We start from the raw sequence: 57,671 nt of genomic DNA on the forward strand, positions 1-57,671 counted from the left end.
GGAGGGGGAGGGGGAGGGGGAGCTAGAGGAGGGGGGTTAGGGCTTTTGCGTAGGTGGGGGGGATGTGGTTGGGGCCGCCGGGGGTGAAGACGTCGGAGGTGGCTACTGCGGACCAGGCTGTTGCTGGGACGGCTTCGACCAGGGCTTGGATGACCGGGGCGTCGCGCCACTGGTCCTGTTCGGCGAGCAGGCCGAGCGCCACCACCGACTCCTCGACCTCGCCAACGCACTCGAACGGCTTGTGCCCGTCCACGCCCAGCAGCTCCCGATAGCCGGGGATCTGCTCCGGGTCGGCCAGCAGGTCACCGCCGAAGATGTGGGTGACGCGCTCCCGCGGCATGAACGGTGCCATGGCCAGGAAGACGAACCGGCACTTCGGGCAGTCGCGGCACCAGCGCTCGCTCGCGTCGTGCAGCTTGAAGGCCGCGTTGCAACTGGTCACCACGTCGTCGTACCGGGTGAACCCGGCGAACAGCCGGGCGATGTGCAGCTCGGAGAGCGAGCGCAGCAGCGAGAAGTACGGGTCGGTGAGGCCGGCGTGCTCGGCGAGCGCCGCCCGCAGCAGACCCTCGGCCTCGACGCCCTTGGACCACTGGTGGTTGATCTCGTGACCGTTCCAGACCAGGTTCGGGTCGGACGCCGAGCGCTCGTTGGACATCACCACCGGGCCGAGCCCGTGCAGCACCGCGGTGGCCACCGCGATCAGCGAGTTGATCGCGGTGACCGGGATGTGGCCGTTCAGCGCGCCGGCCGCGTTCAGCTCGAACAGCACCGGGTCGATCCGCCGGCGGGCGGCCAGCGGGGTCAACCCGGACGCCTCGTTGACCGAGACGATCACATGGTTCGGGTTGACCGAGAACGGCACCGGGTCCAGGTCGGCCCGGCGCAGCGCCTCCAGGGTGACGATCGAGTCCTTGCCGCCGCCGACGGCGGAGAGCGGGCGACGGTCGGAATCGTCGTACACGCGTGGCGACTCCGGTGAGCCGGCCGGCACCTCCGGGCGCAGTTCCAGCACGTACGGCAGTTGGTTGCGGTACGCGTACTCCGCGAGGCCCTGGGTGTAGATGGCGGTGACGTAGTCGACGGCGGCCGCGCCCAGCGGCGCCGGCAGCACCAGCCGGGGCGGCGCGGCGGCCTTGTAGTAGCTGACCCCGGCGACCAGGTGCAGCACCTCCAGCACCCGGCCGAGTGTGGCGACCGTCTCGTCCGACGGCGGGGTCGCCGGCAGCGGGAGAGTGATCACCTCGGTGAACCGCTGCTCACCGGCCGGACCGGTCAGGGCGTAGTCGAACAACACCTCGCCGGTGGCGAAGTCGATCGAGTAGGACGGGAAGGTGAAGGCGTCCATCCGCCGGAGCTGCTCGTTGGGCACACGCCATACTAGGCCCTGGTTCGTCCGGCCGTGTCCGGCTGCGCCGGACCCTGCCCGTTCCACCGCCGCCGACACCCCCGAGGAGAGCCCCGTGCGCCTGTCTGACCTGCGCGGACGTACCGTCGCCGTCTGGGGTACCGGCCGGGAGGGCCGGGCGGCGGTGACCGCGATCGCCGCGCACGGCCCGGCCGACCTGGTCGCCGTGGACGACAGCGCCAACTTCCTCTCGTTGCCGTGGGACGGCCCGTTGGCCGAGGCGGCTCCGCTGGTCACCGGGGAGGCGGGCTTCGAGCGGCTGGCCGCCGCGGACGTGGTGGTCCGCTCGCCGGGCGTGCCGCAGACCCACCCGTGGCTGGTCGAGCTGCGCCGTCGTGGTGTCACCATCACGCAGGGCACCGCGCTCTGGATGGCCGACCACGCCGCGCGCGCCGTCGGGGTCACCGGCAGCAAGGGCAAGAGCACCACGTCCAGCCTGATCAGTCACCTGCTCACCGCGATGGGCCGGTCGAACGTCTTCGGTGGCAACATCGGCGTACCGACGCTGGACCTGCCCGAGGCGGAGCTGTACGTGCTGGAGCTGTCCAGCTACCAGTGCAGCGACCTGACCGACTCGCCGCGGGTGGCCGTGGTCACCGCGCTCTTCCCCGAGCACCTGGACGCGCACGGCGGGGAGCGGGAGTACTACCGGGACAAGCTGAACCTGCTCGCCCACGGCCCGGAGACGATCGTGGTGAACGGCGCCGATCCCCGGCTCGCCGCCGAGCTCGGCGACCGGCCGGCGGTACGCGCGGGTCACCCCGACACCACCCACGTCGCCACCGGCCTGGACGGCACGCCCTGGTTCCATCTCGGCGACCAGCCGCTCTTTCCGCGTGCCGTGCTGCCCCTGGTCGGCCGGCACAACGAGGGCAACCTGTGCGTCGCCCTCGCCGTGCTCGACGCGCTCGGCGTGGACGTGGTGGCCAGCAAGGACAGCCTCGCCGTCGCGGTCGCCGAGTTCCAGGGGCTGGCCCACCGGCTCACCGAGATCGTCGACCCGTCCGGGTTGACCTTCGTCGACGACACCCTGGCCACCAGCCCGTACGCGGCCATGCACGCCATCGACGCGTACGACGGGCGGCCGTTGACCGTGATCGTCGGGGGCAACGACCGGGGGTTGGACTACACCCCGTTGGCCGAGCACCTGGCGGAGCGGGAGTTGACCGTCATCGGCATCCCGGACAGCGGTGCCCGGATCGTCGAGGCGCTCTCCGGCCTGCCCAAGGTGCGTACCGAACTGGTCGACGACCTGGTGGACGCGGTGCGGCTGTCCCGGGAGTTGACGCCGGTCGGCGGGGTGGTGCTGCTGTCCCCGGCCGCGCCCAGCTACGGCCGGTTCCGCAACTTCGAGCACCGGTCCGAGGTCTTCGCCGAGGCCGTCGCCGACACCGCCGGCTGAACTCGGGCCGGTTCAGCGGGATCCTGACCGCCGTCGGCGGAGCCAGGAGCGGCGGGCCGGCGACGTCTCGTCGCCGAGGTCGGGCTCCGGTTGGCCGGTCCCCTCGCGCCGCCACCGGTTGCCCTGCTGGTCGGTGAAGCACAGCTGCACCGTCGCCGACGCGTACCCGGTGAGGTCGATGCTGCGGTCGACGGCGATGAACAGTTCCGCGGCGGTCCCGCCGTCGAGCCGGTCGACCGGGCCGGTCACCGTGGCCTCCGGCACGCGTCGGCCGCCGGGAGCCGGGTCGCCGGAGTGCACCACCGGCGTCGCCACCAGGTCGAAGACCGGCCCGTCGCTGTCGTTGGCGACCCGTACGCGCAGGACGCCCTTGCCCTCGGTGCGGGTGGTGGTGGAGACGAGGCGTGCTTGCCGGGCCTGCGCGGCCTGGTCCTCGCGTCGCCGTGCCCGCAGTTCACGGCGCAGGCTGAGCACGCCGAAGAGCAGCGTGCCGACAGTGCCGAGCCCGCCGAACCAGTCCGGGACAGAGCCCCAGTCGATGCCCCAACCGGTCCGAATGATCGTCAGGGCCTCCACAATCGACATGCGACCAACGGTAGTCGTGGTACCCCAGTCCGCCCTCGGCTCCACCGTTCAGCGACTCCCATCGGCCGTCCTGTCCACGGGACTGCGTCTTTCATGTTGGTCCGGCTTCCTAGCGTGATTGAGAGAGCTTGACGCGGGTACTGTTGGGTTAACGGATCACGCGATCGGCCGCCCCCCTCGGCCCGGACCAACCATCGTGGAGCCTGCCGTCACGCCCCTCCGGGAGGCCAGATGACTCACCGTCGCCCCACCTTCCACCGGCCCGACCGGGCCCGGCCCGCCCGCCTCCGCACGGGCCGTCCGGGGCGTGGCAGCCCGGGTACGCGCCGAAGGGAGTCGAGCCGCACGGAGCCGGGCCGATGACCGCGCCGGCACAGACCACCGGGTTCTCGATCATCCCGCCCCGCCGTAACCGGCTGCCGCTGCGCGGGCGCGACGAACTGGTCGAGACGATTCTGCGGGCCGCCGAGCCGCCCACTGGCACCACGCGTGCTCCGGAGGAGGCCACCCAGATCCTCTGGGGGCTGGGCGGCTGTGGCAAGAGCCTCACCGCCCAGGAGGTGGCCCGTCAGCTCGAGGAGCGTGGCCGGCTGGTCTGGTGGATCTCGGCGAAGGACTCCGCGCGGGTCAGCGCCGGCATGCGTGAGATCGCAGGTCAGCTCCAGGCGCCGGAGAACCAGCTCGACCTCGCCTGGGCCGGCAAGGCCCGCAGCCCGGTGGAACTGGTCTGGGACCTGTTGAACAACTCCCACCGGCCCTGGTTGCTGATCTTCGACAACGCGGACGAGCCGACGTTGCTGGCACCCGCCGACGGGCAGGTCGCCGACGGCACGGGCTGGCTCCGTCAGCCGCGTACGGCCAACGGGCTGGTCCTGGTCACCACGCGCGACGGAAGGCGGGACACCTGGGGCGAATGGTCCACGATGTACCTGGTGGACAAGTTGTCGCCGGCGGACGGCGCGCAGGTCCTCGTCGACCTCGCCGGCACGGCCCCCGGCACGCTGGCTGAGGCGACCGGGCTCGCGGCCCGGCTCAAGGGGCACCCGCTGGCGCTGCGCGGTGCCGGCACCTACCTGGCAGAGGCCAACCGCATCCCGGTCGGCACCACCCGGTCCTCGATCCGCACCTACGACGACTACCGGGAGGCGCTGGACCGGCGGACCGGCACCGGCACCCGGCGAAACGGCTCCAGCGGTTTCGACCGGGCCGTCCGTCCGGTGGTGCAGTCCTGGGAGATGTCACTGGACCTGCTCGCCGGGCGCGGGCTCGACCAGGCCCGGCCGGTGCTCCGTCTGCTGGCCTGCCTCGGCGACGCACCGATTCCCTACGCCGTGCTGCTCGACCCGGTCCGGTTGTCGGCCTCGCCGCTGGTCGGCGAGATCGGCGAGGATCGCCTGCGGGACGTCCTGCGGTCGTTGGCGGACTTCGCGTTGGTCGATCTCGGGACGATCGAGTCGCTGCCGGCCCAGTCCTCGGTCGCCTACGTGGTCACCCTGCACCCGTTGGTACGTGAGCTGATCCGCGACCTGCCCGACGTGGTGGCTGGTCGGGCCGCGTACCACGAGTTGGTGCTCGACCTGCTGGACGCGCTTCGGCTGCGCGATCCGGACCGTCCCCGCGAGGAGGAGTTCGACCCCGACGAGCCGGACAAGTGGGCGAGCTGGCACGTGCTGGCACCACCCACGATGGGCGCGGTGCTGGATTTCCTCGACAGTGGCGACCTGCCCCGGGCCCGGCCCGACCTGCTGGACGTGGCGCTCGACCTGGCCCGGCTCATCGCCCGCTACATCCTGGCCGTCGGCCTGCCCGGGCAGGCGGAGATCTTCCTGGATCTCTGCCTGGCCGGATGCCGTCGCATCGGCGTCGACCTGGACGACCGGCCGGCACTGAGCCTCCGCCACGAACGCTCCCGGGCGGCGCTGGAGCAGGGCCACCTGAGCTGGGCCGAGACCGAGCTCCGCGCCATCATCCCGGCCCGGGAGGCGCTGCTCGGACGGGAGCACCGCAACACCCTTGCCAGCCGGCACAAGCTGGCCCGGACCATCCTGGAACAGGGTCGGTGGCGCGACGCCGAGGACGAACTGCGGGACATCGTCCAGGCCGAGTACCGGGTACGCGGCCCCGAGGACCGGGACACCATGACCGCGCGGCACAGCCTGGCCCGTGCGATCGTCTACCAGGGACGGTACGACGAGGCACACACCGAGCTGGCCGAGATCCTGGAGATCCGGCTGCGGCACTGGGCACCAGACCACTTCGAGACCCTGACGGTCCGGCACACCCTGGACCTGTGTCGACTGCGCCAGGGCGAGGCCGAGGAGGCCCTCGCCGACCTTCGCGAGATCCTCTCGACGGACAGCGCCAAGCGGCAGGTGCAGCACGTCGCCATGATCGCGGCCCGGCACACCCTGGCGGAATGTCTCATCGCCACCGGTGCCACCGTCGAGGCGGAGAAGGTGCTGGTCGGGGTGGTCGAGGACCGGCGGCGGATTCTCGGCGACGACCACGCCGACACGGTCCGGGCCGAGACCGACCTCAGGAAGCTACGTGGCGAGTGACGGTCGGGACGTCGAGGTCCCGCTCCGGATCCGCAGCCAGCCTGACGAGGAGCTTACGTGAGTGATCAACTACGTCGCCGGGACCGACTGACCGCCGAGTCGTTGCGGGAGTTGGCGATCGGCGAGATCGACGTGATCTGGCACCGCGAGTACTACCCGCCGGAGCAGTGCGACGCCGCGTTGCCCCGGGTGGTCCGCGCCGTCGACGACGCCAACTTCCTGCTCACCAAGGAGTTCACCAGCGTCGGCACGTCGATGGGCGAGGTGGCGAACGGCGGCGAGATCGTCCAGCGCTATCTGGACACCTCCGCCGACACCACCCGGCTGATCCGCCACGACGTGTTCGCCGGGCAGCAGTCACCCACCGACCTGATCCGCCTCGACCTGGACGAGATGTGGCCGTACGGGGCGACCGTCGGGCGGCATGACGGCCGGATGATGCTGCCCGGCGTACTGCGTCGGATGACCCCCGGTGGTCGGGGCCGTCCGCACATCGACCGCCGGCAGATCCCGCTGCTGGACACCTACCGGCTGCACCGGCGTCTGGGGGTGAACATCTATCTGGAGGTGCCGGAGCCCGGCGCGGGTGGCGAGATCGACTTCTGGGGAAGCCTGTCGGAGGAGGAGTTCGTGGCGCTCAAGGCCGACCCGTTCGACTACGGCATCGAGCCGGAGCGGGTCGGTCCGCCGGTGGACACCGTGCTGCCCGGCAAGGGTGATCTGGTGATGTTCGAGGCGGGTCGGATGCACGGCGTTCGCGAGGTGCGGGCAGGCTGCCGTACCTCGGCGGCCTGCTTCGTCGGTGTTCGTACGGAGGCGGACCCGCTGCTCGTCTTCGCGTAGGGCCACGCGAAGGGTCACGCCGGGCGGGTCAGGGTGGTGTGCAGGGCGCGCATCGAGCGGATCGCGGAGCGGATCTCCTGGAGGTAGCGGCCCGGGGTGAGCGTCTGCTCGGGGAGCGCCGCCAGGTCGGCGACCGCCGGGTCGACGCCGACGGTGTCGATCCCGCAGCCGTACGGCACGGCCAGGGTGCGCAGCGCGTCGCAGTGCTGGAACGGCACGTAGATCGGTGCGGTGACCAGCAGCACCGCATCGCCCGGGGCGAGCTGGGCGTGCCCGGCCCAGAACCGCTGCGTGTCGGCGGTGTGCGCGCGACGCCGATCCGGCTCACTGGACGGCGCGGCGAGCACGCGTACCGGCGGCAGACCGGCCGGGCGGTAGGTCCGCGACGACCAGGAGTGGTGCGGGTGGCCCGCGTCGAGGCCGTCCTGCTGAGCCGGGGCGGTCACCCCGAACACCTGCCGTACGGCGGCGTCGAGGACGTCGACTTCGGTGTCGGCGTCCGGCAGGTGCGCCTCGGCCAGCGTCCGCCGTTCCCAGTCGGACAACGGCCGGAAGCTGCCCAGCACGGCCACCTCGCCGCTCACCCGCAAGCCGGCGCGCAGCAGGTGTGCGGCGTACGCGACGCGGCGTACACAGGCGTGCGCGAGGCCGCCGAGCACCACCAGATGGGCGTACGCGGCCCGGTCCGGCGCCACCGGGCGGACCAGGCCGAGCGCGTGCGCGGCGGCGAGCACCAGCGCGGCGGTGTCCGGGTCGAGGTCCGGCTCCCGGGCCTCGGGTCGTTCTCGGCCGCCCCGGAAGTCCCAGTGCCGGGCGGAGAACTCGTCCAGGAACTGGAGCACGTCGGCGAGGTCGCCGGCCGGCCACGTGCCACCGAAGAGGGCGACCAGTCGGCGCATCGGGTCCGCGCAGACCCATTCGGCGAGGTCGGCGGCCTGCTCGCCCGGGGCCGCGGTGGGCAGCGGTACGGGCAGCTCAGGCACCAGCGGATCGTACCCGGCGGGGAGCTGACGCATTGTCAGGAGCCGGCGCGTCCTGCACTACACAGTGGCAGTTGTCCATGCCGGTCGGCGGTGGGAGCGTGCGGTATCCACGAACGCCGCTGAGAGGTTGCCCCGATGACCGACGACCTGCTGGCCCGACACCGGGCCGTGCTCCCGTCCTGGATGCCGCTGTACTACGCCGAGCCGATCGAGCTGGTCGCCGGGTCGGGCCGTCGGGTCACCGACGCTCAGGGCCGCAGCTACCTGGACTTCTTCGGCGGCGTGCTGACCAACATGATCGGGTACGACATCCCGGAGATCCGGGAGGCGGTCGAGCGTCAGCTCGCCACCGGCATCGTGCACAGCTCGACGCTCTATCTGATCCGGCAGCAGGTGGAGCTGGCCGAGAAGATCGCCCAGCGGTCCGGCATCCCGGACGCCCGCGTCTTCTTCACCAACTCCGGCACCGAGGCGAACGAGGCGGCCCTGCTGGTGGCCACCAACTACCGCCGCTCGCACCAGGTACTGGCCGTACGCAACAGCTACCACGGCCGGTCGTACGCGGCGATGGGTGTGACCGGCAACCGCAACTGGTCGGCCAGCGGGCTCAACCCGTTGCAGGTGGCCTGGCTGCACTCGGCCGACCGGGTCCGCGGTCTGCTCGCCCGGCTCGGCCCCGACGAGCAGGTCGACGCGGCGGTGGAGGACCTGCGCGAGGTGTTGGCGACGCAGACCACCGGTGACGTGGCCGCGTTGATCGCCGAGCCGATCCAGGGCGTGGGTGGCTTCGTGCACCCGCCGGACGGGCTCTTCGCCGGTTGGAAGAAGGTCCTCGACGAGACCGGCATCCTGTTCATCGCCGACGAGGTGCAGACCGGTTGGGGGCGTACCGGGGAGCACTTCTGGGGCTACCAGGCGCACGGGATCGTCCCCGACCTGCTCACCTTCGCCAAGGGCATCGGCAACGGGTTCGCGCTGGCCGGGGTGGTCGGCCGGGCCGAGGTGCTGGAGTCGGTACCGGCGATCAGCTTCTCCACCTTCGGCGGCAACCCGGTCTCCACGGCGGCCGGCAACGCGGTGCTCGACTACCTCGTCGAGCACGACCTCCAGGCGAACGCGGCCCGCGTCGGCGCGATCCTCGCCGACGGCTTGCGGTCCGCCGTGGGCGGTCTCGACTGCGTCGCCGAGGTACGCGGAAAGGGGCTGATGCTCGGCGTCGAGTTCGTCCGGCCGGGCACCAACGAGCCCGACCCGGCGCTGACCAACCGGGTCTTCGAGGCAGCTCGGGACGGTGGCCTTCTGACCGGCAAGGGCGGCCTGTACGGCAACGTGCTGCGGATGGGTCCACCGTTGACGCTGACCGAGGAGGAGGCCCGCGAGGGCCTGGCGATCCTCGTCGACGCGATCCGGTCGGTGACGGGGGAGGAGGCATGAGCATCGGCCACTTCGTCGACGGTAAGCGGGTCGGCGGCACGTCGGAGCGCCGCGGCGACGTGTTCGACCCGGCGACCGGTCGGCGTACCGCCGAGGTGGAGCTGGCCTGCACCGCGGACGTGGACGTCGCCGTGCAGGCCGCCGCCCGCGCGGCCCGCGCCTGGCGGGACGCGTCGCTGGCGAGGCGATCGGGGGTGCTGTTCGCCTTTCGGGAGTTGGTGCACAGCCGTCGGGACCGGCTGGCCGAGGTGATCACCGCCGAGCACGGCAAGGTGCTCGCCGACGCCGCCGGCGAGGTGCAGCGCGGCCTGGAGGTGATCGAGTACGCCTGCGGCCTCGCCTCGGCACTGCGCGGCGCGTTCAGCGAGAACGTGTCCACCGAGGTCGACTCGTACACCATCCGGCAGCCGCTCGGGGTGGTCGCGGTGATCTCGCCGTTCAACTTCCCGGTGATGGTGCCGCTGTGGTTCGTGCCGGTCGCGGTGGCCTGCGGCAACGCGGTGGTGCTCAAGCCCAGCGAGAAGGACCCGAGCGCGGCGCTGCTGCTGGCCGAGTGGTTCGCCGAGGCGGGCCTGCCGGACGGGGTGCTCAACGTGGTCAACGGGGACAAGGTGGCCGTCGACGCGTTGCTGGACCACCCGGAGGTGCGGGCCGTGTCGTTCGTCGGCTCCACCCCGATCGCCCGGTACGTCTACCAGCGCGGCACCGCCGCCGGTAAGCGGGTCCAGGCCCTCGGCGGTGCGAAGAACCACATGGTGGTCCTCCCCGACGCCGACCTGGACCTGGCCGCCGACGCGGCGGTCAACGCCGGGTTCGGCTCGGCGGGGGAGCGGTGCATGGCCATCTCGGTGCTGGTGGCCGTGGAGCCGGTCGCGGACGCGCTCGTCGAGCGGATCGCCGCACGGATGGCCGGGCTGCGCACCGGCGACGGCCGGCGGGGTTGTGACATGGGTCCGCTGGTGACGGCCGCGCACGCCGCGAAAGTGCGGTCCTACGTGGATGCCGGCGTGGCGGCCGGCGCGATGCCGGTGGTGGATGGTCGGGACGTGACGCCGGACGGTGACCCGGACGGCTTCTGGCTGGGCCCGACGCTGTTCGACCGGGTGACCCCGCAGATGTCGATCTACACCGACGAGATCTTCGGTCCGGTGCTCAGCGTGGTCCGGGTCGGCTCGTACGACGAGGCGGTCGAGTTGGTCAACGCCAGCCCGTACGGCAACGGCACGGCGATCTTCACCAACGACGGTGGCGCGGCGCGGCGGTACCAGCACGAGGTCCAGGTGGGCATGGTCGGGATCAACGTGCCGATCCCGGTGCCGATGGCGTACCACTCGTTCGGCGGCTGGAAATCGTCGCTCTTCGGCGACCTGCACGCGCACGGTGAGGACGGCGTGCGGTTCTTCACGCGGGGCAAGGTCGTCACGAGTCGGTGGCTGGATCCTCGGCACGGCGGGGTGAACCTGGGCTTCCCGACCCAGACCTGAGGTGCGGGTGGGTAACGGGTGGACCGCCAGGGGTTGAAGTCCGCGCGCCGGTGACGTAGAAATTCTTCAGCAACATCATGTGAACTGAAGAGAATAAACGTGAACGTGCCTCGCGCGACGGACGCCTTTCCCCCATGCCGGCGGTCCGCCCGACCCGACCCGAGGAGACACCATGAACAGGCGTGACATCCTGCGTCGCAGCGCCACCGCCGGCCTGCTGGCCACCCCTGCGGCCGGCCTGCTGGCCGGCTGCGTCACCGGCGGCGGCGACGACCAGGGCGAGACCACCACCTACAAGGGCACCAAGAGCGAGCAGAACCCGCTCGGCGTCAAGGAGGACGCTCCGCTCGAGGTGGTGATCTTCGGCGGCGGGTTCGGTGAGGAGTACGCCAAGGCCCACGAGGCCATGTACACCGAGAAGTACCCGAAGGCGAAGATCAAGCACTCCTCCACCCAGGAGATCAGCAAGACCCTCCAGCCGCGCTTCGTCGACGGCACCCCGCCCGACGTGGTCAACAACTCCGGCACCGGCCAGATCGACTTCAACGGCCTGGTCAGCCAGAACGCCCTCGCCGACCTCGGCGAACTGCTCGCCGCCCCGAGCCTCGACATCCCCGGCAAGACGGTCAAGGACACCCTGCTGCCCGGCGCGGTCGAGATCGGCTCGTACGACGGCAAGTTCCTGGTGCTCAACTACACCTACACCGCGTACGGCATCTGGTACTCCAACAAGCTGTTCACCGAGCGTCAGTGGGAGTACGCCAAGACCTGGGACGAGCACATCGCGCTCTGCAGGCAGATCAAGGCAGCCGGCATCGCGCCCTGGACGTACGCCGGCCTGCACCCGCGCTACATGAGCTGGCCGCTGATCGCCACGGCGATCAAGCTCGGTGGCCCGTCGGTGGCTCTCGCGCTCGACAACCTGGAGCCGAACGCCTGGAAGTCCGACTCGATGAAGGCCGCCGCCGACGCGTGGCACCAGATCGTCAAGGACAAGTTCATCCTGGAGGGCTCGCCCGGCCTGGACCACAAGCAGTCGCAGACCGCCTGGTGCCAGGGCAAGGCCGCGTTCATCTCCTGCGGCTCCTGGCTGGAGAGCGAGCAGAAGGACGTCACCCCGGCCGGGTTCAACATGACCATCGCGCCCACCCCGAGCCTGGGCAGCGGCGACAAGCTGCCGTTCGAGGCGATCCGGGGCACCGCCGGTGAGCCGTTCATGGTGCCCGCCAAGGCCCGCAACGTCGCCGGCGGCCTGGAGTACTTCCGGACCATGCTCTCCAAGAAGGGCGCCCAGGACTTCACCAAGAAGGTCGCCAGCCTCACCGTGGTGGCCGGGGCCAGCGACGGCGTCGAGCTGCCGTACGGGCTGAACACCGTGGTCAAGGCGCTCGACGCGTCCGGCGCCAACGGCTTCAACTGGGTCTACAACAACTACTACCGCAAGCTGGAGCGCAACCTCGTCGACGCAGCGTGCGGCGAGTTCTTCAGCGGCCGGATCGGCCCGGCGGAGTTCCTTGAGCAGTGCCAGAAGGGCGCCGACTCGATCGCCCAGGACAGCTCGATCAAGAAGTACAAGCGAGCGGCCTGACAGCCCGGCCGGTGGGAGCGGGTTCGTCCCGCCCCCACCGGCCGTACCCCGGAAAGGTCCTCATCGTGAGACATGGCAAGTGGCCGTTGATCGTCACCTTCACGGTGCCGCCGGTCCTGCTCTACGTTGTCTTCGTCGTGTCGCCGTACCTGCAGGCGTTCCAGATCTCCACCACCGACTGGCTCGGCTACTCGGCCGAGGCCAACCCGGTCGGGCTGGCGAACTTCAAGACCCTGTGGCACGACGACTACGTCTGGAACGCGTTGAAGAACAACGTGATCCTGCTGGCGCTGGTGCCGGTGCTGACCATCGTGCTCGGGCTGTTCTTCGCCACCATGCTCGCCATGGGCGGGCGCAAGGGCCGCGCGGGGGTGACCGGGGTACGCGGCGGCGCGCTCTACCGCACCGTCTACTTCTTCCCGCAGGTGCTCTCCGTGGTGATCATCGCGCTGCTCTGGAAGGAGGTCTACCACCCGAGCCAGGGGCTGCTCAGCGCCGCGCTGCACACCGTCGGCCTTTCCGCGCCGACCTGGCTCGGCGACCCGGCCACCGCGTTCTGGTGCGTGCTGGCCGTGATGGTGTGGAGCAACGTCGGCTTCTACGTCGTGTTGTTCGGGGCGGCGATGTCGGCCGTGCCGAAGGAGATCTACGAGGCGGTGCTGCTGGACGGCGCGTCGCGCTTCACCACGCTGCGCCGGGTCACCCTGCCGCTGCTCTGGGACACCGTCCAGGTCGCCTGGGTCTACCTGGCCATCTTCGCCCTGGACGGGTTCGTCCTGGTGCAGCTGATGACCAACGGTGGGCCGAACTTCTCCACCGACGTGATCGGCGTACGGATGTACGACACCGCCTTCGGCACTGAGACCAAGTTCGGCTACGCCTCGGCGATCGGCGTGGTGATGTTCTTCCTGACCCTCTCGGTGGCGGTGCTGTCGCTGCGGGTCGGCCGGCGAGATCGGATCGAATACTCGTGACCACACTGGATCGGACCACCCCCACCGTGCCGGCGCCGGCCGCCGGCCGGGACGCGCAGCTGCGTCCGGACCGCGGCGTGGCGAACGCCTTCTCGCACGGTTTCCTGCTGATCTGGGGCCTGCTCACCGTCCTGCCGCTGGTGTGGATGTTCATCAGCTCGTTCAAGACCAACGGCGAGATCCTGGCCGACCCGTGGGGGCTGCCCGGGGCGCTGCACCTGGACAACTGGACGCGGGCCTGGACCGGAGCCCACCTCGGCCGGTACTTCCTCAACAGCCTCGTGGTGGTGGCCGGCTCGGTCAGTCTCACCATGCTGATGGGCTCCACCGCCGCGTACGTCTTCGCCCGGTACGAGTTCCGCGGCAAGCAGTTCGTCTACTACCTGTTCGTCGGCGGGCTGATGTTCCCGGTGTTCCTCGCCCTGGTGCCGCTCTTCTTCGTGGTCCGCAAGGTCGGCCTCTACAACGACTGGGCCGGGCTGATCCTGGTGTACGCGGCCTACTCGTTGCCGTTCACGGTGTTCTTCCTGACCGCCTTCTTCCGAACCCTGCCGACCTCGGTGGCGGAGGCGGCGATGGTCGACGGCTGCGGTCACTTCCGGCTCTTCTTCCGGGTGATGCTGCCGATGGCGCGTCCGGGAATGATCAGCGTGGCGATCTTCAACTTCCTGACCCACTGGAACCAGTTCCTGTTACCGCAGGTGTTGTTGCAGGGCGACAAGTCCAAGTGGATGCTCGCCCAGGGCCTGTTCGACCTGTCGGTCAGTCAGGGCTACGCCGGCGACTACGCTCGGCTCTTCGCCGGGCTGAGCATCGCGGTGCTGCCGGTGCTCGTCGTCTACATGCTCTTTCAGCGACAGGTGCAGGCCGGGCTCACCGCAGGCCAGCTCAAGTAGCGTCTGCCCGGGGCAGTGGGACATCTCCCGCCTATCGTTGGCGGTATGACCGTGACCCACGTACAGCTACTCTCCGTACCCGTCGCCGACCAGGACCGGGCCCGCGACTTCTACGTCGACGTGCTCGGGTTCGAGCTGGTCCGGGACAACCCGATGGGCCCCGACGGCGGACGCTGGGTGCAGGTCGCGCCGAGCGGCGCCGCCACCGCGCTCACGCTGGTCACCTGGTTTCCCAGCATGCCGCCCGGGTCGCTCAAGGGCCTGGTGCTGGAGACCGACGACCTGGACGCCGACGTCGTCCGGCTGCGGGAGCGGGGAGTCGCCCTCCCCGACGGCGATGTCCACGTCGCCCCCTGGGGTCGGTACGTCACCTTCGACGACCCGGACGGCAACGGCATCGTCCTACAGGAGACCAGCATCTGAGTCGGCCACAACACTGACCGATTCCGATCTCACGCCGCTCGCGGGTGTCGGCCCCCTCGCGGGGGTCCTCGCTGCGCCGAGAGCCCCCTGCGCCGAGTGCGGCGCGGTGATCGCGCTCGATCCAGGAAAGAGTGCCCTTCCCGGCGGCGGAAGGCACTGCATCCTGGATCGAGCGCGATCATGCGGCGGGCGCGGCGGGCGCGGCGGGCGCGGCGGGCGCGGCGGGTGCGGCGGGCGTGGCGGCGCCTGGTGGTGGCGGCGCTTGGGCGGTGGTCAGGGGTTGGTGGGGAAGATCCTGGCGTGCAGCGCGGCCGGGTCGGTCACCTCGGGCAGGTCGCGCGCGGCGAGCCAGGCTGCAGCGGCGGCCCCGTCACCGGCGGTACGCAGGGGAGCCTGCGGCCAGTGCCGGCCCACCTCGGCCCGAACAGCGGCAGCCAGCGGGGTGTCCGCGGTGAGCAGCCCGCCACCGAGTACGACGGGCGTCACCGCGTCGGGCGGTCGGATCCGGCCCACGCTGTCGGCCAGGTGCGCGGCGGCCTCGGCGATCAGCGCCTGCGCGACCGGTTCACCTCCGGCGGCGGCGGTGACGACCAGCGGCGCGAGTCGCGCCAGTTCGATCGGCGGCCGACGGGTCACCACCTGGATCGTCGCGTCCACGGTGTCCCGGGGGCGGGCCGCGATCTCGGCGCTGCCCGTCAGGTCGGTCAGCACCGCCGTGGCCAGCGGGCCGAGGGCGTGGCCGGCGTCCAGGTCGGCGAGGAGCCGGCGGACCGACTCGCGGCCCAGCCAGAAACCCGACCCGGCGTCGCCGAGCAGCCAGCCGTGGCCGTCGGCGATCCGGTCCAGCCGCAGGTCGCGGACCTGCGCGGTGATCGCTCCGGTGCCGGCGATGAGCACCGTCCCGTCCGGGTCGGCGGTGCCGGAGGCGTAGGCGACCAGGGCGTCGCCGTGGACGGTGTACGGGCAGCGCAGGCCGGCGTCGTGCCAGGCGTGGTCGAAGGCGGCCCGTCCGGCTGGGTCGGCGAGCAGCCGGGCCGCCCCGGCGAGCCCGATGGTGCCGGCCGCCACCCGGGTCGGGTCGACGCCGACGAGCGCCCCGCGCAGAGCGGTCAGCAACTCGGTCGCGGCCCGCTCGGCGCCGTGGCTGGTGGGGTTGCCACCGCCGGCGCGGCCGGTGCCGAGGCGTTCACCGGTCAGTGTCAGGGCGGTCGCCCGGGTGGACGTACCGCCGATGTCGAGACCGATCACGACGCTGTCGGACATCGGCACGAGCCTCCTTGCGGTGCGTGGTCGCGGGCCTGTTCATGCTGGTCGGCGCGGTTGCATTGGGCAAGATCTCGCGGGCGCGGCGGGCTGTGCGCCAGGTAACAGTTTGAAAACTTCGCCCACAGTCTTGACACGGAGGGGCGTTCAGTAAGAACTTTTACCACTAACAGTTAACAGTCTTTTCGGAAAGGCCAGGCGTCCCATGGTTGATCACGAGGTGGACACCGCCGCGGGGACCGCGGTGGTCGACGCCGAGTCGTTCGACCGGCGGGGCGCGCTCGGGTCCGCCTCCGAGGGGGTGCTGGCGCGCGTCCGCGGCGGGCTCGGCGAGCTGACCGGTGCGCTGCGCCGGGTCGCCGAGCACGTGCTGAGCGACCCGGAGGCCGCCGCCCGGTCCACCATCGTCGAGTTGGCCGAGCGCAGCGGCACCTCACCGGCGACCATCACCCGCTTCTGCCGGGCGATGGGCTTCGAGGGGTACGCGGACCTGCGGCTGGGCATCGCGGCCGAGACCGGCCGGGCCCGCTCGGCCGGCTGGACCGTCGACATCGGACGCGAGATCCAGCCGAGCGACCCGCTGGCTCGGGTGCTCGACCAGATCATGGCCGCCGACACCCGGGCCATGCACGACACTGCCGCACTGCTCGACCTCGCCGAGGTGGAGCGGGCCGCGGTGGCGATCGCCGGCGCCAGCCGGGTGAACATCTTCGGTGCCAGCGGCAGCGCCCTCGTCGGCGAGGAGATGCAGTTCAGCCTGCACCGCATCGGGGTGGCCGCGTGGGCCTGGAACGACGTGCACGAGGGCCTGGCCAGCGCCGCGCTGCTGCGCGCCGGTGACGTCGCACTGGGCATCTCGCACACCGGCCAGACCCGGGAGACGATCGAGATGCTCGCCGAGGGCGGCAGCCGGGGCGCCACCACGGTCGCGCTCACCGGCTTCCCCCGCTCGCCGCTGGCCGAGCTGGCGGACATCGTGCTGGTGACCGCCAGCCAGGCGACCACCTTCCGGCCGGACGCGCTCTCGGCCCGCCATCCCCAACTGGTGGTGCTCGACCTGCTCTACATCGCCGTCGCCCAGCGCACCCACGACCGCGCGCACGCGGCCTTCCGGCGTACCGCGCAGGCCGTCGACGGGCACAAGGCCGCGAAGGGAGCCCTCTCATGATCAGCGCCCAGGGGTACGCGGACGCGGTCCGCCCGGTGCTCGACCGGCTGCTCGACTCCGAGGCCGACGGCATCACCCGGGCCGCCGACCTGATCGCCGACAGCCTGCGCGCCGGCGGCGTACTCCAGGCGTTCGGCGCCGGGCACTCCGAGGCGTTCGCCGGCGAACTGGTCGCCCGGGCCGGCGGGCTGGTCCCCACCAACCGGCTCTCGGTGCGTGACCTGGTGCTGCACGGCGACGCCCCGCGTGGCGTGCTCGCCGACCCCAAGCTGGAACGCGATCCCTCCATCGCCCACCAGATCTACGCGCTCGCGGCACCCCAGCCGCGGGACGTGTTCGTGGTGGCGTCCCAGTCCGGCATCAACGGCTCGGTGGTCGAGCTGGCGGCGCTGGTCACCGAGCGTGGTCACCCGTTGATCGCGGTCACCTCGGTCGAGCACACCGCACGGGTCGCTCCTCGGCACCCGTCCGGTCAGCGGCTCGCCGACCTCGCCGACGTCGTGCTGGACAACGGCGCGCCGTACGGCGACGCACTGCTGCCGCTCGAGGGCGGCGGCGCGGTCTGTGCGGTCTCCTCGGTCACCACGGCGCTGCTGGCGCAGCTGCTGACCGCGGAGGTCGTACGACGGTTCCATCAGGCCGGAGAGGTACCCCCTATCTACCTCTCCGCCAACGTCCCCGGCGGGGACGAGCACAACATCGCCCTCGAGTCGCGGTATGCCGGGCGTCTCCGGCGTACCGCCTGACCCGACACACAAGGAGAGTCAGAGATGTCGGTTACCCCCGAGAACCTCGGCGACCTGAGCCGCCGGACCCTGTTGCAGCGCGCGGCGGCGGCTGGCCTGCTGGTCACCCCGGCCGTCGGCCTGCTGAGCGCCTGCGCCGGCAGTGACCCGGAGAAGTCCGACGACTCCGGTACCGCGAAGAGCAAGGACAACCCGTTCGGCGTCAAGGACGGCAGCGCGGTCAAGGTGGTCGTCTTCAACGGCGGCCTCGGCGACCAGTGGGCCAAGGAGGACAAGGCCCTCTTCAACGCCAAGCACGCGAACATCACGGTCAACATGAGCTCCACCCAGAAGATCAAGACCGAAGAACAGCCGAAGATGTCCACCCAGCCGAGCGACCTGGTGATGAACTCGGGTGCGGACATCATGGACCGCAGCACGCTGATCAACGAGGGTGCGATCGAGCCGCTCGACGACCTGCTCACCGCCCCCGCGTGGGACGGCGAGGGCACGGTGGCCGACTCGCTGCTGCCCGGCACCGTCACCGACGGCACCCAGAACGGCAAGTACTACGTCGTCAACGTCGCCTACACCGTCTGGGGCAACTGGTACAACAACGCCCTGTTCAAGCGGGAGGGCTGGACGGCGCCGAGCACCTGGGACGAGTTCTTCGCCCTGGCGCCGAAGATCAAGGCCAAGGGCATCGCGCCGTACGTGCACGACGCGGCCCACGGCTACTACCCCCGCTGGGCGTTCTTCGCCAGCATCTGGAAGGCCGTCGGCAAGCAGCCCGTCATCGACATCGACAACCTGAAGGAAAACGCCTGGAAGGCCGACGGCATCGTCGCGGCGCTGGAGCCGTGGGAGAAGCTGGTCAAGGACCGGCTGCTCCTGCCGGGCAAGCTCGACCACACCCAGTCCCAGCAGGCCTGGCTCGACGGCAAGGCAGCCTTCATCCAGGTCGGCACCTGGCTGAAGAACGAGATGGCCGCCACCATCCCGCCGGGCTTCGAGCTGACCGTGTCGGACTACTGGACCAAGTCGGGCGACAAGGCGGCCAAGGATGTGTACGCCTCCTCCGGCGAGGGTTTCGTGGTGCCGAGCAAGGCGCCGAACAAGGCGGCCGCGAAGGAGTTCCTGCGGGCGATCCTGTCCAAGGCCGGCTCGGCCAAGTTCGCCGAGCTGACCAAGTCGCTGGCCTCCACCAAGGGCTCCGGTGACAACGTGCAGGATTCCGCGCTGGCGTCGGCGAACACGCTGATGAAGAGCGGCAGCCAGGACCTGATCTCGTTCAAGTTCCCGGACTACTACGCCGACCTGGACAAGGAGAGCCAGAACCTGTCCGAGGAGCTGATGGCCGGACGGCTCACCGCGCAGCAGTTCGTCGACAAGATGCAGGCGGCCGCGGACAAGGTCGCCAAGGACTCCTCGGTCAAGAAGCAGACCCGCACCGCCTGACAGGCCCCGATCAGTTAGAGAAGTGAGTGACCATGCGGCACGGTGTTGCGCGTTTCGTCACGGGTTTCCTGGCCTTGCCGGTTGCGCTGTACCTCTTCTACGTGGTGTGGCCGTTCGTGCAGGCGGCGGGATACTCGCTGACCGACTGGGGTGGGTACTCGGATACCCAGAACTTCGTCGGTCTGGACAATTACGTCCGGCTGCTCTCCGACGAGCTGATCAGGAAGGCGTTCTGGCACAACGTCTTCTTCCTGATCACCGTGCCGCTGTTCACCATCGCGTTGGCCCTGTTCCTCGCGTTCCTGCTCAACGTGGGCGGACGCGAGGACAGGGCCGGCATCCGGGGAGTCTTCGGCTCCTCGATCTACAAGATCATCTTTTTCTTCCCGCAGGTGCTGTCGCTGGTGGTCATCGCCGTCATGTGGCAGCAGATCTACCGGTCCGACGGCCAGGGTCTGATCAACGGGCTGCTGATCAAGATCGGGTTGGGTGACCCGGAGAACCCGATCGCCTTCACCGCCGATCCGGAGCCCTTCCTCGGCGTACCGGCGGTGCTGTGGTGGCTGCTGCTGATCGCGGTCTGGAGCGGCGCCGGCTTCTACATGGTGCTCTTCTCCGCGGCGATGCAGTCCATCCCGAGGGACATCTACGAGGCCGCGCTGCTGGACGGGGCCGGCCGGTTCCACACGTTCTTCCGGATCACGCTGCCGCTGCTGCGGGACACCGTCTCGGTGGCCTGGGTCTACCTGGGCTTCATCGCGTTGGACATGTACGCGCTGGTGTTCGTCATGACGCCCAGCGCGGGCGGACCGAACCACGCCAGTGAGATCTTCGCGTCGGTGCTCAACTTCACCGCGTTCCAGAAGGGCCAGTTCGGCTACGCCTGCGCGATGGGTGTGGCGCTGGCGATCTTCACCATCCTGTTGGCCGCGGCGCAGTTGAGGATCACCCGCCGTGAGCGTATCGAGTACTGAGGAGGCTGGACGATGAGCACGGCGACACACGCGTCGGGTGATCTCACCCGGCCCGACCAGGAACCACCCACTCCACCCGCGCCGGGCCGCCGGTCGGAGTCCCGGGGCGCCGGGATCGGCTCCCGGATCTTCAACGGCTTCTCGCACCTGTTCCTGCTGGTGTGGGCCGTGATGGTGATCTACCCGCTGCTGTGGGTGGTGATGTCCGCGCTGAAGAGCGACTCGGAGGTGATCCGGGAGCCGCTGTCCCTGATCCCCGACACGCTGCACTGGGACAACTTCACCCGCGCCTGGGGAGCGGGTCACCTCGGCGCGTTCTTCCTGAACACCATCCTGGTGCTGGTCGGCAGCGTCTTCTTGACCATGCTCCTCGGCTCGATGGCCGCGTACGTCCTGGCCCGGTACGAGTTCCCGGGCAACCGGCTCATCTACTACATGTTCCTGACCGGGCTGACGCTGCCGATCTACCTCGCCGCGGTGCCGCTCTTCAAGGGCGTCTACAACATGGGCGTCGTGTTCCCGCTGCTGGGCCCGAACAAGCACCTGATGCTGATCGTCGTCTACGTCGCGTGGTCGCTGTCGTTCACGATCTTCTTCATGCACTCGTTCTTCCGGACGCTGCCGAACTCCATCGCCGAGGCCGCGATGGTCGACGGCGCCTCGCACAGCAGGCTCTTCTTCAGCGTGATGTTGCCGATGTCCAAGCCGGGTCTGATCAGCATCGGGATCTTCAACGTGCTCGGCCAGTGGAACCAGTGGTACCTGCCGACCCTGCTGATGCAGTCGGTGGGTGGTGAGCCGAAGAACTCGGTGATCTCCCAGGGGCTGATCGAGCTCTCGGTCAACCAGGGCTACAAGTCCGACTGGTCCGGTCTCTTCGCCGGAGTCACCATGGCGATGCTCCCGGTGCTCATCGTCTATATCGTCTTCCAGCGCCAGGTGCAGTCCGGCCTGGCCGCCGGAGTCGGCAAGTAGACCCACCCTCCAGACCTCCGCGGTCTGCGCAGCCGGGAGAAAGAGTGGCCACTGCACGAGAGGTGGCCACTCTTTCCTGTGGCAGCGCAAGGACGGGTCAGGACGGCCGTTTCGGGGCGGGACCGAGGATGTGGGCATTGATCTCGCCGACAAAGCGCCCCAGCTCGTCGATCTCCAGGACGTCCACGTTTCCCTGTCGCAGGAGCTCCGTGCCGTGGCAGTCGGCGAAGTGCAGCGGTTCGCGCAGCGCGAAGACCACCCGTCTGATGCCGGCGTCGAGAATCAGCTCGGTGCAGGTTTTCGGCCGCGAGGCGCGGGTGGTGCAGGGTTCCAGAGAGCTGTAGAGGGTCGCGGAATCCAGCACGGTCCCGCGCCGATCCGCAAGCTTGGCCAGAGCGGCCTCCTCGGCGTGATGGCGTGGGTCGTTCTCACCGGTGTAGCCGGTGGCCAGCACGATGCCGACCGGGTCGACGACGATGGCGCCGACGGCGTAGCGGTCCGGCCCTCGTGGCGACCGTCGGGATAGTTCGATCGCTGCGCTGAGTAGCCGCCGGTCCTGAGCGGCCGCGGCGGGCGGCACGTTCGGTCGAGAGTTCATGAGCGTCACTCCGGCACTTGATGGGTGATCTTGCCGATTGAGCCCGTCGAGGTGTTGCGGGGAGGCGATCAGGCCGCGTTGTTCCTGACCGGATGACGAGAGCCACTCCCGCCAGGATGGTCCTCCTGATCGGGATCCGAGTCACTCGTCGCGCCGCCGGGTTCCTGGTCGGTGGGCTCGGGAGCCGACCTCCGCCGCAGCGCGAGGACCATCGGCACGGCGCTGACGAGCAACGCGACGGCCCCGATCCGGTACGCGGTGGCCGGGGTGACGACGTGCAGGAGCAGCGTGCTCGCACCGAACACGGCGATGCCGGCGAGCGAGACCAGCGAGCCGGTGGTGGCGAAGTAGGTGCCCTGCTGGTCGTCGGGCACGAGCAGTTGGGCCGCCGTTAGGTGGTAGATCCATGCGCTCACCGCGAGCCCGAGGAGTCCGTACAGGAGCAGACTGCCGGTCTGGACCCGAGCCACCGAGAAGGCGACCGCGAGCGCCGGCACACCGATCGCGCCGCAGATCAAGATCGGCACCGAGCCGAAGCGCTTCCAGATGGTCGGTATCAGAGTGCCCGCGACGATCGAGCCCAAGCTGTAGACCATCTGCAACCCACCCTGCGTGCCCGCACCGTTGCCCGTGGAACTGACGAAGGGCGCGAGCAACGAGGACAGCAGACGATGCATGGCCTGCAGTCCCACGTAGAGCAGTGTCAGTTGCCAGATTCGACTGCTGCTCGTGATGAGACGGATCGTGCGTGCGAAGCCCGCCCAGGTGCCGGGCGGGCTGCTTGGCGCCGCCGTGCTCGCCGCAACCTCCTGCTGCCGTCTCGTACGGCGGATCACCATCATCCCGATCGCCGAGATCAGGAATGACGCGCCGTTGACCACGAGCCCGGTCTGTGGCCCGCTGGCGGCCACCACCAGACCTCCCACGAGCGCACCGACGGCGATGCCGATCTGGTAGACGAGAGTCGTGGTGGCGTTCGCCCGCAGCAGGTCCTTGTCGCTCGCCAGCCGCCGTACGAACACCCGCGAGGCCGAGCCGTAGAACTGCCCGCACACGGCCAACACCGACTCGACGACGTAGAGGTGCCAGGGCGCGAGCAGATGCGCAGCCGAGATGAGGGGGATGGAGAAGACGGCGGCGGCGGACACCACGTCGACGCCGACGAGGAGTCGGCGCGAGTCGAATCGATCGACGACGGAGCCCACGATCGGGGCGAGCAACACGCCGGGGACAGCAGAGAACAACAGCAGCAGCGGTACGGAGTAGGCCGCACCGGTCAGCTGGAGGATCAACCAGGAGGCCGCCACCACGTGGATCGTGCTGCCGATGAACGACAGCAGAGTGGCGACCAGGAAGATCTGGTACGCGCGGTTCCCGCGAATCATTCGGCGCTCCCGGTGTGGATCGGTTGTCTCATGCCCAGACCTCGGAGACCTGCCCGTCGGAGCCCACCCGGTCGGACGGGAACAACCGTGGGAACGGACGCGGCTGGCGGATCAAAGAGGTGACTCCCGGATAGGGCCGGGCCAGGACGGCCGACAGCGCCTCGTCGTCGAACTGGGTCGCGAGGGCGACGCCGATCAGAACGACGACCTCCTGGTCGTCGGCGCGGAAGCCGCGAAGCTCGTGCTTCGACAACAGCGTCCCGTGTCGGTCGAGCAACCGGATCTGATCCCCGTCCGGCCCGACCCGCACCAGGCTGACCTCGAAATGGGCCTCTCCGTCAACCTGTCGTACGTCCATGACTCGGCCGCCCTCGCCGGGCTCGGCGCTCCGCTGCGGACACAATAACCAGCACCGACCGTGGGTCTGCAGCAGCGCCACGGTGCCGGCCGGCACCGCCAGGTCGTCGAACTGCTCGGGATGGACCAGCACGTCGTGCAGGACAAGTCGTGGCACCGACCGCGAGCCGAGCACACCGAAGACCTGCAACTCGGCGTGGAGCGCGGCAACCGTCAGCGTGACGCCGAACATCGGCAGCCCGTGCGGGAGCAGGTCGGCGGGAAGGCTGGCCACGACGGGCTGGGCGTCCGTGCCGGGGATCGGTCTCACCCTCGCACCTCCATCGCCGCACCGGCTCCGGCTTCGGCTCCCGCTCGGGCGAGGCTGGCGTACAGGTCGAGATGCCGGCGTACGGCCGAGCCGTGGAACCGGGCCAGCGTCGTCCTCGCCGGTGACGTGGTTGCGTCCCTCGTGGGCCAGACCCCGCCGAGGTACTCCGCGATCGTGTCCCGAAGGGCAGCCACGTCGCCGGGAGGTACGACGCGTGCCGCGGGGTAGCCGGCGACCAGCGTGGGAAGGTTGCCCGAGCGTGTCACGACGACCGGCTTGTCGGCGAGGATCGCCTGGGCGACGGACATCGAGTACGGCTCGCCCCGGGCGCCCGTTCCGGTCGTCGGATGCAGGATCAGGTCGGCCGAGCGGATCGCCGTCCAACTGAGCGGCGGCTCGTAGTGGACGAACCGCACCCGACCACGCTCACGCCAGGGCTGGACGCGACGCATCAGATCGTCACCGATGTTCGGATCCCACAGCGGGTTCTGCGAGCCGGCCTGGACGAAGTCGAGGTCCGCGCCTCCTTCCAGCAGTTCGACGACCGCGGTGAGGGACACGTCGCTGCCCTTCCAGGAGGACAGCCGCGTCGGTTGGAGGACGGTCGGCCGAGGAGAGCGGGGGTACGCCGGGCCGGCATCCTGCGGTGGCTGCTCCGGAAGCGCCAACGGCAGCGTGGTGACGGTTGCTCCCGGCACTTCGGTACGCAGTTCGCTCGCCACGAACTCGGAGTGCGCGACGATGTGCGCGCCCAGTCCCGACCACCGACGCAGGGCAACGGTGTCCGTGCCCCGCTCCGCGAGGTTGTGGACGTCCAGGACGCACGTGCCGCTCCAGCCGCCAGCGGCAAGCCGGTCGATGACCTGGTCCGTCACGTCCGGGCGGTGCCACTGGGGATTGTGCAGGTGTAGGACGTCGGTCGACGCGATGAGGTCGACCAGATCCTGTAGGTCGGTGGCCGAGCAACTGCCGCCTGGCTCAAGGCAGGGGTGGAAGACCGCGGACCGGGCGTTCCGCGTCCCGGCGCGGTAGTCCACCTCCTGGCCGCTGGACCGGAGCGCCGCGACCAGTGACTCCAGGTGAGTCTCGATGCCGCCCATCGTCGGAAGGGCCGCCCAGTGCACGTGGGTCACCGTCATGAACCGACCTCACCGGCCAGCAGTTCGCCGTACTGGCGAACGTATTCCGCCGCCATCCGCTCGGCGGTGAAGCGGCGGTCGAACACCTCACGGATGCGGTGCCGGTCCAGGTCGGCGGTGGACTGCACGGCCTCGACGGCCCGGTCGATGCCGTCGACCGTGAAACCGGTGACGCCGTCTTCGATGATCTCGGGTACCGAACCCATGTTCCAGGCGACAACCGGCGTGCCACAGGCCATGGCCTCGATGAGCACGAGGCCGAACGGCTCGTTCCAGTCAATCGGGAAGAGCAGTGTCCGTGCTCCGCCGTACAGCTCCTGCTTGTCCTGATCGGACACCTCGCCCAGGAACTCGACGTTGGTGCCGTCGATGTGCGGCTCGACGGTCTCCTCGAAATAGTCACGGAACACCGCGTCGACCTTGGCGGCAATCTTGAGCTTCAGGCCCGACCGGCGGGCGATCTCGATGGCCCGGTCCGGTCGCTTGCTGGGCGCGATCCGGCCGACGAACAACAGGTAGTCGCCGCCAGCAGCCTCCGAGTAGGTGGTACGCGGCAGCCCGTGGTGCACGACGCCCCGCCAGTTCATGAGCGGTGCGTGGCTCGTCTGGTCGGCGGAGATGCCGATGTAGGGCATCTCGCGGAAGGCGTTCATGACGGGCATCACCGAGGGATCGAGGCTCATCGGCATGTGGACCGTGGTGACCGACTTGTGCCGGTGCGGATGGAACGTCGGGAGGTGGAAGAAGCCGGTGTGGAAGTGGATGACGTCGTACTCGTCGATGCGATGGACGATGTCCATCATCATCTTCATGTAGATCGCGACGGTGAAGTCGCGGAACGGGCCCGTCTCGGCCAGACGCAGCGACGTCGGGCAGGCCGCGACGAGTTCGGCCTTGGTGTCGGAGTCGCCACTCGCGTGCAGCGTGACCTCGTGGCCCTGGGCGACCAGCTCGTCGGTCAGGATGCCGACGACCCGCTCCACCCCGCCGTAGCGTGGCGGTGGCACCGGTTCGAACAACGTTGACACCTGTGCGATGCGCAATGTCTTCCCCTTGTCGATTCAGGCGCTCTCGGCGGCGACCCGGAAACCGAGCGCGTAGAGGGAGCGCGGGTAGGGACCGTGTCGGCGCTGGCAGCGAGTCAGGTCACGGAACCGGTTGAAGGCGCCGCCCCGGGCGATGCGGTAGTTGCCGAGACTCCGGTAGAGGTCGTCCTCGACCAGACGTCCGCCGGGGTACGGGTGGTAGCGGGAGGAGGCGTACTCCTCGACGTTGCCGCCCAGGTCGTACGCGCCGCACCAGGACCGGCCCGCCGGAAAGGCGCCGACCGGACTGGTCGTCAGAAGTCGGCACTCCAGCGTGTTGGCGTGCCCGGTCGCCCAGTCGGCGCCCCAGGTGTAGCGGCTCCCGTCCGGCCCGGCGGCGGCGTACTCCCACTCCGTCTCGGTCGGCAACCGGTAGCGCTCCCCACTGCGGCGCGACAGCCAGTCGACGTAGGCGTCCGCCGCGGCCGAGGTGACGGTGTACACGGGATGGTTCGCCTCGGCCGGGTGGAAGCGGCCGTAGTCCCAGTGGGTCGGGAACTCCGGGTAGGCAGTCTCGGCGAGGAACGCCGCGTACTCGCAGTTGGTCACCGGAAACTCGGCGATCCGGAAGCTCCGCACCTCCACCCGGTGACGTGGACACTCCTTCTCGATCCAGTCGCGCTGCACTCCGTGGTGGCTGGACTCCGCGTGCAGGGCATCGACGTCGGCTTCCGGCGTACCCATGGGAAAGGAACCGCCCGGTACCGCGACCATCGCCGGGTGGCCGCCCGGGCGCAGCCGGGGGTCACCCCGCAGCGCGAGCATGGTGCCGGCGGCGAGCCTCTGCTCCAGATCGCGGCGAGCGTCGTCGAGGACGGCCAGGAGCTGATCCGGGCCGAGAGCCGCGATCGCGTCGACGGGGAGCCGTTCACCGACCGGGACCTGGTAGTACTCCGGCAGCCCCATGGCCGCCCGGTCGGTCAGCTGGTTGATGTCGGCGTCGGTGAGCGTGCTGCCCGGCCCGCTCCGGTGGCTGCTGGTGTCGACGGTCGTCATGCGTCCACCCGGTAGACGTTGCCGTCGTAGGAGCTGGCCAGGAAGCAGCCCAGCCCGGGCGCGTAGCTGAGGGACGAGATCCCGGCGGTGGTCGGTCGCTGGTTGACCACCCACGAGTCGGCCTGACGGTCGTAGACGCAGACCCGGCCGTGGTAGCCGCCGGTCGCCACCTGACGGCCGTCGGACGACGCGCTGACACACTTGATGGAGTGGTCGTGCGGGGTCTCGATGACCGCCGGCGTGAACTGGGGATCCCAGATCCGCAGGCGGAGGTCGCGACTGATGCTGGCGAAGTAGCCCTGACCCAACCCGACACAGCCGTTGGCGATCTTCGTGTGACCGTCCTGCACGGTCCGGAGGACCTCCAGGGTGTTGCCGTCGCACCACGTCGCACTCGCATCCGCGGCCACCGAGAACAGCCTCCCGTCGGACTCGGCCACACCCTTGACGGCGTTGCCGTGCAGGCGCAGCTCGGTGACGAAACGAAGCCCCTGGTCGCCGAGTTCGAAGACCAGGCCCTCGCCGGTGTACGCACCGATGAGCACGTGCGGCCGGTTGTCGTGCGTGAAGGCGACACCGCAGTTGAGCGGCGACCGGTGCTGGTGGACCACGGCCCCGGTCGTCGCGTCGAACAGCTTGCCGAGCTGACCGCCGGTCAGGACCCGGTCGCCCACGGCCACCAGGAAGTTGCACAGGCTTCCCGTCTCCGCGATCGTCTCGCCGTCGCGCTTGACGATTCCCGCGTCACCGACGGTGATGACCCTGGACGCGGCGTCAGCGAGCACGGCGTTGACGCCGGGAGTGGGCGGGACGTCCTCGTCGACCCACTTGCCGGACCGGTAGTCGTAGATCCGGTAGGTGGCGCCGAACGTCGCGAACACCAGCTGCGAGTCGCCGGCGAACGCGCACGAGCGAGGCCAGACGTCGGCGGGCAGGTCGGTCGTCGTCGTGATGACGGGCTCGGCATCGCGTACGTCCCACAACTTCATCGTGCGGTCGTAGCTCAACGTGACCAGCAGGGCGCGGCGGTGGTCGAGGACGACTCGCTTGATGCCCGCCTCGTGAGCGTCGATGGTGGTACGGCCGTCGTCCGTCACGACGATGATCTGGCCGTTGTCGTTGCCGGCGTAGATGGTGCCGTCCGTCGAGATCGCGACGGTGTCGGTCTCGACGCCCTCCATGTCGAGGTCGGCAACCAGGCGCCGCGAGCTCATCGACCACCGTTTGATCGTCCCGTCGTCGCTGGACGAAATGATCTCGTCGCCGTCCCGCGACCACTCCACCGAGATGACGTCGGCCGTGTGGCCGGTGAAGGTGACGACGAGGGAGCCCTTGAAGTCGTAGACCCGTACGTTGTGGTCGCGGGAGGCGGTGGCGATCAGCTCCCGATGGGGATGAAAGGCGGACATCTCCACGTCATCGGTCTGCTCCGCGAGGACCGCGACGAGCCGCAGCTCGGGCAGCGCCCACAGCCGGGCGCTGTAGTCGGACGACGACGTCACGGCCAGCCTGCCGTCCGGGGAAAATGCCACCTGATTGGCGAGGTGGTCGTGCCAGGTGCGGGTCAGCGGCTCTTTCGACGCCATTTCCCAGAGGATGATCTGATTGTCGTAGCCAGCCGTGAGGACGTAGGCATCCTGGTACGCCGCGATTCCGCTGATCGGTCCACGGTGTGCAATCATGATTGCTCCTTCGGAAGGTGTATTGTGTGCCCGCCGAGATTGAGCTTCGCCTGGAGATATGCAAGATTGGCGGGATTCAGGTAGACGCCGGTCGGCTCGACCGTGGTGACCTCGATACCGTGCGAACGCAGTTGGTCGGCCTTGTCCGGGTTGTTGGTGAGCAACGAGACGCAGGTCGTTCCCATTGCGTTCAGCATGTCGGCGGCGGCTCCGTAATCCCGGTCGTCGTCGAGGAAGTCGAGCTTGCGATTCGCGGCGAAAGTGTCCAGGCCGGAGTCCTGCAACTCGTACGCGTCGATCTTGTTGTACAGGCCGATTCCGCGCCCCTCCTGCCTCAGATAGAGGATGAGACCTCCCTCGGTCGAGATCCGCTCGACCGCCTCGGCGAGTTGCGGGCCGCAGTCGCACCGGCCCGAGCCGAAGACGTCGCCGGTCAGGCACTCCGAGTGGATCCGTACGAGTGGCGTGGGCGTCGGTTCGCCGAAGCGGATCGCGAGGTGCTCCAGGCCGTCGCGCAGTCCGGTGAAGGTGATGACCTCCGCCTCGGACCACCCGCCGCCCGGGTTGGTCGTGAGCGGGACGCGTACGACGGTGCGAATTCCTGGAAGCTCGACATCTCGGCGCGGCGGCGCATCCTGATCTGCTTGCACCACAAACCCTTTCTTCTGCACTCGTGTATAACCGGCTGTTCCTGCCGGATCGGCGTTCGCCGGTTTGGCCGAAGACCCGCTTCTGCCCTGGGCCATTCCGCTCGATAACCAGCGCCGGACACGTACCGTTGAGGAAGGCTGTTTTGCTCGGCCTTTACCTTCGCGTCAATATCGTGGTCACTCCGGGCCGATTGGAATCTCGGACCCGAAGGACGCAATCCCCGTGCGACGCATGCACGGCCTCATCTATCCCAACCTATGCGTTCAGCTCTGAAGGTGCAACTTCTAGCAAGAGGCGATCATTGATATGCCTGCCCGGACACCGTGCATCGGTGACGTCCCCGGTTCAGCGGGCAGGGGGCCGCTCGTCGGTGTGGGCGTGCCAGGAGTGCCAGAGGGCCGCGTACGCCCCGCCGGCCGCGACAAGTTCGTCGTGGCTGCCGATCTCGGTGATCCGGCCGTCCTCCAGCACGGCGACCCGGTCGGCGTCGTGCGCGGTGTTGAGCCGGTGTGCGATCGCGATGACGGTCCGCCCGGCGAGTACGGCCGCCAGCGCCCGTTCGGTACGCCGGGCGGTGGTCGGGTCGAGCGCGGCGGTCGCCTCGTCCAGGATCAGCGTGTGCGGGTCGGCGAGCACCAGCCGGGCCAGCGCCAGTTGCTGCGCCTCGGCCGTGGCGAGTTGCCGGGCTCCGTCGCCCAGCGGAGTGTCCAGACCGTCGGGCAACTCCGCGTACCAGTCGGCGCCCACGGTGACCAGCGCGGCGCGCATCTGCTCGTCGGTGGAGTCCGGGGCGGCGAAGGCGAGGTTGTCGCGTACCGAGCCGATGAAGACGTGGTGCTCCTGGGTGACCAGGGCGATCCGGCGACGCCGCTCGGCCGGGTCCAGGTCGGTGACCGGGCAACCTCCGATGCTGACGACGCCACGCCGCGGTGCGTCGATCCCGGCCAGCAGCCGGGCCAGCGTGGACTTGCCGGCGCCGGACGGGCCGACGACGGCCAGCCGCTCTCCGGGCCGTACGTCCAGGTCGATGCCGTGCAGCACGTCGTGCCCGCCGGGGTAGGAGAACCGCGCCTCGCGTACGACGAGCCGCTCGCCCCGCGACTCGGCGGCCGTGCCGGGCGGCTCCGGCGGCACCAGGCCGACGCCGAGCACCCGGGCGAACGACGCGAAGCCGCGCTGCGCCTGCTCGGTCCACTGGAGCAGCCGGTCCAGTGGGTCGATCGCCTGCTGGAGGTAGAGCGCGGCGGTGACCACCGCGCCGAGTGAGACGACCTCCCGGGAGAGCAGGTATCCGCCGACGAGCAGGACCGTGGCGATCGGCAGCGGATAACTGGCCTCCACCACGGTGAAGAACACGGTGCGCAGCGCGAGCGTGGCCCGGCGGGCCTGCCACACCCGGGCGATGCGGGCGGTGCCGTGCCGGCTCCGGTCGTCGGTCAGCCGCAGCGCCTCGATGGTCCGGGCGCCCTCGGCGGTGCTGGTCAGCGTCTCGGTCAACTCGGCGGACGCCGCGCCCTCGACCAGGTACGCGGGGCTGGCTCGGCGCAGGTACCAGCGGGTCACCGCCCAGATCGACGGCAGCCCGGCCAGCGCCACCAACCCGAGCAGCGGGTGCAGCAGGAAGATCGCCCCGAACAGCAGTGCCAACTGCACCGAGGAGATGACGATGGTCGGCACCACGTCCCGGACGGTGGTCCCGACCGTCGAGACGTCCACGGAACTGCGGGTGGCCAGGTCTCCGGAGCCGGCCCGCTCGACGACCGAGACGGGCAGCCCGAGAGTCCTGCTGACGAACTCCTCGCGTAGCTCGGCGACGGCCCGCTCCCCGAACCGGTGGCCGGCGTACTGGGCGTAGCGGGAGAGCACCGCACTCACCAGCACGCACCCGCCGATCGCCAGCGCCAGCCGGTCCACCGTGGCGACGTCCGCACCCGCGGTGACCCGGTCCACGATGACACCCAGTAGCCAGGGCGGGGTGAGCCCGGCGACCGCGGCGGCGCCGTGCAGCGCCAGCACGAGGCCGACCGCGCGACGGTGCCGGCCGATCATCGCCCGCAGCGCGCCGCGGACGGTCCGGCGGTCCGCCACCGGGAGCCGGTTCACGGGCAGACCCCTTCGGCGTCGGTGACCCGGTCGAGGTCGTCGTCGGTGCTGTCCCGGGCCACCAGATGGCGGTAGCCGGGGTCCCGTTCGAGCAGGTCGGCGTGGGTGCCGGTGGCGACGATCCGGCCCGCGCGCAGGTGGGCGACCAGGTCGGCCCGGCGCAGCAGCAGCGGCGACGTGGCGAGCACGAGCGTGGTCCGACCGGCCCGTGCCAACCGCAGCCGCTCGGCGATCCGCGCCTCGGTGTGCGCGTCCACCGCCGACGTCGGGTCGAGCAGGATCAGCACTTCCGGCTCGGCGAGCAGCGCCCGGGCCAGACGGACCCGCTGGCGCTGACCGCCGGAGAGCGTACGGGCCCGGGCGTCGAGCGGGGTGTCCAGCCCGGCCGGCAGGGCGTCGGCGACGTCCTCGGCCGATGCGGCCCGCAGTGCCGCCGTGATCCGGTCGTCGTCCGCCGCCCGCGCGGCACCGTCGTCGTCCACGGCGGTACCCGCGCCGCCCGGCTCGCCGCCATGGGAGCCCAGAACCTCCCGCAGGGTGCCGGCGAAGAGGTACGAGTCGTGGTCGGCGACCAGAATCCGGGCGCGAACCTCGTCCAGGGCTACCCCGGTCAGCGGCACGCCACCCCAGGTGGCCCCGCTGACGACGTACCGGCCGAGCCGGTCGGCCAGCGCCACCGCCGCCGCCGGGTCGTCGGCGGCCACGCCGGTCAACTGGCCCACGCGGACGGTCAGCCCGGTCACCGGGTCGTGGAGGTCGGCGGGGTGGGCCGGCGCGGCCACGGCCTCCGGCCGGCGCGGGTCGGGCACGGCACCCCGCCTTCCCGGGCCGCCCACGTCGTCCGGGGTCAGGATGAGCAGGGCGACGATCCGCCGGGCGGCGACCCGGCCCCGGATCAGCTCGTGGCTGCCCTCGAGCAGGAACCAGACCGGCACGGTCAGCGTGGCCACATAGCCGTAGACGGCGACCAACTCGCCGATCGTGATGGTGCCGTTGACCGCCATCCGAGCCGTCAACCAGACCACCGCGGCCAGGAACAGCCCGGGGATGGCGACCGTCGCCGCGTCGATCCAGCTGTTGACCGCGCCGACCCGGTAGCCCTTGGCGAGCAGTTCCTGGGAGCGGGCCGCGTACCGGCGGGCGAACAGGTCCCGGCCGCCGACCCCGGCGAGCACCCGCAGCCCGGCGACGATGTCGCCGGAGCGGGCGGTGAGCGCGCCCTGCTCCTGCCGGTAGATCGACTCGGCCCGTTCGAGGCGACGCAGCAGCGGCCCGACGACCAGCCCCACCGCCGGAACTCCCACCAGCACGCAGAGCGCCAGCAGCGGGGAGATCGACCAGAGTACGACGGCGATGACCGCGTACGCGACGACCGCGCCGAACCCCGGGCCGGTCAGCGTCAGCACCTCGGCCACCCAGTTGATGTCCGAGCCGCCGACGGTGGCCACCTCGCCCGCGGCGACCCGGCGCGGCAGCACCGCGCCGATCCGGGACAACTGGCGCAGCAGCACGGCCGCCGAACGTGCCTTGGCGTCCTCCCGGATGAAGGTCATCGTGCGGTGTCGCATGATGCCCAGGTACGACAGCCCCAGGCCCGCGACGACGATCGCCGCGACCCAGAGGGCCAGGGCCCGGGTGTCGCGGCCGCGCAGCCCGTCGTCGACCGCGCGGGCGATCAGGTAGGGCCGGACCGACAGCCCGATCATCCAGGCCGACCCGATCAGGCTGCCGCGCAGCACCCTCCAGGGCTGGCAGCGGACCAACCACCAAAGGTAGCGCATCGGGCCCCTGGTGTCCGGAATGCCGGGGTCGGAATGCGGGATCTGCGGAGGCACCTGGTCACGCTACCGAGCCTCTGCGACGGTCCAGCGACCCGACGGCGTCCGTACTGTCGTAACGGCGAGGCAGAATCGCATCCGTGCTGGTGGCGGTGGTGTCCGACGACCGGGGCGGGGGAGTGCTCCGCCCGCTCGACGGTGTCGGCTCGCCCACCGGTCCGGCGGAGCCGGTCGACGACCTGGCCGCGGCGGTCGCCGCGCGGGAGGCCGCCGAGCATCCCCGCTGGGTCTGGCCGGCCGCTGCCGGGGTCTACCCCGCACTGTTGCGCGCCGGGGTGCGCGTCGAGCGCTGCCACGACGTCGAGCTGACCGAAGCGCTGCTGCTCGGCCACGCCGGCCGCTGGGGCGAGCCGCGCTCGCTCGCCGCCGCCTGGGCCCGGCTCAGCGGCGCCGCGGTGCCGCCCGACCCGCCGCCGCGCCCGGCCGCGCCGCCCGGGCACGGCCAGGGTGCGCTCTTCGACGCGTTGCCCGGCCCGCCGGGTCCGGGCATCGACGCCCTGATCCAGGTGTACGCCGACCAGCTCGACCGGATCGCCGCCACCGAGCACGCGGGCCGGTTCCGGCTGCTGGTGGCGGCCGAGTCGGCCGGCGCGCTGATCGCGGTGGAGATGGGGGTCGCCGGGCTGCCCTGGCGGGCCGACGTGCACGACGCGATCCTCGGTGAGCTGCTGGGGGAGCCGTCCCCGGTCGGTGGCCCGCCGCGTCGGCTGGCCGAGTTGGCCGCCCAGATTGCCGACGCGTTCGGCGTCCGCCGGCTGCACGCCGACTCCCCGGCGGAGCTGCTGAAGGCGTTCGCCCGGGCTGGGGTGGAGCTACCCAACACCCGGGCGTGGGTGCTGCGGGCCGTCGACCACCCGGCGGTGCCACTGATCCTGCAATACAAGGAGCTCTACCGGATCTGGACGGCCCACGGCTGGTCCTGGCGCGAGCAGTGGGTCCGCGACGGGCGGTTCCAACCGGAGTACGTGCCGGGCGGTGTGGTCTCCGGTCGCTGGGCCACCCGGGGCGGGGGCGCGTTGCAGATCCCCAAGGTGATCCGCCGCGCGGTGGTGGCCGACCGGGGCTGGCGGTTGGTGGTCGCCGACGCCGGCCAGTTGGAGCCCCGGGTGCTGGCCGCGGTTTCCGGGGACGCCCGGCTGGCGGCGGCCGGCGGGGCCGGCGACCTCTATGCCGCCCTGGCCCGGGATTCGTTCGGCGGTGATCGGGCCAAGGCCAAGGTGGCCCTGCTCGGCGCGATGTACGGGCAGACCGGCGGGGCCGCGGTGCCCGCGCTGGCGGTGCTCAAGCGCAGCTACCCCACCGCGTTCGGCTATGTCGAGGCGGCGGCGCGCACCGGTGAGGCCGGCGGGCTGGTGCGCTCGTGGCTGGGCCGCACGTGCCCGCCCGGCTCGGCCGGGTTCGGTGACCCGGACGAGGCGCCGGTCGATCCGGACGGCGCGGCCGACCCGCAGGGTCCCCGAGCCCGGGCGGCACGCTCGCGGGGGCGCTTCACCCGCAACTTCGTCATCCAGGCCACCGCCGCCGAGTGGGCCTCGACGCTGCTGGCCACCCTGCGCACCGAGTTGGCCGGCACCGACGCCGAGTTGGTCTTCTTCCAGCACGACGAGGTGATCGTGCACGCTCCCGCCGGTCAGGCCACCGCCGTCGCCGAGTCGGTCACCCGCGCCGGCGAGCGGGCCGCCACGCTGCTGTTCGGTGCCACGCCGGTCCGTTTCCCGCTGGACCTGTCCATCGTCGACTGTTACGCCGACGCGGACTGACCGGACTCCGAACAGCTGCGCGTCCGTCAGGTCCGGTGCATAACAGTTGCACTATTTCTCCCTTTCGCCCCGCCACCCGCACGCAGTCGTCCTCGTTGCAGTCTCCGTAGGAAGGGACGGACCGGTGACGGTCGGTCCCACGCTGGAGGGGGCGCAGCTGAACGGGATCGCAGGAATGATCATCGCCGCGGGTGGGGGACGTCGCATCGGCGGTCCCGAGGCGCTGCTGCACCGGGGAGACAAGCCCCTGGTCAACCAGGTGATCGAAACGATGACCGAGGCGGGCTGCGAGCGGATGGTGGTGGTGCTGGGCGCCGCTGCCGAGCAGGTCCGCGAGACCGCCGACCTCAGCGACGCCACGGTGGTCATCAACAAGGCATGGGGCACCGGGGTCGGTTCGTCGATACGGGCCGGTCTGGCCGCGATGGACGACGAAGAGATCGAGGCGGTGGTGGTGATCCCGGTCGACATGCCGGGCCTGACCGCCACCGCGATCCGGCGGGTGGCCGCACTGCCGTACCCGGACGTGCTGGCCTGCGCCACCTATGACGGGGTGCGCGGCTACCCGATGCTCTTCGGCCGCCGGCACTGGTCCGGCATCGCGACCCTGGCCAGCGCGGACGTCGGTGCCCGACCGTACCTGCTGGCACACAAGGACCAGATCGTGGACATCGCCTGCGGCTCGGTGGCCGACGGCAGCCGGGTCGACACCCCGGAGCTGATGGCGCTCTACGGCCTCACCGTCCCGCCGCAGCGCGTCGCCGTCTGAGCGGTGCCAGCCGGGCCTCGGGTATCACCGCGAACCAACCGGGCGGATCGGCGCCTATCGTGGCCCGCGACCTCGCACGTTCTCAATACTGTCGTCAAGCCGACGGCGGCGCTTCGGGGAAAACCTCGTTGCGCGATCTGCAGGTCTGTCACCATGGGCGTCCGGTCCGTCCCTAGGGAGGTGACGTGGCGCTGCATCGCCCAAGCCTACTGATGGGCGCTGGCTCAGCAGTTGTGGCAGTGGTTGTTGTCCTGCTGTTGGCGACGCCGGGCCTGGCCGTCAGTTGGCCGTGGAGCGCGCCGAGCAACAAGGATCCGCAGACCGTCAAGGTTCGGGGCTCGGTCTCGTGTTCGTCGGTCACGAGCCTCGCGGATGGTTACGGTGGCAGCCCTGCCTCGCTCAAGCTGACCGAGGGCAACGTTTCGAAGATTCTGACCTATCCGTTCAAGCTGCGGCACTCGCGATTCGGCTCGATCTATCGACCGCCCTACTTCACCGGCTACGAGTTCGAGGTCACGATTCCGGCGAGATCCGACAAAACCACGATCAAGTGGCACCTGGAGTGCCGAGACCAGAACGGCAAGGCGGGTTCCAAGAGCGACGGCGCCTTCAGCGTCGGCCGCAAAGACCTGTCCCGCACCATCTGTTCCTACGGCGGGTTGACCAACCCGTGCAGCGGTGCCGAGATCCGCGACAAGGCAGCGTCCTGCGCTTTCAGCATTCTGACCGCAGGCCTGAGCAACGACATACTAAGCCTGGCCGTAGTTATCGACGACGCGCAAGATGGCTGGTCCCTGCAGGACTACCTGAACACGGCGGGCCTGACGGATCCGTTGATCGGCTTGGTCGTTGGCTGTACCCCGCTCATCCTGCCCAACGCCGACCCGGCCCCGACCGCCAAGCCGACAACGATCGCACCGTTGCCGACGCTGACCGCGCCGCAGCGAAAACCACTGCCAACAACCCAGACCCCCAACCGGCCGACGCCGACCCGGGCAGCCCTGCCGCCCCCGCCACCGACTCCCGCCCAGGTGGTCCTGACGGTCCAGAACCTAGCCACCAGGGGTGCGTCCGCCATGGGCGAGGACCCGGTCGCGGCGTACCTGACCACGTACCCGGAGAAGTCGTGTAGCAAGAAGGGCTGCACCATCGTCGGGACCGATCGCCGGACGGGCGGCACGTACAAGCCCGCTGTCTGCCAGACCCAGGGCCCTCGCACCACCAATGGCAACGACTCCGACCCGGCCGACGACGCCAACGCGCAGTTGTACTCCTCGACCCGGTACTACGGCGTCCAGTTGGATGGCCGCGTCGGCTACATCTCCGAGGTCTGGATCCAGCCAAGCCAACGAGGCGGTCTCGGCCTGCCCCAGTGTTAGCTGACGTAGCAGTTGTCGTGCCAACCGACACGTGGGCTGCTGCCGCGCCCTGCGGGCCGGCCCAGCGGGCCGACCCGCAGGCCGGTCAGCCCGCCGGCTGGTCCAGTTGACCGGTGGCAGCGAGCCGCTGGTACCAGTGCGCGCTGTCCTTCCAGGTGCGTACCTGGGTGTCGTAGTCGACCCGGATGATCCCGAACCGCCGGTCGTAGCCGTAGCCCCACTCGAAGTTGTCGAGCAGCGACCACACGAAGTAGCCGCGTACGTCCGCACCCTGCGACCGGGCCTCGGCCATCGCGCCGATGTGCCGGCGCAGGTAGTCGATCCGCCGATCGTCGTGGATCCGGCCGTCCGCCGACACCACGTCGTCGAAGGCCGCGCCGTTCTCGGTGATCATCATCGGCTGGCTCGGGTACTCGCGGTGCAGGCGCAGCAGCAGCTCGGTCAGGGCGGGCGGGTCGATGTTCCAACCCATCGCCGTGTGCGGGCCGGGCTGCGGCAGGAAGTCGACGTGCTCGGCGGCCACCCACGGCGAGGCGGAGGAGGCGCCGTGCCCGTCGGCGTCCGAGCGGGGCGACACCCCGTCCCAGGCCTGGACCAGCGTGCTCGAGTAGTAGTTCACCCCGAGTACGTCCAGCGGCACCGCGATCAGTTTCTCGTCGCCCTCATGAACGAACGACCAGTCGGTGACCGGTGCGGTGTCGGCGAGCAGATCGGCCGGGTACGCCCCGTCCAGCATCGGGCCGAGGAACGCCCGGTTGGCCAGCGCGTCGATGCGCCGTACCGCGTCCCGGTCCGCGTCCGATTCGGAGGCGGGCCGGATGACGTGCAGGTTCAGCGTCACCGACAACTCGGCGGTGGGGGCCAGCTCACGCACCACGCGACCGGCCAGGCCGTGCGCGAGGTTGAGGTGGTGCACCGCCGCCAGCGCCGCCGCCGGGTCGGTACGGCCCGGAGCGTGCACGCCCGAGGCGTAGCCCAGGTACGCCGAGCACCACGGCTCGTTCAACGTGGTCCAGGTGTGCACCCGGTCGCCCAGCGCGCCGACGATGCCGGCGGCGTACTCCTCGAAGCGCAGCGCGGTCTCCCGGGCCGCCCAGCCGTCGGCGTCCTCCAGTTCCTGCGGCAGGTCCCAGTGGTACATGGTGGCCACCGGGCGGATGCCCCGCTCCAGCAGCCCGTCCACCAGCCGGGAGTAGAAGTCGATGCCGGCCTGGTTGAACCGGCCCGCCCCGCCCGGCTGCACCCGCGGCCAGGAGATCGAGAACCGGTACGCGTCGAGGCCGAGGTCGGCGATGTGCCCGAGGTCGTCGGCCCACCGGTGGTAGTGGTCGACGGCAACGTCGCCGGTGTCGCCGTTCAGCGTCCGGCCGGGGGTGTGGCTGTAGGTGTCCCAGATGGACGGGCCTCGGCCGTCCTCGGTGGCCGCGCCCTCGATCTGGTACGCCGCCGTCGCCGAGCCCCAGACGAAGCTCTCCGGGAATTGGTGTCGCGTCATCGTTCCGTCCCCTGGATCTCGCAGATGTACCCGGTCGAGGCGCCGGCGACCAGCTCGACGCTGGCCGTGCCCCCCTCGTAGTGCACGTCGAACTCGGCACCCGGGCCGCTCCCGGGGGACGGTACCCGTACCCGGGTCCGCTGCCCGCGCTCGATCCTGGATTTAGTCCCCTCGTGGCCGCGCCCAGGCCACTACATCTTGGATCGAGCGCGATCATGGCCGCGTAACCGCGTGGCCGCGAGCGTGACCCGCGTGGCCGCGTGCCGGCGCGCGGAGCGCGGGTCAGGGTAGGTCGAACAGGGTGGCGGCGCTGTCCCAGCAGACCGCGCGCAGCCAGTCGTCGCCCAGATCGAGCCGGGCCAGGCCGGTGAGTTGGTCGGCGTACGGGTAGGGGATGTTCGGGAAGTCGCTGCCCAGCAGCACCTTGCCGGCCAGCCCCAACTCGCGCAGTCGGGGCCGCTCGTCGGCGGGGAACGGTACGAACTGGTCGAAGAACGGCGTGAACGCCATGGTGGTGTCCAGCCGGACCCGCTCGTACGCCTCGGCGAGGTCCAGGAAGGCCCGGTAGTCCGGTGCGCCGAGGTGCGCCACCACGGCGGTCAGCCGAGGGTGGCGGGCGAGCAGGGCGGCGAACGCCTCCGGCCCGGTGTGCGCGGTCCCCACCGGGGCGTGCCCGGCGTGCACGACCACCGGTACGCCCGCGTCGGCCAGCATCCCCCACACCCGGTCCAGCGCAGGATCGGTCGGCGGGAAGCCGCCGACCTGCACGTGCACCTTGAACAGCCGGGCCCCGCCGGTCAGTGCGGCCTCGACGTACTCCGGAGCGTCCGGCTCGGGGAAGAACGTGGCCGAGGGCAGGCAGCCCGGGGTTACCCGGGCGAACTCCAGCGTCCAGCGGTTCAGCTCCGCGGCCATGCCGGGTCGGTGTGGGTACGCGAGCGCGCTGAACGCTCGTACCCCGAGCTGGTGAAGGTGCGCGACCCGGTCGGCGTCGCTCCACCGGTAGCGGATCGGCCACTCGGTGCCGACCAGCGGCCCGGCGGCGTCGAAGTACGCCCACACCCGACGCAGCAGTCGCGGCGGCAGGAAGTGCACGTGCACGTCGGCCAGCCCGGGCAGCCCCAACGCCCGCCAGAACGCCGGCACCTGGGCGTCCGCCTCCGGCGGGGCAGGCGGCACCTGGGCGTCCGCCTCCGCAGGTGACTCGGGCACCGGGTACCGGTCAGATCTCGATGTTGAACTTGCGCAGCACCGAGGGCGCGATCAGGCCGACGGTGGCGAGGGCCGAGACGACGGTCAACACGATGCGCAGCCCGACCACCTCGGTCTTGCTGCCGGTACGCAGGGCGATGCTGTTCGGCAGGCCGACCATCGTCCACATTCGGCGTTTGATCGGGATCGGCCAGAGGATCGGCACCCCGGCACGGGTGATCATGTCGCCGATGATGTGCACGAAGCAGCCGACGCCCAGGGCCGTGCCGATCAGCGGATAGCCGCGCCCACCGGGGAGGTTGACGAAGGTGAACCAGGCCGCCCCGGCCGACGCCAGGGTCACGATCACCCAGCCGGCCCGCTCGGCCCAGTCGTCGAACAGCCCGCGCAGGGCGAGGCCGAACATGAAGAACAGGATGGTGATGACGGCCCACTTGCCGTACGCGGCGCAGAGCGCGGTGGTGCCCCAACCGATCAGCAGGGTGAACGGAAGCGTGTGGGTCAGCGTCCGGTGCCCGTTGCTGCGCTTGGGATCCTTGCTGAGCTTCGTGGCGTAGTAGACCCCGAGTGAGATCTTCTCCATCACCTCGGCGACGAAGAGCGAGAAGACCCCGAAGGTACGGCCCACCGTGGCGCCACCCTGGTTGCTGGTCACCTTGCCCGACATGTCGAGGTCGGGAAAGAGCGCGCCACCCGCGCACACCGCGGTGCCCACCGCCAACGCGAGCGGCGACTGGTGGTAGTCGGCGAACTGGTCCAACGCCCACGACCCGGCCAGCCATACCGCCGCGCCAGACAGCGCGTGCGACGGACCCATCATCTCGGCTCACCCTCCCCAGGGATCTTGAGCGCCAAAACTACGCCACTGTAGTCAGCGCCGGCACCGCAGGGGCATCACCCGGACGGTCCACAACGGAGGTGTCAGAGAGCGGGGGTGAAGCTCTGCCGGATCATCGGCAAGTATGTCGCGTTGACCTGCCAATCGAACTCCTTAGTCAGCCATGAGACCGTGTAGGCACGCCCGGCCGAGGTGTTGGCCAACAGTCGGAAGCTGTGCACCCGCTCGCCAGCGGCGTTGTCCCAACTGCACTCCCAGATCGCACCGCCCTTGAAGATGTCCAGCGGGGAGATGTCGACCTTGCGGTAGCCGGGCAGCGCCTCGCCGCCGACGAGCCGACTCTCCTCGCCTTTCCAGTACGCCACCGGGTCGACTCGGGCCGGCCCCGCCTCGACGCTGAGCACCCGGGGACCGTCGGCCTCCCGGAAGCAGGTCACCGCGCCCTCGACCCAACGCAGCCAGGTCACCGGCACGGCGATCCGGAAACCGCTCGGGTCGTCGTGCCAGGTCCAGCCGTTGACCAACCGGTACCGTGCGTCGGCCGGCGGCGGCACCGAGGGCACCGGGGTGGCCTCCGGCGGGGGCGCCCCGCAGGCGAAAGCGGCCGGTCGGGCGGTGGTCGCGCCACCGCCGGAGCCGGACGGGGGAGTTTGCCGGTCGTCGTACTGCTTCAGCACCAGCGCGAGACCCCCGGCCGCGAGCAGCACGGTGACGGTGAGCGCGCCGCTCAGGGCGAGCAGCCGTCGACGCCGGCCCCGGGGGCGGTACGCCGACCGGGCGGGCGTACCCGGCGCGCTGGGCAGTGCCGCCTGCCCGACCGGGGCGTCGAACCGGGCGGGTACGGCGGCCCGACCCGCGCTGCGCAGTGCCGCCACCGCCGCCGACCGGGCGGGCTCGGCGGGCTGGTCGGGGGCCGCCGCAGCAGTCCGCAGCAACGGCTCCGCCTCGGCGGCGGTGAGCCGCCGTCGGGGGTCGCGCTGCAACAGGCCGGTGAGTACGGGACGCAACGCTCCGGCACGACGCATCGGGTCCGGCGGTTCGGTGGCCAGCGCGCTGAGCGTCGCCATCGCGCTGGATCGGGCGTACGGCGACTGGCCCTCGACCGTGGCGTAGAGCGTCGCGCCCAGCGACCACATGTCGGTACGCGGGTTCGACACCCCGTCGCGGGCCCGCTCCGGTGCGACGAACTGCGGCGAGCCGAGCACGGTGCCCGGCCCGGTCATCGCCCCCTCACCACCGTCGAAGGTGGCGAGCCCGAAGTCGGTGAGCACCACCCGCCCGTCGTCGGCGACCAGCACGTTGTGTGGCTTCACGTCGCGGTGCAGCACCCCGGCGGAGTGCGCGGCCCGCAGCGCGGCGAGGACGGCGAGCCCGATCCGGGCGGTGCGCTGCGGGCTCAGCGGCCCCTCGCTGCTGATGATCTGCTGCACCGACCGGGACGCGACGTACTCCATCACGATCCAGGGGTTCTCCCGCTCGTGCACCACGTCGTAGATCTGGACCACGTTGGGATGGTTGAGCCGGGCGGCGGTGCGCGCCTCGCGCAGGGTCCGCAGTCGTAGCTCCACGCGCTCGGTCTCGGCCAGCCAGGACGGCGGCACGACCTCCTTCACCGCGACGTCGCGGTGCAGCATCTCGTCGCGGGCCAACCAGACCCGGCCCATCCCGCCGGTGCCGACCAGGTCGAGCAGCCGGTACCGACCCGCGATGGGCAACTGCTGCACGGCCGCTCCCTCTTGGTCACTCCGGGTTACACGATAGCTACCGGTGCGGGTTTTCTCATCCGCTGGGCAGCCTCGATCCACGCCGGACGGCTGGCTCGTGCACCGACCGTACGGTGCAGATCAGCGGGGTGGTCGGAAACTTTCTCGGAGTGTCGTCCAGTCTCCACCGGCCGCGGCCCAGTCCCGGTCGTCGGTGATCCAGCCCAGCGTCCAGCGGTCGCCCCCGGCCGTGTCCGGGACCTGCTGTCGGGCGTGCAGCTTGGGGCCGTCCGGAGCATTCCAGCGGCACTCCCAGTCCGCCCCGCCGCCGATCGCGACGAGCCGGATCTCGTCGTACTCCGGCAGCGCTCCGGAACCGGACGCCTTGTCGCGGGCCGACCGCAGTCGGGCCAGCGGGTCGGCGTCGCCGCCCTCGGCGACGCTGAACGCCCGGCCGGTCGCCGGGTCCTGGAAGCAGGCCACCGTGCCGTCCTTGGAGTAGCGCCAGGTCGCCGGCACGGAGACCCGGAAGCCGGTGGTGTCGGCGTGCCAGACCCAGCCGGCCGGCGGCCGGAACCGCTCGCCGGGATTCGGCGATCCGACGGGCACCGCCGTGCCGATGACGTCCGGGCGTACGCAGGGCAACGGTGGCGGGGGCACGTCACGGCCGCCCGGCGGCCGTCCGTGTCGGTTGGGGTCGAACGGGCCGCCCGGGCCGCCACCGCCGCCCGGTGGCCGGTCCGGCGGCGGCGCGCTGGACCGGTCGGCGGTCCCCCTCGGCTCGTCGTCCGCGACAGTCAGCGCGGTGCCGACACCGGCGGCCGCGGCCACCAGCAGCGCCGTGGCGATCAACGCGGCCCTGCGCGCGGTGCGCCGGGCGGGGGCCCTGGTCGGTTCGCCTGGGCTGGCGGCCTGGTTCGCGGCGGTCTGGTCCGGCTCGGGCAGCGGGATGGTGACGTCCTCGTCGGACGTGTCGCCGGACACGCTGGATCGGTCGGTCAGCTCGGCCGCCGGGTCGGCCCACCGGGGTTCGGCCGGCGGACTGGCGGAGCCGGTCGCGGCGGCGGTGAGCAGCCGGCGGGCCCCGTCGTGGTCGAGGCGGTGGCGCGGATCGCGGCGTAGCAGCCCGTCGAGCACCGGCGCGAGCGGCCCGGCGTGCGGGGCCGGGTCCGGCGGGCCGGCGGCCAGCGCGCTCAGCGTCGCCATCGCGGTGCTGCGGGCGTACGGGGAGCGACCCTCGACGGCGGCGTGCAGGGTGGCACCGAGCGACCACAGGTCGGCGGCCACCGTGGACACCCCCTCGGCGGCCCGCTCCGGGGCGACGTACTGCGGTGAGCCGAGCACCATGCCGGGGCGGGTCATCGCGCCGTCGCCGCCGTCGAACGTGGCCAGGCCGAAGTCGGTGAGCATCACCCGCCCGTCGTGTGCGACGAGCACGTTCTGCGGCTTGACGTCGCGGTGCAGGACCCCGGCGGTGTGCGCGGCGTGCAGCGCGCCGAGCAGGGCCAGGCCGATCCCGGCCGCCCGGGCCGGCTCCAGCGGCCCCTCGGCGTCCAGAACGTCCTGCAGTGTGCGGGACGGGACGTACTCCATCACGATCCACGGGCTGCCCTCGACCGGTACGACGTCGTAGAGCCGGACCACCGCTGGGTGGATGAGTCGGGCGGCGGCGCGCGCCTCCCGCAGGGTGCGCGAGCGCAGCTCGGCCCGTTCGTGGTCGGCCAGCCAGCTCGGCGGCACGACCTCCTTGACCGCGACGTCGCGGTGCAACATTTCGTCGCGGGCCCGCCACACCCGACCCATGCCGCCCCGGCCCACGAGATCGAGCAGCCGGTACCGACCGGCGATCAGCACCTGCGCACGCTCCTCCTCGGCCGCTGTCCGGGCTACACCCTAACCAGCGGATCGGAAGCTACCTATAGGTCGTCCGCTTCGGGTCAGCAGGCGGCGTGGTCGGCCGCCGCCAGCAGATTGCCCTCCGGAATGGCGATCCGGGTACGTCCACCGGCCAGTCGGGCGGCGGCGCGGCGGGCCTGTAGCGGGCCGTGCTCACGACGGGCCGCGGTGTAGCTGGCGGCGGTACGGGCCGCGATGGTCGCCCAGCCGTACCGCTCGCCGACCATGGTGCGGGCGCGTCGGGCGACCCGTCGGGCGAAGACCTCGTCGCCGAGCAACTGGCCGACCGCGCCGGCGAGCGCGGCGGGATCGCTGTGCGGGAACGTCACCCCGGTCACGCCCGGCTCGACGATCTCGGCGAGCCCACCGGTACGGGCCACCGCCAGCGGCGCCCCGGCAGCCGCCGCCTCCAGCGCCACCATGCCGAACGGCTCGTAGAGGCTGGGCACCACGGTCGCGTCGGTGGCGCCGAGCACCGCCGGTAGCTGGGTGGCGTCGAGGAAGCCGGTGAAGCGGACGGTCGAGCCGAGCGCGAGCCGTCGCGCCTGCTCCTCCAACTCGGCGCGGTACGGGCCGTCGCCGGCGATCACCACGCGCAGCCCGGGGTGCCGGTCGCGCAGCCGGGGTACGGCGTGCACCAGGTGCTGTACGCCCTTCTCGTAGACGAGCCGCCCGGCGTACCCGACCAGTGGGCCGTCCCCGGCGAACCGTTTCCGGGCCGAGGCGACCGCGCGGGGCCGGGCCCGCCAGGCCCGGTCGTCGACCCCGTTGGGCACCACGTCGACCTGCCCGGTCGGCACGTCGAACAGCGCGGTCACCTGCTCGCGCATGTAGCCCGAGCAGGCGATCACCCGGGTGGAGGAGCCGCTGAGCCAGTGCTCGACGCCGTGGATGGTGCGGTTCATCTCCTCGGGTAGCCAGCCCTGGTGCCGGCCCGCCTCGGTGGCGTGCATCGTGGTGACCAGGGGCAGGTCCAGGTGGTCGGCGAGGGTGATCGCGGTGTGGGCGACGAGCCAGTCGTGGGCGTGGATGACGTCGTAGGAGTCGGCCTGGGTGGCACGTAGGGCGGTGCGGGTGAGGGTGTGGTTGAAGGCCATGGTCCAGGCGAGCAGGGAGCTGGTGGCCAGGGGGAAGGTGACGGGGTCTTCGGGTGCGCGCAGGATGCGGACGCCGTCGGCGTATTCCTCCAGGGGTGCGCCGTCGGCGTGGCGGGTGACGACGGTGACGTCGTGGCCGGCGGCGGCGAGTGCGACGGAGAGGGCGTGGACGTGTCGGCCGAGGCCGCCGACGAGCACCGGCGGGTATTCCCAGGAGAGCATCAGCACCCGCAGCTGTCGGGCGGGGTGGATGTCGATCACGTGGGCGTCGGGTGACATGCGGCCCCCTCTGGGTTGTCCCCGGGCGCGCGCCGACCGGCACCGGAACCGGTGCCCGCCGTCGCGTCTGGATCTGGGACCCATCCTGCCGGGGCCGGGATAACCAGCGGAGACACCGCCGTTGCGGGCATGTAAAGCGCTACTGGCCCTTTCGGCGTACGCGCAGCAGCTCGGCCACCGACCACGCCTGGAACGGGCAGCCGGTCGCGGCGTGCGGTGCGAGGCCATCGGCCGTCTCACTTACCGACCCTAGCCCATATTCGGTCAGATGGGATTCAATGCCAACGAACAGATCATCGACCACCATCTTGCCCCGGCGGCAGGCGTCCACGTAGGGGCCGAGCAGCCACGGCCAGACCGTGCCCTGGTGATAGCCGCCGTCCCGCTCGGCCGGGCCACCCTGGTGCCGGCCGATGAACTCCGGCGAATCCGGTGCGAGGCTGCGCGGCCCGAGCGGGGTGAGCAGCCCGCCCGCGATCCGGCGCAGCGTCGACTCGTCCGGCTCCAGCGGCGCGAACGGCAGCGACCAGGCCAGCAACTGGTTGGGACGCAGCGCGTCGTCGTCGTGCTGGGCGGCACCACCCAGCGGGTACGCGGGCGCCGGGGCGTCCAGCACGTCGTGCAGCCAGCCGGTCGGCGCCGGGTAGCGGCCACGGAACGAGCCGACGGCCTTGCCGTGCCACCGCCACAGCTCGCCCGCGTCCTGCCCGGCCAGCTCGGTCAACTCGGCGAGCCCGGCCAGCCCGTTGATCCACAGCGCGTTGACCTCGACCGGCTTGCCGGTACGCGGGGTGACCGGCACCCCGTACACCCGGGCGTCCATCCAGGTCAGCGCGGTGCCCGGGGCGCCCTGGGTGAGCAGCCCGTCGGTCGGGTCGATGGCGATGCCGTAGCGCGTGCCGGCCAGGTGGGCGTCGACGACACCCCGCAGCGCCGGCAGCAACTCGTCACCGAGGTCGGTGTCGCCGGTGACCGTGACGTGTCGGCTCACCGCGTGCAGGAACCACAGCGTGCCGTCCACGGTGTTGTACTCCACCCGCCCGGTGTCGGCGGTGTTGGCGAGCATCCCCTCGGACAGCGTCGCCGCGTACGCCCGCAGCAGCTCCCGGCCCTCGTCGGCCCGGCCGGTGCAGAGGAACAGCCCCTCGTAGGAGATCATCGTGTCCCGCGACCAGGCGCCGAACCACGGGTAACCGGCCACCACGTCGACCGCCGCGCCGCCGGTACGCACCACGAACGCGTCCGCGGCCAGCGCCAGCGTCGCCTCCACCTCATCCGCCGGCTTCGCCGTGGCCACCACCTGCCGGTTGCGCCGTCGGGCCGTCGCCACGATCTCGGTGGCCGGCGGTGGCTCCTCGTCGAGTCGACCCGCCCAGGCCAACACCGACACCGTGTCGCCGGGGCGTTCCAGCTCGCCGCCGAAGCGGCCCGCGTACCAGAGGTCCTCGTCGGGGTGCAGGCCCCGGGTGGCCTCCTCGCGGTGGTGCACGCCCAGCCACCACTGCCCCTCCGGCGCCCAGCCCGGCCCCGCGAGCCGGTACGCCCCCTCGACCACCGCGCCGTCGGCCACCGGCTCGACCTGCGGCGTCGGGCCGTCGGCCCGCCGTTCGCCGTGCGCGTCGCGCCAGGTGCAGGCCGCCGACAGATCCAGCCGGACCGGCCCGCCGGCGACCAGCCGGTGCACCACCGCCACGCACGAGCGGCCGGGCAGCATGGCCAGCTCCCGCTCGATCACGACCCCGCCGATCCGCCACCGCCACCGGGGCAACCCGTCGGCCAGGTCGAAGCGCTCCAGCAGCTCGAAGCCGCGTGGGTCCACGTCGCCGGAGGACCACTCGTGCGCGCCGAGACGAACCCGTGCGCCGGACGGCAGGGTGATCGCCGGGTCCAGGCTGGCCAGCCCCACCCGGCGGGACGCCGGGGTTTCGCCGGGCACCACCAGCAGGCCGTGGTAGCGCCGGGTGCGCAGCCCGCCGACGGTGCCCATCGCGTACCCGCCGAGGCCGTCGGGCACCAGCCACTCCCGGCTTGCCGCGCTGGTCAGATCGCCGCAGACCTGCGGGCCGAAGTGAATGTCGATCAACTTTCCTCCACCGGCGGCGGGGTGTAACACGCCACGACGAGAATGGCCGCTGTGGTCAAGTACCGCGGCGACGTCAAAGATGTGCACGTGATCACTGACCGTTCGTCCTCCGACGCCTCGCCACCCGACGCTGAGCGGCTCCGGCTCGCCCAGGCCGACTCGGGGGAGCAGGACTGGCGCGCATGGGGTCCCTATCTGTCCGAACGGGCGTGGGGGACGGTGCGGGAGGACTACAGCGAGCACGGTACGGCCTGGGACTACTTCCCGCACGACCACGCGCGCTCCAGAGCCTACCGGTGGAACGAGGACGGGATGGCGGGCGTCTGCGACGACCGACAGACCTTCGCCTTCGCCCTGGCGCTCTGGAACGGCAAGGACCCGATCCTCAAGGAGCGGATGTTCGGTCTCGGCGGCGACAGCGGCAACCACGGCGAGGACGCCAAGGAGTACTGGTGGTACGAGGACTCGACGCCCACCCACTCCTGGATGCGCTGGCGCTACCACTACCCGCAGGCCGCCTTCCCGTACGACGAACTGGTCGCGGTGAACGCGCTGCGCGGCCGGGACGACACCGAGTACGAGTTGGTGGACACCGGGATCTTCGACGACGACCGGTACTGGGCGGTGACCGTCGACTACGCCAAGGCGTCCCCGACCGACCTGTGCATGGTGGTGACCGTGGCCAACCGGGGCGACCGGGCGGCCACCCTGCACGTGCTGCCCAGCCTGTGGTTCCGTAACACCTGGTCCTGGGGACTGCCCGGCGGTGACCGGATCCCCCGGCTGACCGGCGAGGGTGCCCGGCTGGTCGGTGAGCACCGGGTGCTCGGTCAGCTCCTGCTGGAGGGCGACGGCGAGCCGGTGCCGCTGCTCTGCGACAACGACACCAACGCCGAGCGGCTCTGGGGCCTGCCCGGCCGGTCCCCGTACCCGAAGGACGGCATCAACGACCACGTGGTCAACGGCGCGGCCACGGTCAACCCGGAGGGGGAGGGCACCAAGGGCGCGCTGCACTACGTGCTCGACGTGCCGGCCGGTGGGCAACGGCAGATCCGGCTGCGGCTGACCCGTACCGCGTCGCCGCCGGCCGCCGCGCCGCCACCCCCGGCCGATCTCGGCAACGGCTTCGAGGCGGTGGTGTGGGCACGCCGGGCCGAGGCGAACCGGTTCTTCGCCGGCGTGATCCCGGGGGCCGCCACCGCCGACGAGGCGTTGGTGGCCCGGCAGGCCATCGCCGGGCTGATGTGGGGCAAGCAGTTCTACCACTTCGACGTCAAACGCTGGCTGGACGGCGATCCGGGCTCGACGCCACCGCCGGCCGGTCGCCGGCACGGGCGCAACAGCGCCTGGTGGCACATGACCAGCTTCGACGTCATCTCCATGCCCGACCCGTGGGAGTACCCCTGGTACGCGGCCTGGGACCTGGCCTTTCACTGCGTGAGCATCGCCCGGGTCGACCCCGGCTTCGCCAAGGAGCAGATCCTGCTCCTGCTGCGCGAGTGGTACCTGCACCCCAACGGGCAGATCCCGGCGTACGAGTGGGCTTTCGGCGACGTGAACCCGCCGGTGCACGCTTGGGCGGCGCTCAAGGTGTTCGAGATCGACGGCGGCCGGGACTACGAGTTCCTGGCCCGGGTCATGCACAAGCTGCTGCTCAACTTCACCTGGTGGGTCAACCGCAAGGACACCGGCGGCAACAACGTCTTCGAGGGCGGCTTCCTCGGGCTGGACAACGTCGGGCCGTTCGACCGCTCGGCGGCGCTGCCGGTGGCCGGCGTGCTGGAGCAGTCCGACGGCACCGGCTGGATGGCCATGTACGCGCTGAACCTGCTGGACATGGCGATCGTGCTGGCCGAGCACGACCGGACCTGGGTGGACACCGCCACCAAGTTCTTCGAGCACTTCGCGTACATCGCCGCGGCCGCGTACGAGCAGGGGCTGTGGGACGACGAGGACGCCTTCTTCTATGACGTGCTGCGGCTCGCCGACGGCACCAAGGTGCCGCTGAAGGTCCGGTCGGTGGTCGGGCTGCTGCCGCTGGCCGCCACCACCCGGCTGACCGCGCGGACCCTGCACCAGTTGCCGGAGCTGGGCGCCCGGCTGCGCTGGTTCCTCACCAACCGTCCGGAGTACGCCCAGGTGATCGGCACCCGCCGGCTGGGTCCGGACGGGCGGCAGCAGCGGCTGCTGTCGATGGTCGGCCCCGAGCAGGTCGTCCGGCTGTTGGCCCGGATGCTGGACACCGACGAGTTCCTCTCCGAGTACGGCCTGCGTACCCTGTCCCGCGCGCACCTGGACAAGCCGTTCTCGGTCACCCTGGGCGGGCAGGAGTTCTCCGTCGGCTACGAGCCGGCCGAGTCCACCAGCGGCCTCTTCGGCGGCAACTCGAACTGGCGTGGGCCGATCTGGATGCCGACGAACTTCCTGCTGATCAGCGCGTTACGCGACTACGCGGCGTTCTTCGGTGACGACCTTCAGGTGGAGTACCCGACCCGCTCGGGGGTGAAGCGGACGCTCGACGAGATCGCCGACGACCTCTCCGCACGGTTGATCTCGCTCTTCACCCAGGACGACTGGGGCCGGCGACCGATCTACGGTGCATGCCAGATCTTCCAGACCCACCCCGACTGGCGGGACCTGATCGCCTTCCCGGAGTACTTCCACGGCGACAACGGCGCCGGTCTGGGCGCCTGGCACCAGACCGGCTGGACTGCCCTGGTGGCCGACCTCATCCTCACACTGCGCCGCTGACCCGCCGCCGGCCGGCGTGATCGCCCGCCGCCGGCCCGGCGTGATCGTGCTCGATCCTGGTTGTAGTGGCCTCCCCGCCGTCCGGAGGCCACTCGATCCTGGATCGGGTGCGGTCGACCACCGACGGCTCACCCCGTGCGCGTCTCGTAGGCCGCTCGGCTGGCCTCGATGTGCGGGACGTGCTCGATCGCCCAATCGGCGAGGGCCAGCGCAGGCGGGATGAGGCTCTTCCCGGTGGGGGTCAGCGCGTACTCGACGCGGGGCGGGACCTCGGCGTAGACCGTCCTGGCCACCAGGCCGTCCCGTTCGAGGTTCCGCAGGGTCAGCGTCAGCATGCGCTGGGAGATCCCCGGTATCTGCTGGTGCAGGTCGGTGAAGCGCAGCAGGCCCTGATCGAGGGTCGCCACGATCAACAGCGTCCACTTGTTGCAGATCCGATCGAGGATCGCGCGGATCGTCCGGCCGCCGTCGCCCCGGATCATGCAGGTGTGTTCGTACTGCGACATGACAACCCCCTGTGCCTCACGCACACGCGTGTGCCTTTTGTAGGCCGCCCAATAGTGACGCATCATGTGGCTACTTCCTACCGGTAACCATCCTGGTTGCCCGTCTCCGAGGGGACCGCCGTGGAACTCGCCTACTGGATCGTCGCGGCGCTGCTGGCGCTGTTCTATCTTCATGCCGGAGGCAAGAAGGTCACCCAGAGCCAGGAACGACTTCAGCCGATGATGGGCTGGGTGGACCGCGTACCCATGCCGTTGGTCCGGGCCATCGGAGTGCTGGAGGTTCTCGGCGCGGTCGGCCTGGTGCTGCCGCCGCTGACCGGCATCGCGGTCCGGCTCGCCATCGTCGCAGCGGTCGGCCTCGTCCTGATCCAGATCGGCGGCATCGCGGTCCATCTGTCCCGCAGTGAGGCACGGCTGATCGGACTCAACATCGTCCTGCTCGTGGCCGCCGCCGCGACCGCCTGGCTGGGCACGGTCTGGCTCTGAGTCAGGTCATCTCGCGGTTCGTCGCGCCGACCACGAGCGGCCCTCGACGTCCCCGCGCCCACACGACGAGAGCACCGCAGCAGAGCACGGTTCCCATGCGCATCACTGCGGTCCAGCCACCGACCGACCACAGCGCGGTCGCGGTGGCGGAGCCGACCGCACCGCCGAGGAAGTTGCTGACGCCCAGTGCGGTGTTGAGCCGGCTGCGAGCCTCGTCCGAGATGGCGAACAGTCGCGCCCGATTGAGCAGGGCCTGCCCCTGTAGGGCGACATCGATCACGACGAGCACGAGGATGATCAGCGCGATGGACCGACCGGCGAACGTGGCGGTGACGAAGGCGGCGAGGGCCAGCACCCAAGCCGCGCCGGTGGCCGGGAGCGACCAACCGTGGTCGTGCAGACGGCCCGCGTTCTGAACGGTGAGGGCGCCGGCGAGGCCGGCCAACCCGAACAGGCCGACCACCGAGACCGGGTAGTGGAACGGCGGCCCGGTGAGCAGGAACGTCAGCGCGGTCCAGACCAACGTGAACGCGGCGAAACCCATGCTGGCCAGGACCAGCGTCCAGCGGGCCGCCCGCTCGCGCAGAACCACCGTGCCGACCGAGGCGAGAAGCGCCGGGTAGGGCATCCGGGTGCGCGGTGCCAGCGGTGGGATCGCGCGGTGGAGCAGCGCCGCGAGCAGGACGGCGACGACCGCGGCGAGAGCGAAGATGGTACGCCAACCGGCAGTGTCCGCGATAAGTCCGCTGATCGCGCGGGAGGCCAGAATGCCGGTGAGGGTCCCGGACCCGACGACGCCGACGACGTGGCCGCGGTGGGCGTCGCCGGCCAGGTCCCCGGCGAGCGGTGTGAGGACCTGCCCGGAAACCGTTGTCACCCCGAGCAGGCCGAGGGCGAGCAGGAGTACGCCGATCGACGGCGCCAGCGCACACAACACGAGTGCGGCGGCCGAGATCAGCAGCAGCACCGGGATGAGTCGGCGGCGGTCGAGGACGTCCCCGAGTGGCACCAGCAGCAGTACGCCGAGGGCGTACCCGACCTGGGTCGCGGTGACGAGCCATCCGGCCGTCGCCGTCGTGGCGTGCAGGTCACCCGCGATGAAGGCGAGCAGGGGCTGGGCCCAGTACAGGTTGCTGATCGCCGCTGCCGCGGACACGGCGAACAAGAGCGTCAGCCGTCGGCTCAGCTCCGGCGGCGGCGCTACTGGCGGTGCGGCCATCCCGCCACGCTAGGAGGTGCGGGTGACATCTGGACCCATCAGGCTGTCGCCAGCAGGAATGCCTGGTCGTCCCTCTCCCGACCCTGAGCGCGGCGCACCAGGCGGCACACCTCCCGCAGGCCGGCAGCCGCGAGCTGGACAGCGATCTCGTCGGCCGTGTAGCGGTAGCGCTCAAGTTCGATCTCGTGGCCGAACTGGCGGTACGCCCCGGACACGTCGTGCGTACCCTCGCCGGCCTGAAATCCGACGAGCAGGTGGCCGGCCGGGCGCAGGACCCGGGTGGCCTCCGCGAAGATGCGCGCCTGACCGGCGGGAGGCGTGTGGATGATCGAGTACCAGAGCAGGACGCCGGCGAACTGGTCGTCCGGGTAGGGGAGTTCGGTCAACGAGCCCACGGTGAACGCCAGGTCGGGGTGGTCGCGGCGGGCCATGGCGACCATGCTCGGCGACAGGTCGACGCCCTGCACCCGACACCCACGGTCGGCGAGATAACGGCTCATCCGACCCGCGCCGCACCCGGCGTCGAGGACACGTGTGTCGCCGCCCGACGTCACCGCCGCGGCGAAGGCGTCGACCATGGCGAGGTCGAGTGGAGCCTCGGCACGGGTGTCCGGGAGATAGGCGGCGTAGTCCTTCGCCACCGTGTCGTAGGCACGTCGCACACCGCGGAAGTCGAGTGGCTCTGACGGCGATGAAGTCACGAGCCGCATCCTCGCAGGCGCCGGCGGCTGCCCGCGTACCGGCGGTCCCCTTAGGCTGCACGGCATGGATCGGAGTCGCTGGCTGCGCCGCCCGACATCGCTCAGCCGACACGTCGCGGCCGTCCTGGTCGCCGCGCTGATCGTGTTCGTGGCGGCGGCCACCGCGCTGTGGCTCGTCCTCGGCGCACCCCGACTGCCGCAGGGCGCGGCGTTCACCGTCACCGATCAGCTGGAGCTGGTGAAGATCGCCCTCGCGGTCGTCGCCGGGGTCGGCGGGGTGGTCGCGCTCGTGGTGGCGTACCGGCGGCAGGCGGTGGTCGAGGAGGAGAACGAGCGTGCCCGGGCCGCCGCCCGCCGCGACGACACCCGCCTGTTCAACGAGCGGTTCGGCAGCGCCACGACCCAGCTCGGGCACGAGCGACCGGCGGTACGGGCCGCCGCGGTCTACGCGGTGACCGGTCTCGCCGACGACGCGCCGACCCAGGAGCTACGGCAGACCTGCGTGAGCGTGCTCTGCGCGTACCTCCGGATGCCCTACCAGCCGGAACCGTCGGCGCCCGACTGGGTCGCGGGGGAGCGGGAGATCCGGCACGCGATCGTCGGCACCATCCGGGCCCATCTCGCACCCGGCCCGCTCCCGGATTGGAACGGCTGCGCGTTCAACCTCAGCGGCGCGGTCCTCGAAGGGGTCGGGCTGCCCGGCATCCGCCTCACCGACGGCACCCACCTGAACCTCACCCGCTGCCGGGTCGTCGGCGGGCCGGTCGATCTGCGCGGCGCGCAGTTTGTCGGCGGCCGGCTGACGTGTACCGCGATCCAGCTCGACGCCGGAGCCGGGTTCGAGCTCGGCGGCGCGGTGGCCGTCGGAACGCGGTTCGTGGGTGGCCCGCTGCCCCCGGACCTCGCGGCGTTCGTCGCCACCATGCACGATGCGGGTTCGCAGTGACGGTGAGCTGTGCTCTGCCGCGCCGCCACGGCGGACGGACCGCCTCGGTGCGTGGTCGGTCACGGCAGGATCTCGACGTACCCGTCGCCTCCGTGTACGCGGATCCGCTGCCCGTCGGGAATCAGCCGGGTCGCATCCACCACCTGCTCCTGCCAGGCCGGGATTCTTCGGCGGTCCGGAGTGTGCCCAGGCCCTCCGGCGAGCGCCGACCTCGGCGCCTGCCGCCCCGAGCAGACGAGACCTGAGCGTGGCTCGGAAAGTCGATAGCCAGGTCGCCCGGCTGGTGCGATGATCGACATCTGGGTCGCTAGCTCAACTGGATAGAGCATTCGACTGAGTAGCGCGTCCGCTCTCCGCTTCTGCGGTCACGGGGGCGCTTCCTTCTCCTAACTGGATCGAATGGTTCGGGGTTCGAGTCCCCGGCGACCCACTGAGCCGCGCCCGCGGGCCCGGCAACCGCCGGAGTTGACCGGAACGGAGGACCACGTGCTCGAGAAGCTGATCATCCAGAAGACACTGCGCGTGCCGGCTGGCACTGGCCCGGCCGGCGACGGCACGCCGGTGGCCCGTCAACTGGACGTGGCGCTGCTCGACGTCGGGTTCTCGGCCTCGCGGGCCCTGCTGGAACACATCGGCACGCTGGCTCCCGCGCCCGCGATGGACCTCGCCGCGACGGTCGTCTCGGCCGTACGCGAGCTGGTCGGCGACCATGTGCAGCACAACGCCTATTTCATCGGCTTCCCGCACGACGTGCCGGACACCATCGAGTTCTGGACGGACCGGCTACGGGCCGCCGTACGCACCGGTGGGGGCACGCTGACCGACGCGCAGCTGCGCGACGTCGCCGCCTCGGGCGGGGTGAACCTGCTCGACCTGCCGGCCTACGGGACCTACCAGCACACCTTCGCCGAGCTGTTGGCCGCGCACGACGACCTGATCACCGCAGCCGGTGACCGGGTGACCCTGCTGCGCCTCGGTGACACCGTCGACGTGGAGGCGTCGCGGCTCTATCTGGCCCTGGCCGAAAGCTCGACGCCACACGGCGAGGCGGACCTCGCGATCCTCAGTGAGCTCGCGGTCGTCTGCCTGGACGGCGCGCAGCCGGCCGAGATCCCGGTGCGGGAGAACCGTGCCGTGCTCAACGGGATCCGGCTCGTCCTCGGTCGGCCGCTGGTCGGCGTGGACACGACGACCGACGTGCTGCGCCTGGCCTGCCAGGTCTCCAACGGGGACGCCTCGCTCATGACCCCCACGCGATTTCGTGCCTTCCGGCGTCCGGAGCGTCGGATGCTGCTGGCCGCGCTGAACGAGGTCGTCGCTGCGAGCCCGGCCAAGCTCGGTGACGTCGTGCGCTACGCGGAGCGGTGGAAGAGGCTCGGGGAACGGCTGCACCCGCACGAGTACGGCCAGTGGCCGCACGCGCAGGAGGTGTTCGCGGTCGCGCGTGGCGAGCGGCGGGTACGCAACCTTGCCGGCCGCGCGGAGGAGGCGTTCCGGGCCGGAGACATCGGTTCGGCCGCATCGGTGCTGTCGGCTTCGCCGGGTCTGCTCCTGCGCTCCGCGGACCGGCTGCTGCGGCTGGCGTCGGCAGCGGAGCGATCCGCGGTTGTCGACACGGTCAGCGGTGCGCTCGGCTCCGCGTCCGGTCGGGTGCTCCTCTCGCTGCGGGAGCATGTCGACAACCGGCTGACGCCGGCGTCCGCCCGGATGTATGCGAGCCGCTCGCGCAACTCGTGGGTCGGTCCCGACGAGCGGCCACCGCTGCCGGCCGGGCTGGTGGCCGAGTTGTCGGCACTGCTCGACGCGGAGGTCAGCGCCCGCCTGCCGGAGTCGCAGCGACGACTGGTGGTGGACCCGGCGGTGCTCGACGTCGCCCTGCCGCTGTCCGGCAAGGCGACCGAAGGCGGTTTCGCGGTGCTGCCGAGGGGCTCGCGGGCGTCGGTGTCCGGTGATCTGCTGCGGTTCTTCACCTACTGGCGACAGGCCGCTCGGCGCACCGACTACGACCTGTCGCTGCTGCTGCTCGATGACGAGTTCCATGCGGCGGGCCAGGTGTCGTGGACGAACTACCACCACGACGAGGTGGTGCATTCCGGCGACATCACCGAGGCGACGAACGGCGCGACCGAGTTCATCGACGTGCCTCTGACGGTCGGCGTGCCCTACGTGGTTCCGCAGGTCCACATCTACGCCGGGGAGTCGTTCGACGAGGTCGCCGAGTCGATGTTCGGGTACCAGACCCGCACCCGGGACCAGGCCGGCGCCCCCTTCGACCCACGGACGGTACGGGCGCGTTCGCACCTGCGCGGCCAGGGCCGGGTCGCGCTGCCGATGGTGTTCGCCAGGAGCGAGCATGGCTGGCAGGCGGTGTGGCTGCACCTCTACCTCCCGGGCACACCGTCGTTCAACCGGGTGGAGGACAACACGTTCACCACGGCCGACCGGGTACGGGCACTGATGGAGCGGCGCTACCTCACCGTGGCCTACCTCGTCGACCGATGGCGCGCACGGGCCGAGGTGGTGACGTGGGACGGCCGGCTGCCGGACGAGCCGGTCACGTTCGTCGGCATCGAGGCGCCCACCGGCCTGCCGGAGGGATCGGACACGTACACGCTGGATCGGCTCAGTGAGCTGATCCCTCAATAAGCGGCGACAGCCGAGGCTATGCGGGTGCTTCCTCCTATTCCGTTCGATTCGGGACCTCCGCGCAAGCGGAGAATTGGCATTCAGCACCCGCGCTCTCCTCGGCCCTCGCCGATCCTCTGTAATCCGCTTGTGCGGAGCGTCGAGGGTTGCTTGGCTGTGGCCCGTGACCGAACTTCACACGCCGCGACTGAGCTTGCACGCCATCGACACCGCAGAGGGTGAACGGATCGTCGGGCGGTGCCCCGGAGCCGGGGACGCCTGGGCTGAGGACTTCCCTTTCGTCGGCGACGTCTACGGCGTCACGGCCTTTCTCAGAGCTTCGGCCGCCCACGGGGACCAGCGACCTTTCGGGCACTACCGGATCACCCGTGCCGCCGATGGGAAGGCCATCGGCGGCATCGGGTTCAAGGGCCAGCCCGACGACGGATGCGTCGAGATCGGGTACGGCCTCGCAGAGTCTGCCCGAGGTCACGGCTACGCGGCCGAGGCACTCGTCGCACTGCTGAAGATTGCAACCGAGCACGGATTGTCCCGCGTCGTCGCCGACACCACCGGGGACAACGTGGCTTCCCAACGGACCCTGGAACGTGCCGGGTTCCGCCGTACAGACACCAACGGCG

46 protein-coding genes and 1 tRNA gene (1 of these 47 running past the window's edge) are annotated in these 57,671 nt (G+C 70.9%); 23 read left to right on the forward strand and 24 right to left on the reverse strand.

Translation table 11 applies throughout. From position 1 onward, the window contains the following. Positions 1-22 precede the first annotated feature (22 nt). Complete coding sequence (locus tag ACFQGL_RS04975) at positions 23-1,372, reverse strand: MurL-like N-terminal domain-containing (protein WP_377506051.1); 1,350 nt, start codon at positions 1,370-1,372, stop codon at positions 23-25. 91 nt (positions 1,373-1,463) lie between these two features. On the opposite strand from ACFQGL_RS04975, the gene murD reads away from it, so the two are divergent. After that, positions 1,464-2,810: a UDP-N-acetylmuramoyl-L-alanine--D-glutamate ligase gene (gene murD, locus ACFQGL_RS04980; RefSeq protein ID WP_377506054.1), complete on the forward strand. Its 1,347-nt coding sequence runs from the start codon at positions 1,464-1,466 to the stop codon at positions 2,808-2,810. A gap of 12 nt (positions 2,811-2,822) precedes the next feature. On the opposite strand, the gene ACFQGL_RS04985 is transcribed toward murD, so the two are convergent. Continuing rightward, positions 2,823-3,395, reverse strand: a complete 573-nt coding sequence (locus ACFQGL_RS04985) for a hypothetical protein (RefSeq protein WP_377506057.1) — start codon at positions 3,393-3,395, stop codon at positions 2,823-2,825. A 359-nt stretch (positions 3,396-3,754) separates the two neighbouring features. Here ACFQGL_RS04985 and ACFQGL_RS04990 point away from each other — a divergent pair, with 359 nt between their 5' ends. Next, positions 3,755-5,953, forward strand: a complete 2,199-nt coding sequence (locus ACFQGL_RS04990; protein ID WP_377506060.1) for a tetratricopeptide repeat protein — start codon at positions 3,755-3,757, stop codon at positions 5,951-5,953. 57 nt (positions 5,954-6,010) lie between these two features. Then, the gene (locus ACFQGL_RS04995) at positions 6,011-6,796 is read left to right on the forward strand and encodes a 2OG-Fe(II) oxygenase (protein WP_377506063.1); all 786 of its coding nucleotides are present in this window, start codon (positions 6,011-6,013) and stop codon (positions 6,794-6,796) included. A 14-nt stretch (positions 6,797-6,810) separates the two neighbouring features. Here ACFQGL_RS04995 and ACFQGL_RS05000 read toward each other — a convergent pair whose 3' ends face one another. Beyond that, the gene (locus tag ACFQGL_RS05000; protein WP_377506066.1) at positions 6,811-7,779 is read right to left on the reverse strand and encodes a hypothetical protein; all 969 of its coding nucleotides are present in this window, start codon (positions 7,777-7,779) and stop codon (positions 6,811-6,813) included. A gap of 135 nt (positions 7,780-7,914) precedes the next feature. Here ACFQGL_RS05000 and ACFQGL_RS05005 point away from each other — a divergent pair, with 135 nt between their 5' ends. The 6 genes from ACFQGL_RS05005 (at position 7,915) to ACFQGL_RS05030 (ending at position 14,578) form a co-directional block, all read left to right on the forward strand. Continuing rightward, positions 7,915-9,213, forward strand: a complete 1,299-nt coding sequence (locus ACFQGL_RS05005) for an aspartate aminotransferase family protein (RefSeq protein ID WP_377506069.1) — start codon at positions 7,915-7,917, stop codon at positions 9,211-9,213. Further along, positions 9,210-10,697 (forward strand): CoA-acylating methylmalonate-semialdehyde dehydrogenase, encoded by a 1,488-nt coding sequence (locus tag ACFQGL_RS05010; RefSeq protein ID WP_377506072.1) that lies wholly within the window; start codon positions 9,210-9,212, stop codon positions 10,695-10,697. Before ACFQGL_RS05005 ends, ACFQGL_RS05010 begins: the two co-directional genes overlap by 4 nt. Positions 10,698-10,869: 172 nt before the next feature. Beyond that, positions 10,870-12,285: an N-acetylglucosamine/diacetylchitobiose ABC transporter substrate-binding protein gene (gene ngcE / locus ACFQGL_RS05015; RefSeq protein WP_377506075.1), complete on the forward strand. Its 1,416-nt coding sequence runs from the start codon at positions 10,870-10,872 to the stop codon at positions 12,283-12,285. A 65-nt stretch (positions 12,286-12,350) separates the two neighbouring features. Continuing rightward, a complete protein-coding gene (locus ACFQGL_RS05020; RefSeq protein ID WP_377506078.1) occupies positions 12,351-13,259 on the forward strand; it encodes a carbohydrate ABC transporter permease in 909 nt (302 codons plus the stop codon). Further along, positions 13,256-14,155 (forward strand): carbohydrate ABC transporter permease, encoded by a 900-nt coding sequence (locus ACFQGL_RS05025; protein WP_377506081.1) that lies wholly within the window; start codon positions 13,256-13,258, stop codon positions 14,153-14,155. Before ACFQGL_RS05020 ends, ACFQGL_RS05025 begins: the two co-directional genes overlap by 4 nt. Positions 14,156-14,200: 45 nt before the next feature. Further along, positions 14,201-14,578, forward strand: coding sequence for a glyoxalase superfamily protein (locus ACFQGL_RS05030; protein WP_377506084.1), 378 nt, complete (start codon positions 14,201-14,203; stop codon positions 14,576-14,578). 273 nt (positions 14,579-14,851) lie between these two features. On the opposite strand, the gene ACFQGL_RS05035 is transcribed toward ACFQGL_RS05030, so the two are convergent. After that, positions 14,852-15,841 (reverse strand): N-acetylglucosamine kinase, encoded by a 990-nt coding sequence (locus ACFQGL_RS05035; protein ID WP_377506087.1) that lies wholly within the window; start codon positions 15,839-15,841, stop codon positions 14,852-14,854. Positions 15,842-16,046: 205 nt separating this feature from the next. Here ACFQGL_RS05035 and ACFQGL_RS05040 point away from each other — a divergent pair, with 205 nt between their 5' ends. The 5 genes from ACFQGL_RS05040 to ACFQGL_RS05060 are packed head-to-tail and all read left to right on the forward strand — an operon-like array spanning position 16,047 to position 21,141. After that, positions 16,047-17,009: a MurR/RpiR family transcriptional regulator gene (locus ACFQGL_RS05040; protein ID WP_377506090.1), complete on the forward strand. Its 963-nt coding sequence runs from the start codon at positions 16,047-16,049 to the stop codon at positions 17,007-17,009. After that, positions 17,006-17,755: a sugar isomerase domain-containing protein gene (locus ACFQGL_RS05045; protein WP_377506093.1), complete on the forward strand. Its 750-nt coding sequence runs from the start codon at positions 17,006-17,008 to the stop codon at positions 17,753-17,755. The genes ACFQGL_RS05040 and ACFQGL_RS05045 overlap by 4 nt, the downstream gene beginning before the upstream one ends. 24 nt (positions 17,756-17,779) lie before the next feature. Then, complete coding sequence (ngcE, locus tag ACFQGL_RS05050) at positions 17,780-19,192, forward strand: N-acetylglucosamine/diacetylchitobiose ABC transporter substrate-binding protein (RefSeq protein WP_377506096.1); 1,413 nt, start codon at positions 17,780-17,782, stop codon at positions 19,190-19,192. A gap of 32 nt (positions 19,193-19,224) precedes the next feature. Further along, positions 19,225-20,166, forward strand: a complete 942-nt coding sequence (locus ACFQGL_RS05055) for a carbohydrate ABC transporter permease (RefSeq protein WP_377506099.1) — start codon at positions 19,225-19,227, stop codon at positions 20,164-20,166. Positions 20,167-20,178: 12 nt separating this feature from the next. Further along, positions 20,179-21,141: a carbohydrate ABC transporter permease gene (locus tag ACFQGL_RS05060; RefSeq protein ID WP_377506102.1), complete on the forward strand. Its 963-nt coding sequence runs from the start codon at positions 20,179-20,181 to the stop codon at positions 21,139-21,141. Between the two features lie 97 nt (positions 21,142-21,238). On the opposite strand, the gene ACFQGL_RS05065 is transcribed toward ACFQGL_RS05060, so the two are convergent. The 10 genes from ACFQGL_RS05065 to ACFQGL_RS05110 form a co-directional block, all read right to left on the reverse strand. Then, complete coding sequence (locus tag ACFQGL_RS05065; RefSeq protein ID WP_377506105.1) at positions 21,239-21,739, reverse strand: deaminase; 501 nt, start codon at positions 21,737-21,739, stop codon at positions 21,239-21,241. 68 nt (positions 21,740-21,807) lie between these two features. Continuing rightward, positions 21,808-23,124 (reverse strand): MFS transporter, encoded by a 1,317-nt coding sequence (locus ACFQGL_RS05070; RefSeq protein WP_377506108.1) that lies wholly within the window; start codon positions 23,122-23,124, stop codon positions 21,808-21,810. Positions 23,125-23,152: 28 nt separating this feature from the next. Then, on the reverse strand, positions 23,153-23,791 hold the full coding sequence (locus ACFQGL_RS05075; protein ID WP_377506111.1) for a hypothetical protein: 639 nt from the start codon (positions 23,789-23,791) through the stop codon (positions 23,153-23,155). After that, complete coding sequence (locus tag ACFQGL_RS05080; protein WP_377506114.1) at positions 23,788-24,930, reverse strand: glycosyltransferase family 4 protein; 1,143 nt, start codon at positions 24,928-24,930, stop codon at positions 23,788-23,790. Before ACFQGL_RS05080 ends, ACFQGL_RS05075 begins: the two co-directional genes overlap by 4 nt. Then, complete coding sequence (locus ACFQGL_RS05085; protein WP_377506117.1) at positions 24,927-25,949, reverse strand: glycosyltransferase family 4 protein; 1,023 nt, start codon at positions 25,947-25,949, stop codon at positions 24,927-24,929. The genes ACFQGL_RS05080 and ACFQGL_RS05085 overlap by 4 nt, the downstream gene beginning before the upstream one ends. A gap of 42 nt (positions 25,950-25,991) precedes the next feature. After that, positions 25,992-27,011 (reverse strand): formylglycine-generating enzyme family protein, encoded by a 1,020-nt coding sequence (locus ACFQGL_RS05090; protein ID WP_377506120.1) that lies wholly within the window; start codon positions 27,009-27,011, stop codon positions 25,992-25,994. Beyond that, entirely contained in the window at positions 27,008-28,693 is a 1,686-nt protein-coding gene (locus ACFQGL_RS05095; protein ID WP_377506123.1) for a WD40 repeat domain-containing protein, read from the reverse strand. Before ACFQGL_RS05095 ends, ACFQGL_RS05090 begins: the two co-directional genes overlap by 4 nt. After that, complete coding sequence (locus ACFQGL_RS05100; protein ID WP_377507129.1) at positions 28,690-29,343, reverse strand: GTP cyclohydrolase II; 654 nt, start codon at positions 29,341-29,343, stop codon at positions 28,690-28,692. Before ACFQGL_RS05100 ends, ACFQGL_RS05095 begins: the two co-directional genes overlap by 4 nt. A 346-nt stretch (positions 29,344-29,689) precedes the next feature. After that, positions 29,690-31,393, reverse strand: a complete 1,704-nt coding sequence (locus ACFQGL_RS05105) for an ABC transporter ATP-binding protein (RefSeq protein ID WP_377507132.1) — start codon at positions 31,391-31,393, stop codon at positions 29,690-29,692. 50 nt (positions 31,394-31,443) lie between these two features. Further along, complete coding sequence (locus tag ACFQGL_RS05110) at positions 31,444-33,228, reverse strand: ABC transporter ATP-binding protein (protein ID WP_377507135.1); 1,785 nt, start codon at positions 33,226-33,228, stop codon at positions 31,444-31,446. A 137-nt stretch (positions 33,229-33,365) separates the two neighbouring features. Here ACFQGL_RS05110 and ACFQGL_RS05115 point away from each other — a divergent pair, with 137 nt between their 5' ends. From ACFQGL_RS05115 to ACFQGL_RS05125, 3 genes are all read left to right on the forward strand, one after another. After that, positions 33,366-35,045, forward strand: coding sequence for a bifunctional 3'-5' exonuclease/DNA polymerase (locus ACFQGL_RS05115; protein WP_377506126.1), 1,680 nt, complete (start codon positions 33,366-33,368; stop codon positions 35,043-35,045). Between the two features lie 175 nt (positions 35,046-35,220). After that, on the forward strand, positions 35,221-35,814 hold the full coding sequence (locus tag ACFQGL_RS05120) for a nucleotidyltransferase family protein (protein ID WP_377507138.1): 594 nt from the start codon (positions 35,221-35,223) through the stop codon (positions 35,812-35,814). Positions 35,815-35,999: 185 nt separating this feature from the next. Beyond that, entirely contained in the window at positions 36,000-37,193 is a 1,194-nt protein-coding gene (locus ACFQGL_RS05125) for a hypothetical protein (protein ID WP_377506129.1), read from the forward strand. Between the two features lie 85 nt (positions 37,194-37,278). On the opposite strand, the gene ACFQGL_RS05130 is transcribed toward ACFQGL_RS05125, so the two are convergent. From ACFQGL_RS05130 to ACFQGL_RS05160, 7 genes are all read right to left on the reverse strand, one after another. Continuing rightward, positions 37,279-38,688: a GH1 family beta-glucosidase gene (locus ACFQGL_RS05130; protein WP_377506132.1), complete on the reverse strand. Its 1,410-nt coding sequence runs from the start codon at positions 38,686-38,688 to the stop codon at positions 37,279-37,281. A gap of 282 nt (positions 38,689-38,970) precedes the next feature. After that, on the reverse strand, positions 38,971-39,867 hold the full coding sequence (locus tag ACFQGL_RS05135) for an amidohydrolase family protein (protein ID WP_377507141.1): 897 nt from the start codon (positions 39,865-39,867) through the stop codon (positions 38,971-38,973). 43 nt (positions 39,868-39,910) lie between these two features. Next, a complete protein-coding gene (locus tag ACFQGL_RS05140; protein ID WP_377506135.1) occupies positions 39,911-40,720 on the reverse strand; it encodes a metal-dependent hydrolase in 810 nt (269 codons plus the stop codon). A 101-nt stretch (positions 40,721-40,821) separates the two neighbouring features. Beyond that, complete coding sequence (locus ACFQGL_RS05145; protein WP_377506138.1) at positions 40,822-42,462, reverse strand: serine/threonine-protein kinase; 1,641 nt, start codon at positions 42,460-42,462, stop codon at positions 40,822-40,824. A gap of 120 nt (positions 42,463-42,582) precedes the next feature. Beyond that, positions 42,583-44,295, reverse strand: a complete 1,713-nt coding sequence (locus ACFQGL_RS05150) for a serine/threonine-protein kinase (protein WP_377506141.1) — start codon at positions 44,293-44,295, stop codon at positions 42,583-42,585. Positions 44,296-44,378: 83 nt separating this feature from the next. Beyond that, entirely contained in the window at positions 44,379-45,713 is a 1,335-nt protein-coding gene (locus tag ACFQGL_RS05155) for a glycosyltransferase family 4 protein (protein ID WP_377506144.1), read from the reverse strand. Positions 45,714-45,852: 139 nt separating this feature from the next. Next, positions 45,853-47,796 (reverse strand): amylo-alpha-1,6-glucosidase, encoded by a 1,944-nt coding sequence (locus ACFQGL_RS05160; protein ID WP_377506146.1) that lies wholly within the window; start codon positions 47,794-47,796, stop codon positions 45,853-45,855. A gap of 42 nt (positions 47,797-47,838) precedes the next feature. Between ACFQGL_RS05160 and ACFQGL_RS05165 the strand changes: the two genes are divergently transcribed. After that, entirely contained in the window at positions 47,839-50,547 is a 2,709-nt protein-coding gene (locus tag ACFQGL_RS05165) for an MGH1-like glycoside hydrolase domain-containing protein (RefSeq protein WP_377506149.1), read from the forward strand. Positions 50,548-50,675: 128 nt separating this feature from the next. Here the strand turns inward: ACFQGL_RS05165 and ACFQGL_RS05170 are convergent, their stop codons facing one another. After that, positions 50,676-51,053, reverse strand: a complete 378-nt coding sequence (locus ACFQGL_RS05170) for a winged helix-turn-helix transcriptional regulator (RefSeq protein ID WP_377506152.1) — start codon at positions 51,051-51,053, stop codon at positions 50,676-50,678. Between the two features lie 96 nt (positions 51,054-51,149). On the opposite strand from ACFQGL_RS05170, the gene ACFQGL_RS05175 reads away from it, so the two are divergent. Then, complete coding sequence (locus tag ACFQGL_RS05175; protein ID WP_377506155.1) at positions 51,150-51,539, forward strand: DoxX family protein; 390 nt, start codon at positions 51,150-51,152, stop codon at positions 51,537-51,539. A gap of 1 nt (position 51,540) precedes the next feature. On the opposite strand, the gene ACFQGL_RS05180 is transcribed toward ACFQGL_RS05175, so the two are convergent. Both ACFQGL_RS05180 and ACFQGL_RS05185 read right to left on the reverse strand, forming a co-directional pair. Further along, positions 51,541-52,758, reverse strand: a complete 1,218-nt coding sequence (locus ACFQGL_RS05180; protein ID WP_377506158.1) for an MFS transporter — start codon at positions 52,756-52,758, stop codon at positions 51,541-51,543. 38 nt (positions 52,759-52,796) lie between these two features. Then, positions 52,797-53,420: a class I SAM-dependent DNA methyltransferase gene (locus ACFQGL_RS05185; RefSeq protein WP_377506161.1), complete on the reverse strand. Its 624-nt coding sequence runs from the start codon at positions 53,418-53,420 to the stop codon at positions 52,797-52,799. 103 nt (positions 53,421-53,523) lie between these two features. Here ACFQGL_RS05185 and ACFQGL_RS05190 point away from each other — a divergent pair, with 103 nt between their 5' ends. The 4 genes from ACFQGL_RS05190 to ACFQGL_RS05205 form a co-directional block, all read left to right on the forward strand. Further along, a complete protein-coding gene (locus tag ACFQGL_RS05190; RefSeq protein ID WP_377506164.1) occupies positions 53,524-54,405 on the forward strand; it encodes a hypothetical protein in 882 nt (293 codons plus the stop codon). 301 nt (positions 54,406-54,706) lie between these two features. Then, positions 54,707-54,835 (forward strand) — tRNA-OTHER (locus ACFQGL_RS05195). Positions 54,836-54,891: 56 nt separating this feature from the next. Beyond that, complete coding sequence (locus ACFQGL_RS05200) at positions 54,892-57,051, forward strand: hypothetical protein (protein ID WP_377506167.1); 2,160 nt, start codon at positions 54,892-54,894, stop codon at positions 57,049-57,051. A gap of 163 nt (positions 57,052-57,214) precedes the next feature. Then, positions 57,215-57,671, forward strand: partial view of a GNAT family N-acetyltransferase gene (locus ACFQGL_RS05205; protein WP_377506170.1) — the 5' portion only. 107 nt of this gene lie beyond the right edge of the window; the window shows 457 of its 564 coding nt (coding positions 1-457); it begins with the start codon at positions 57,215-57,217; its stop codon lies beyond the right edge, outside the window.

This window comes from Micromonospora vulcania, from assembly GCF_042658605.1.
Taxonomy (GTDB): Bacteria; Actinomycetota; Actinomycetes; order Mycobacteriales; family Micromonosporaceae; genus Micromonospora; species Micromonospora vulcania.

Bases quoted from the DNA above. Each gene is read 5' to 3' on its own strand.
- ACFQGL_RS04985 (WP_377506057.1), bottom strand. From the start codon at position 3,395: ATGTCGATTGTGGAGGCCCTGACGATCATTCGGACCGGTTGGGGCATC.
- ACFQGL_RS04990 (WP_377506060.1), top strand. From the start codon at position 3,755: ATGACCGCGCCGGCACAGACCACCGGGTTCTCGATCATCCCGCCCCGC.
- ACFQGL_RS05005 (WP_377506069.1), top strand. From the start codon at position 7,915: ATGACCGACGACCTGCTGGCCCGACACCGGGCCGTGCTCCCGTCCTGG.
- ACFQGL_RS05010 (WP_377506072.1), top strand. From the start codon at position 9,210: ATGAGCATCGGCCACTTCGTCGACGGTAAGCGGGTCGGCGGCACGTCG.
- ngcE (WP_377506075.1), top strand. From the start codon at position 10,870: ATGAACAGGCGTGACATCCTGCGTCGCAGCGCCACCGCCGGCCTGCTG.
- ACFQGL_RS05030 (WP_377506084.1), top strand. From the start codon at position 14,201: ATGACCGTGACCCACGTACAGCTACTCTCCGTACCCGTCGCCGACCAG.
- ACFQGL_RS05035 (WP_377506087.1), bottom strand. From the start codon at position 15,841: ATGTCCGACAGCGTCGTGATCGGTCTCGACATCGGCGGTACGTCCACC.
- ACFQGL_RS05040 (WP_377506090.1), top strand. From the start codon at position 16,047: ATGGTTGATCACGAGGTGGACACCGCCGCGGGGACCGCGGTGGTCGAC.
- ACFQGL_RS05045 (WP_377506093.1), top strand. From the start codon at position 17,006: ATGATCAGCGCCCAGGGGTACGCGGACGCGGTCCGCCCGGTGCTCGAC.
- ngcE (WP_377506096.1), top strand. From the start codon at position 17,780: ATGTCGGTTACCCCCGAGAACCTCGGCGACCTGAGCCGCCGGACCCTG.
- ACFQGL_RS05055 (WP_377506099.1), top strand. From the start codon at position 19,225: ATGCGGCACGGTGTTGCGCGTTTCGTCACGGGTTTCCTGGCCTTGCCG.
- ACFQGL_RS05060 (WP_377506102.1), top strand. From the start codon at position 20,179: ATGAGCACGGCGACACACGCGTCGGGTGATCTCACCCGGCCCGACCAG.
- ACFQGL_RS05065 (WP_377506105.1), bottom strand. From the start codon at position 21,739: ATGAACTCTCGACCGAACGTGCCGCCCGCCGCGGCCGCTCAGGACCGG.
- ACFQGL_RS05070 (WP_377506108.1), bottom strand. From the start codon at position 23,124: ATGATTCGCGGGAACCGCGCGTACCAGATCTTCCTGGTCGCCACTCTG.
- ACFQGL_RS05080 (WP_377506114.1), bottom strand. From the start codon at position 24,930: ATGACGGTGACCCACGTGCACTGGGCGGCCCTTCCGACGATGGGCGGC.
- ACFQGL_RS05090 (WP_377506120.1), bottom strand. From the start codon at position 27,011: ATGACGACCGTCGACACCAGCAGCCACCGGAGCGGGCCGGGCAGCACG.
- ACFQGL_RS05095 (WP_377506123.1), bottom strand. From the start codon at position 28,693: ATGATTGCACACCGTGGACCGATCAGCGGAATCGCGGCGTACCAGGAT.
- ACFQGL_RS05105 (WP_377507132.1), bottom strand. From the start codon at position 31,393: ATGATCGGCCGGCACCGTCGCGCGGTCGGCCTCGTGCTGGCGCTGCAC.
- ACFQGL_RS05110 (WP_377507135.1), bottom strand. From the start codon at position 33,228: ATGCGCTACCTTTGGTGGTTGGTCCGCTGCCAGCCCTGGAGGGTGCTG.
- ACFQGL_RS05120 (WP_377507138.1), top strand. From the start codon at position 35,221: ATGATCATCGCCGCGGGTGGGGGACGTCGCATCGGCGGTCCCGAGGCG.
- ACFQGL_RS05130 (WP_377506132.1), bottom strand. From the start codon at position 38,688: ATGACGCGACACCAATTCCCGGAGAGCTTCGTCTGGGGCTCGGCGACG.
- ACFQGL_RS05140 (WP_377506135.1), bottom strand. From the start codon at position 40,720: ATGATGGGTCCGTCGCACGCGCTGTCTGGCGCGGCGGTATGGCTGGCC.
- ACFQGL_RS05155 (WP_377506144.1), bottom strand. From the start codon at position 45,713: ATGTCACCCGACGCCCACGTGATCGACATCCACCCCGCCCGACAGCTG.
- ACFQGL_RS05165 (WP_377506149.1), top strand. From the start codon at position 47,839: ATGGCCGCTGTGGTCAAGTACCGCGGCGACGTCAAAGATGTGCACGTG.
- ACFQGL_RS05170 (WP_377506152.1), bottom strand. From the start codon at position 51,053: ATGTCGCAGTACGAACACACCTGCATGATCCGGGGCGACGGCGGCCGG.
- ACFQGL_RS05180 (WP_377506158.1), bottom strand. From the start codon at position 52,758: ATGGCCGCACCGCCAGTAGCGCCGCCGCCGGAGCTGAGCCGACGGCTG.
- ACFQGL_RS05190 (WP_377506164.1), top strand. From the start codon at position 53,524: ATGGATCGGAGTCGCTGGCTGCGCCGCCCGACATCGCTCAGCCGACAC.